The sequence below is a fragment of the Lentzea sp. NPDC051208 genome, from assembly GCF_040682435.1.
GTDB lineage: Bacteria > Actinomycetota > Actinomycetes > Mycobacteriales > Pseudonocardiaceae > Lentzea > Lentzea kristufekii.
In genome coordinates, this window is record NZ_JBFBAW010000001.1 from 808,035 (window position 1) to 863,589 (window position 55,555).

The 55,555-nt window shown below is 69.8% G+C and carries 55 protein-coding genes and 1 pseudogene (2 of these 56 only partly in view); 20 read left to right on the forward strand and 36 right to left on the reverse strand.

Going from position 1 to position 55,555, the window contains the following annotated elements; translation table 11 throughout:
- Positions 1-28 carry the start of a hypothetical protein gene (locus AB0M48_RS03355; protein ID WP_363835676.1) on the reverse strand. The gene continues 962 nt to the left of window position 1, outside the view, so 28 of the gene's 990 nt are visible here — the first part of the coding sequence; its start codon is at positions 26-28; its stop codon lies beyond the left edge, outside the window.
- Positions 29-125: 97 nt separating this feature from the next.
- Here AB0M48_RS03355 and AB0M48_RS03360 point away from each other — a divergent pair, with 97 nt between their 5' ends.
- From AB0M48_RS03360 to AB0M48_RS03385, 6 genes are all read left to right on the forward strand, one after another.
- Positions 126-632: a DinB family protein gene (locus AB0M48_RS03360; RefSeq protein ID WP_363835677.1), complete on the forward strand. Its 507-nt coding sequence runs from the start codon at positions 126-128 to the stop codon at positions 630-632.
- 235 nt (positions 633-867) lie between these two features.
- The gene (locus AB0M48_RS03365; protein ID WP_363835678.1) at positions 868-1,155 is read left to right on the forward strand and encodes a muconolactone Delta-isomerase family protein; all 288 of its coding nucleotides are present in this window, start codon (positions 868-870) and stop codon (positions 1,153-1,155) included.
- 81 nt (positions 1,156-1,236) lie between these two features.
- On the forward strand, positions 1,237-2,139 hold the full coding sequence (locus AB0M48_RS03370) for an LLM class flavin-dependent oxidoreductase (RefSeq protein WP_363835679.1): 903 nt from the start codon (positions 1,237-1,239) through the stop codon (positions 2,137-2,139).
- Positions 2,140-2,256: 117 nt separating this feature from the next.
- Positions 2,257-2,628: a YciI family protein gene (locus tag AB0M48_RS03375; protein ID WP_363835681.1), complete on the forward strand. Its 372-nt coding sequence runs from the start codon at positions 2,257-2,259 to the stop codon at positions 2,626-2,628.
- Positions 2,625-3,842, forward strand: coding sequence for an RNA polymerase sigma factor (locus AB0M48_RS03380; RefSeq protein WP_363835682.1), 1,218 nt, complete (start codon positions 2,625-2,627; stop codon positions 3,840-3,842). The genes AB0M48_RS03375 and AB0M48_RS03380 overlap by 4 nt, the downstream gene beginning before the upstream one ends.
- A gap of 66 nt (positions 3,843-3,908) precedes the next feature.
- Entirely contained in the window at positions 3,909-4,244 is a 336-nt protein-coding gene (locus AB0M48_RS03385) for a VOC family protein (protein ID WP_363835683.1), read from the forward strand.
- Positions 4,245-4,412: 168 nt separating this feature from the next.
- On the opposite strand, the gene AB0M48_RS03390 is transcribed toward AB0M48_RS03385, so the two are convergent.
- The 3 genes from AB0M48_RS03390 to AB0M48_RS03400 all read right to left on the reverse strand — a co-directional run bounded on the left by AB0M48_RS03390 (position 4,413) and on the right by AB0M48_RS03400 (position 7,503).
- Positions 4,413-5,270 (reverse strand): phosphatidylinositol-specific phospholipase C/glycerophosphodiester phosphodiesterase family protein, encoded by an 858-nt coding sequence (locus AB0M48_RS03390; protein WP_363835684.1) that lies wholly within the window; start codon positions 5,268-5,270, stop codon positions 4,413-4,415.
- 257 nt (positions 5,271-5,527) lie between these two features.
- Positions 5,528-6,937: a serine hydrolase domain-containing protein gene (locus AB0M48_RS03395; RefSeq protein WP_363835685.1), complete on the reverse strand. Its 1,410-nt coding sequence runs from the start codon at positions 6,935-6,937 to the stop codon at positions 5,528-5,530.
- A gap of 182 nt (positions 6,938-7,119) precedes the next feature.
- Positions 7,120-7,503, reverse strand: coding sequence for a helix-turn-helix domain-containing protein (locus AB0M48_RS03400; protein WP_363835686.1), 384 nt, complete (start codon positions 7,501-7,503; stop codon positions 7,120-7,122).
- An 85-nt stretch (positions 7,504-7,588) separates the two neighbouring features.
- Here AB0M48_RS03400 and AB0M48_RS03405 point away from each other — a divergent pair, with 85 nt between their 5' ends.
- Positions 7,589-7,978, forward strand: a complete 390-nt coding sequence (locus tag AB0M48_RS03405) for a RidA family protein (RefSeq protein WP_319985482.1) — start codon at positions 7,589-7,591, stop codon at positions 7,976-7,978.
- Positions 7,979-8,024: 46 nt separating this feature from the next.
- Here the strand turns inward: AB0M48_RS03405 and AB0M48_RS03410 are convergent, their stop codons facing one another.
- Both AB0M48_RS03410 and AB0M48_RS03415 read right to left on the reverse strand, forming a co-directional pair.
- Positions 8,025-8,414, reverse strand: a complete 390-nt coding sequence (locus tag AB0M48_RS03410; protein WP_363835688.1) for a hypothetical protein — start codon at positions 8,412-8,414, stop codon at positions 8,025-8,027.
- A gap of 42 nt (positions 8,415-8,456) precedes the next feature.
- Positions 8,457-9,224, reverse strand: a complete 768-nt coding sequence (locus AB0M48_RS03415) for a heparin lyase I family protein (protein ID WP_363835690.1) — start codon at positions 9,222-9,224, stop codon at positions 8,457-8,459.
- A 172-nt stretch (positions 9,225-9,396) separates the two neighbouring features.
- Between AB0M48_RS03415 and AB0M48_RS03420 the strand changes: the two genes are divergently transcribed.
- Positions 9,397-10,428 (forward strand): NAD(P)/FAD-dependent oxidoreductase, encoded by a 1,032-nt coding sequence (locus AB0M48_RS03420; RefSeq protein ID WP_363835691.1) that lies wholly within the window; start codon positions 9,397-9,399, stop codon positions 10,426-10,428.
- A gap of 284 nt (positions 10,429-10,712) precedes the next feature.
- On the opposite strand, the gene AB0M48_RS03425 is transcribed toward AB0M48_RS03420, so the two are convergent.
- From AB0M48_RS03425 to AB0M48_RS03455, 7 genes and pseudogenes are all read right to left on the reverse strand, one after another.
- On the reverse strand, positions 10,713-11,138 hold the full coding sequence (locus AB0M48_RS03425; protein ID WP_363835692.1) for a hypothetical protein: 426 nt from the start codon (positions 11,136-11,138) through the stop codon (positions 10,713-10,715).
- Positions 11,139-11,234: 96 nt separating this feature from the next.
- The gene (locus AB0M48_RS03430; protein ID WP_363835693.1) at positions 11,235-11,879 is read right to left on the reverse strand and encodes a DedA family protein; all 645 of its coding nucleotides are present in this window, start codon (positions 11,877-11,879) and stop codon (positions 11,235-11,237) included.
- 359 nt (positions 11,880-12,238) lie between these two features.
- A pseudogene (locus AB0M48_RS03435) lies at positions 12,239-13,669 on the reverse strand (sugar-binding domain-containing protein); the annotation flags it as partial.
- Positions 13,670-13,676: 7 nt separating this feature from the next.
- Entirely contained in the window at positions 13,677-14,648 is a 972-nt protein-coding gene (locus tag AB0M48_RS03440) for an ABC transporter permease (protein WP_363835694.1), read from the reverse strand.
- Entirely contained in the window at positions 14,645-15,616 is a 972-nt protein-coding gene (locus tag AB0M48_RS03445; RefSeq protein WP_363835695.1) for an ABC transporter permease, read from the reverse strand. The genes AB0M48_RS03440 and AB0M48_RS03445 overlap by 4 nt, the downstream gene beginning before the upstream one ends.
- Positions 15,573-17,087, reverse strand: a complete 1,515-nt coding sequence (locus AB0M48_RS03450) for a sugar ABC transporter ATP-binding protein (RefSeq protein ID WP_363835696.1) — start codon at positions 17,085-17,087, stop codon at positions 15,573-15,575. Before AB0M48_RS03450 ends, AB0M48_RS03445 begins: the two co-directional genes overlap by 44 nt.
- Positions 17,077-18,117 (reverse strand): ABC transporter substrate-binding protein, encoded by a 1,041-nt coding sequence (locus AB0M48_RS03455; RefSeq protein WP_363835697.1) that lies wholly within the window; start codon positions 18,115-18,117, stop codon positions 17,077-17,079. The genes AB0M48_RS03450 and AB0M48_RS03455 overlap by 11 nt, the downstream gene beginning before the upstream one ends.
- 123 nt (positions 18,118-18,240) lie before the next feature.
- Between AB0M48_RS03455 and AB0M48_RS03460 the strand changes: the two genes are divergently transcribed.
- Entirely contained in the window at positions 18,241-19,230 is a 990-nt protein-coding gene (locus tag AB0M48_RS03460) for a LacI family DNA-binding transcriptional regulator (RefSeq protein ID WP_363835698.1), read from the forward strand.
- A 61-nt stretch (positions 19,231-19,291) separates the two neighbouring features.
- Here the strand turns inward: AB0M48_RS03460 and AB0M48_RS03465 are convergent, their stop codons facing one another.
- The 6 genes from AB0M48_RS03465 to add form a co-directional block, all read right to left on the reverse strand.
- Entirely contained in the window at positions 19,292-19,813 is a 522-nt protein-coding gene (locus tag AB0M48_RS03465) for an O-acetyl-ADP-ribose deacetylase (RefSeq protein ID WP_363835905.1), read from the reverse strand.
- A gap of 4 nt (positions 19,814-19,817) precedes the next feature.
- Positions 19,818-21,083 (reverse strand): tannase/feruloyl esterase family alpha/beta hydrolase, encoded by a 1,266-nt coding sequence (locus AB0M48_RS03470; protein ID WP_363835699.1) that lies wholly within the window; start codon positions 21,081-21,083, stop codon positions 19,818-19,820.
- Positions 21,084-21,094: 11 nt separating this feature from the next.
- Positions 21,095-21,463 carry an STAS domain-containing protein gene (locus tag AB0M48_RS03475; RefSeq protein WP_363835700.1) on the reverse strand — a complete coding sequence of 123 codons (369 nt, stop codon included), beginning with the start codon at positions 21,461-21,463 and terminating at the stop codon, positions 21,095-21,097.
- Positions 21,464-21,536: 73 nt separating this feature from the next.
- Complete coding sequence (locus AB0M48_RS03480) at positions 21,537-22,445, reverse strand: helix-turn-helix transcriptional regulator (protein WP_363835701.1); 909 nt, start codon at positions 22,443-22,445, stop codon at positions 21,537-21,539.
- A 93-nt stretch (positions 22,446-22,538) separates the two neighbouring features.
- A complete protein-coding gene (locus AB0M48_RS03485; RefSeq protein ID WP_363835702.1) occupies positions 22,539-23,408 on the reverse strand; it encodes an SGNH/GDSL hydrolase family protein in 870 nt (289 codons plus the stop codon).
- 85 nt (positions 23,409-23,493) lie between these two features.
- Entirely contained in the window at positions 23,494-24,501 is a 1,008-nt protein-coding gene (gene add / locus AB0M48_RS03490) for an adenosine deaminase (protein WP_363835703.1), read from the reverse strand.
- Positions 24,502-24,690: 189 nt separating this feature from the next.
- Here add and AB0M48_RS03495 point away from each other — a divergent pair, with 189 nt between their 5' ends.
- Positions 24,691-25,185 (forward strand): aminoglycoside nucleotidyltransferase, encoded by a 495-nt coding sequence (locus AB0M48_RS03495; RefSeq protein WP_363835704.1) that lies wholly within the window; start codon positions 24,691-24,693, stop codon positions 25,183-25,185.
- 10 nt (positions 25,186-25,195) lie between these two features.
- On the forward strand, positions 25,196-25,918 hold the full coding sequence (locus tag AB0M48_RS03500) for a class I SAM-dependent methyltransferase (protein WP_363835705.1): 723 nt from the start codon (positions 25,196-25,198) through the stop codon (positions 25,916-25,918).
- A 9-nt stretch (positions 25,919-25,927) separates the two neighbouring features.
- Here AB0M48_RS03500 and AB0M48_RS03505 read toward each other — a convergent pair whose 3' ends face one another.
- Positions 25,928-26,323, reverse strand: a complete 396-nt coding sequence (locus AB0M48_RS03505; protein ID WP_363835706.1) for a nuclear transport factor 2 family protein — start codon at positions 26,321-26,323, stop codon at positions 25,928-25,930.
- Positions 26,324-26,381: 58 nt separating this feature from the next.
- On the opposite strand from AB0M48_RS03505, the gene AB0M48_RS03510 reads away from it, so the two are divergent.
- Both AB0M48_RS03510 and AB0M48_RS03515 read left to right on the forward strand, forming a co-directional pair.
- Positions 26,382-26,954: a PadR family transcriptional regulator gene (locus AB0M48_RS03510; RefSeq protein WP_363835707.1), complete on the forward strand. Its 573-nt coding sequence runs from the start codon at positions 26,382-26,384 to the stop codon at positions 26,952-26,954.
- A 15-nt stretch (positions 26,955-26,969) separates the two neighbouring features.
- A complete protein-coding gene (locus tag AB0M48_RS03515; protein WP_051770467.1) occupies positions 26,970-27,278 on the forward strand; it encodes a hypothetical protein in 309 nt (102 codons plus the stop codon).
- Here the strand turns inward: AB0M48_RS03515 and AB0M48_RS03520 are convergent.
- Positions 27,275-27,667 (reverse strand): GNAT family N-acetyltransferase, encoded by a 393-nt coding sequence (locus tag AB0M48_RS03520; RefSeq protein ID WP_363835708.1) that lies wholly within the window; start codon positions 27,665-27,667, stop codon positions 27,275-27,277. The two genes, AB0M48_RS03515 and AB0M48_RS03520, sit on opposite strands and share 4 nt — an antisense overlap.
- A gap of 72 nt (positions 27,668-27,739) precedes the next feature.
- On the opposite strand from AB0M48_RS03520, the gene AB0M48_RS03525 reads away from it, so the two are divergent.
- The 4 genes from AB0M48_RS03525 to AB0M48_RS03540 all read left to right on the forward strand — a co-directional run bounded on the left by AB0M48_RS03525 (position 27,740) and on the right by AB0M48_RS03540 (position 32,147).
- The gene (locus tag AB0M48_RS03525; RefSeq protein ID WP_363835709.1) at positions 27,740-28,252 is read left to right on the forward strand and encodes a hypothetical protein; all 513 of its coding nucleotides are present in this window, start codon (positions 27,740-27,742) and stop codon (positions 28,250-28,252) included.
- A gap of 63 nt (positions 28,253-28,315) precedes the next feature.
- Entirely contained in the window at positions 28,316-29,611 is a 1,296-nt protein-coding gene (locus tag AB0M48_RS03530) for a PepSY domain-containing protein (protein ID WP_363835710.1), read from the forward strand.
- Positions 29,612-29,741: 130 nt separating this feature from the next.
- Positions 29,742-30,761 (forward strand): YbaB/EbfC family nucleoid-associated protein, encoded by a 1,020-nt coding sequence (locus AB0M48_RS03535; RefSeq protein ID WP_363835711.1) that lies wholly within the window; start codon positions 29,742-29,744, stop codon positions 30,759-30,761.
- 54 nt (positions 30,762-30,815) lie between these two features.
- Complete coding sequence (locus AB0M48_RS03540; protein ID WP_363835712.1) at positions 30,816-32,147, forward strand: M28 family peptidase; 1,332 nt, start codon at positions 30,816-30,818, stop codon at positions 32,145-32,147.
- Positions 32,148-32,316: 169 nt separating this feature from the next.
- On the opposite strand, the gene AB0M48_RS03545 is transcribed toward AB0M48_RS03540, so the two are convergent.
- Complete coding sequence (locus AB0M48_RS03545) at positions 32,317-33,177, reverse strand: DUF5829 family protein (protein ID WP_363835713.1); 861 nt, start codon at positions 33,175-33,177, stop codon at positions 32,317-32,319.
- Between the two features lie 82 nt (positions 33,178-33,259).
- On the opposite strand from AB0M48_RS03545, the gene AB0M48_RS03550 reads away from it, so the two are divergent.
- Complete coding sequence (locus AB0M48_RS03550; protein WP_363835714.1) at positions 33,260-34,324, forward strand: class I SAM-dependent methyltransferase; 1,065 nt, start codon at positions 33,260-33,262, stop codon at positions 34,322-34,324.
- Positions 34,325-34,403: 79 nt separating this feature from the next.
- Here AB0M48_RS03550 and AB0M48_RS03555 read toward each other — a convergent pair whose 3' ends face one another.
- Both AB0M48_RS03555 and AB0M48_RS03560 read right to left on the reverse strand, forming a co-directional pair.
- Positions 34,404-35,258 (reverse strand): class I SAM-dependent methyltransferase, encoded by an 855-nt coding sequence (locus AB0M48_RS03555; protein WP_363835715.1) that lies wholly within the window; start codon positions 35,256-35,258, stop codon positions 34,404-34,406.
- Between the two features lie 311 nt (positions 35,259-35,569).
- Positions 35,570-36,637: an NAD(P)/FAD-dependent oxidoreductase gene (locus tag AB0M48_RS03560; RefSeq protein ID WP_363835716.1), complete on the reverse strand. Its 1,068-nt coding sequence runs from the start codon at positions 36,635-36,637 to the stop codon at positions 35,570-35,572.
- Positions 36,638-36,791: 154 nt separating this feature from the next.
- Between AB0M48_RS03560 and AB0M48_RS03565 the strand changes: the two genes are divergently transcribed.
- Entirely contained in the window at positions 36,792-37,388 is a 597-nt protein-coding gene (locus tag AB0M48_RS03565; RefSeq protein ID WP_363835717.1) for a bifunctional 4-hydroxy-2-oxoglutarate aldolase/2-dehydro-3-deoxy-phosphogluconate aldolase, read from the forward strand.
- A 98-nt stretch (positions 37,389-37,486) separates the two neighbouring features.
- Complete coding sequence (gene sph / locus AB0M48_RS03570) at positions 37,487-38,410, forward strand: sphingomyelin phosphodiesterase (RefSeq protein WP_363835718.1); 924 nt, start codon at positions 37,487-37,489, stop codon at positions 38,408-38,410.
- Here the strand turns inward: sph and AB0M48_RS03575 are convergent.
- From AB0M48_RS03575 to kdpA, 12 genes are all read right to left on the reverse strand, one after another.
- Positions 38,370-38,714 carry a hypothetical protein gene (locus AB0M48_RS03575; RefSeq protein WP_363835719.1) on the reverse strand — a complete coding sequence of 115 codons (345 nt, stop codon included), beginning with the start codon at positions 38,712-38,714 and terminating at the stop codon, positions 38,370-38,372. The genes sph and AB0M48_RS03575 overlap by 41 nt on opposite strands.
- Positions 38,715-38,719: 5 nt before the next feature.
- Positions 38,720-41,215 (reverse strand): DUF6493 family protein, encoded by a 2,496-nt coding sequence (locus AB0M48_RS03580; protein ID WP_363835720.1) that lies wholly within the window; start codon positions 41,213-41,215, stop codon positions 38,720-38,722.
- On the reverse strand, positions 41,212-43,680 hold the full coding sequence (locus AB0M48_RS03585) for a DUF6493 family protein (protein WP_363835721.1): 2,469 nt from the start codon (positions 43,678-43,680) through the stop codon (positions 41,212-41,214). The genes AB0M48_RS03580 and AB0M48_RS03585 overlap by 4 nt, the downstream gene beginning before the upstream one ends.
- Positions 43,677-44,957 carry an SWIM zinc finger family protein gene (locus tag AB0M48_RS03590; protein ID WP_363835722.1) on the reverse strand — a complete coding sequence of 427 codons (1,281 nt, stop codon included), beginning with the start codon at positions 44,955-44,957 and terminating at the stop codon, positions 43,677-43,679. The genes AB0M48_RS03585 and AB0M48_RS03590 overlap by 4 nt, the downstream gene beginning before the upstream one ends.
- 44 nt (positions 44,958-45,001) lie before the next feature.
- On the reverse strand, positions 45,002-46,312 hold the full coding sequence (gene lysA, locus AB0M48_RS03595) for a diaminopimelate decarboxylase (protein WP_363835723.1): 1,311 nt from the start codon (positions 46,310-46,312) through the stop codon (positions 45,002-45,004).
- 110 nt (positions 46,313-46,422) lie between these two features.
- Entirely contained in the window at positions 46,423-47,916 is a 1,494-nt protein-coding gene (locus AB0M48_RS03600) for an amidohydrolase family protein (protein WP_363835724.1), read from the reverse strand.
- A gap of 79 nt (positions 47,917-47,995) precedes the next feature.
- Positions 47,996-48,910: a glycoside hydrolase family 16 protein gene (locus tag AB0M48_RS03605; RefSeq protein ID WP_363835725.1), complete on the reverse strand. Its 915-nt coding sequence runs from the start codon at positions 48,908-48,910 to the stop codon at positions 47,996-47,998.
- A 73-nt stretch (positions 48,911-48,983) separates the two neighbouring features.
- Positions 48,984-49,661: a response regulator gene (locus tag AB0M48_RS03610; RefSeq protein ID WP_363835726.1), complete on the reverse strand. Its 678-nt coding sequence runs from the start codon at positions 49,659-49,661 to the stop codon at positions 48,984-48,986.
- Positions 49,658-52,156, reverse strand: coding sequence for a sensor histidine kinase KdpD (locus tag AB0M48_RS03615; RefSeq protein ID WP_363835727.1), 2,499 nt, complete (start codon positions 52,154-52,156; stop codon positions 49,658-49,660). The genes AB0M48_RS03610 and AB0M48_RS03615 overlap by 4 nt, the downstream gene beginning before the upstream one ends.
- Positions 52,134-52,661: a potassium-transporting ATPase subunit C gene (locus tag AB0M48_RS03620; protein WP_363835729.1), complete on the reverse strand. Its 528-nt coding sequence runs from the start codon at positions 52,659-52,661 to the stop codon at positions 52,134-52,136. The genes AB0M48_RS03615 and AB0M48_RS03620 overlap by 23 nt, the downstream gene beginning before the upstream one ends.
- A 5-nt stretch (positions 52,662-52,666) precedes the next feature.
- The gene (kdpB, locus tag AB0M48_RS03625) at positions 52,667-54,616 is read right to left on the reverse strand and encodes a potassium-transporting ATPase subunit KdpB (protein WP_363835730.1); all 1,950 of its coding nucleotides are present in this window, start codon (positions 54,614-54,616) and stop codon (positions 52,667-52,669) included.
- Positions 54,613-55,555, reverse strand: the 3' portion of a protein-coding gene (gene kdpA, locus AB0M48_RS03630) for a potassium-transporting ATPase subunit KdpA (protein ID WP_363835731.1). It continues 680 nt past the right edge of the window; the window shows 943 of its 1,623 coding nt (coding positions 681-1,623); its start codon lies off the right edge, out of view; it ends in the stop codon at positions 54,613-54,615. The genes kdpB and kdpA overlap by 4 nt, the downstream gene beginning before the upstream one ends.

The following is a 55,555-nucleotide window of genomic DNA, read 5'->3' on the forward strand; positions in this document are numbered from 1 at the left end:
TGGCCGCGATGAACGTACGTCTGCGCATGGTGATTCCCCCGAATCAGCTGAAGACGTCACGGTCACGCCGGACCCCCGCCACCGGTTGCCCCACATCACCCGAACGGACCAGGCAGACTGATCACGTGACCACCGAACGCCCCAGCCCTCCGATGCGCGCCGGCGAACGCGAGACCCTGCGCGCGTTCCTAGACTTCCACCGCGCCACCCTCGCGATGAAGTGCGACGGCCTGTCCGACGACGACCTGCGCCGCCGCTCGATGCCCCCGTCCACGCTCACGCTGCTCGGCCTCGTCCGGCACATGGCCGAGGTGGAGCGCACCTGGTTCCGCAAGGTCATCAACGGCGAGGACATCCCGCTGGTGTGGTCCGAGGTCAACGACTACCAGGTGGCCTACGACGCCTCGAACTCGACGAGGTCCGAGGCGTTCGAGGCGTGGCAGGCGGAGGTCGAGCACGCGCGCCGGATCGAGCGCGAGGCCGAGTCGCTGGACGTCACGGGCTATCAGCCGCGCTGGGACGAGCACGTGTCGCTGCGGCTGGTGATGAACCACCTCTGCCACGAGTACGCGCGGCACAACGGCCACGCGGACTTCCTGCGCGAGGGCATCGACGGCGTCACCGGAGCGTGACGGCCGGGGCACGCAGCGCTGCAGGGCCGGCAGATCGGCCGACTCATCGTCCAGAGTGGACGGTGCTGACCACGCGGAGTTCTCCGCCGGGTGCGACGCGGCCGGCGGTCATCGCTTCGATCGCGGCCCCGATGGGTATTCCCTGCCACGGCGGCGACCTGCACCTGCCGGTCGGCCCGGGACTCGCCGTCGAGCTGGATCCCGCGGCCGTCACGGCCTTCACCAGGAGGTGACCATGCTCTTCCACGTGCGGATGGACGTTTCCCTGCCCCACGACATGGACCCCAACGACCGCGCCGAACTGGTCCGCGCCGAGAAGGAACGGGAGCTGGAACTGCAGAAACTGGGCGTCTGGCCACACCTGTGGCGCGTCGTCGGCCAGTACAGCGACATCGGCATCTTCGACGTGCCGTCCAACGACGAGTTGCACGCCTTCCTGTCGTCGTTACCGCTGTGGGAGTACATGCGCGTGCAGGTGGCACCGCTCGCGACGCACCCCTCGGACCTCGACGCCCAGCCATGACGGCACTGGCCTCGGGCGGCACGGCCCAGGTCTACTCGGGACTGACCGACGAACGCTGCTGATGCCCTAGTGTGCGGGGACATGGGGCTGCGGCTGTCGGTGCTCGACACGTCTCCGATCGTGCAGGGTTCGACGCCGCGTGAGGCGTTGCGCAACACCGTTGATCTCGCGGAACTGGCGGAGGAGCTGGGGTTCCACCGGTACTGGGTGCCGGAACACCACGGCATGCGAGGGGTCGCCGGCTGCGCGCCGGCCGTGCTCGTCGCGCACCTGGCGGCCGTCACCGAACGCCTGCGCGTCGGCGCGGGCGGTGTGCTGCTGCCCAACCACCCGCCGCTCGTGGTGGCCGAGCAGTTCGGCACGCTCGCGGCCCTGCACCCCGGCCGGATCGACCTCGGCATCGGGCGCGCGCCGGGCGGTCCGCCGTCCGTGGTCTCGGCGCTGCGCCGCACCGACCGGCCGTACCGCGAGCAGCTGGAAGAACTGCGGGCCCTGTTCACCTCGTCCACCGCGGCCGTGCCCGTGCGGGGCGGCAACGTGCCGGAACTGTGGCTGCTCGGCTCCTCTCCGAGCACCTCGGAGCTGGCCGCGGAACTGGACATGCGGTTCGCGTTCGCCCGGCACCTCCGTCCCTCGCTCAGCTGCGGCGGGGACCTGGTCAGCGTCTCGGTGATCTGCGCGGAGGACGACGAACGGGCCGAGTGGCTCGCCGGGCCGATCAGGACGAAGGTGCGCAGCCGTCAGCAGGGCGACCGGATCCTGCTGCCGAACCCGCACGACGCGGCCGCGCTCCCCGACGACGGCCGCGTGCTGGTCGGCGGTCCCGAGACGATCACGCGCAAGCTCCAGGCCGTGCTCGACGAGACCGGCACGTCCGAGCTGATGATCACCTCGCCGGTCTACCACCACGCGGACCGTCGTCGCTGCTACGAGCTGGTCTCCGCGGTCAGCGGGGCGGTGACGCCCGCTGGTGCAGCGGAGTAGTGATCTTCCCTCAGGGGCGTCACGGCGTGCCTCGCCGCGCCGTGGGAAACAACGCGTGCTCGAATGTCGAGTTCCAGAGGTCTCGTTCGTCCTCGGATCGACGACTGGAGGACATTCATGCACTACATGTTCTTGATCTACAACTGCGAAAACCGCCCGCGCCCCGGTGACCCGCGGTTCGAGGAGATCCTCACGCGGGTGAACGCGTTCGCCGACGAGTGCCGGCGGCGGGGTGCGTACGTGGCCGGTGCCCCGCTGAAACCCGTCACCACCGCGACCACGGTGCGGGTGCGCGACGGCAAGGCGCTGCTCACCGACGGGCCGTTCGCCGAGACGCACGAGCACCTCGGCGGGTACTACCTGCTCGACTGCCGCGACCTCGACGAGGCGCTGGAACTGGCCGGGATGATCCCGCAGGCGCACTACGGCGCGACCATCGAGGTGCGTCCCGTCGACGACATCGCCGGCCTGAACCACGGGGTGGCATGAGCGACCTCGCGTCGGCGGCGGTCGAGCAGGTCTACCGCGAGCACCGGACCCGGATGCTCGCGGCGCTGGTGCGGGCGCTGGGCGACTTCGAGCTGGCCGAGGACGCGCTGCAGGAGGCGTGCTCGCAGGCGTTGCGGAAATGGCCGCGTTCACAGGTACCGGACGACCCGTTCGCCTGGCTGCTCACCGTCGCCCGCAACCACGCGCTGGACCGGCTGCGGCACGCCCAGATGGCCCGCACGAAGCTGCCCGCGCCGCCCGCGCCGATCACCATGACGGAAAAGCAGCTCATCGACCTCGGTGACGAACGCCTGAGCCTGATCTTCACCTGCTGCCACCCGGCACTCGCCGAGGACGCGCGGCTGGCGCTCACGCTCCAGGCGGTGGCGGGGTTCACGGCGGCACAGATCGCGCGGACCTTCCTCGTCGCGGAACCCGCGCTGGCCCAGCGGCTGGTCAGGGCCAAGCGCAAGATCCGCGACGCCGGGATCACCTTCGAGGTGCCCGCCGACCACCTGCTGCCCGAACGGTTGCAGGGCGTGCTCGGTGTGCTCTACCTGATCTTCACGCGCGGCTACACGACGGCCGACGCCTCGCTGCGGCAGGAGGCGTTGCGGCTGGGCAGGCTCGTGGCCGCGCTGATGCCCGACGAACCGGAGGCGCACGGCCTGGTGGCGTTGATGCTGCTGCACAACTCGCGCAGCGCCGCACGCCTCACCGCCGACGGCGACCTGGTGCTGTTCGAGGACCAGGACCGCACGCTCTGGAACGCCGACGAGATCTCGGAGGGCATGGCGCTGCTCGACCGGGCGCTGCGCTTCGGCTCGCCCGGCCCGTACGTGCTGCACGCCGTGATCGCCGCCCTGCACGTGCAGGACCCGGTGGACTGGGCACGCGTGGCCGCCCTGTACGCCGAACTCCTAGCGGTGGCACCGACTCCGGTGATCGAACTCAACCACGCGGTCGCCGTCGCGATGACCGACGGGCCGCTGGCGGGGCTCGATCTGATCGACCGCATCACCGGGCTCGACTCCTACCACCTGCTGCACTCCACCCGCGCCGACCTGCTGCGCCGCCTGGGCCGGCGGTCCGAAGCCGTTGCGGCGTACCGGCTGGCTCACGAACTGGCGGCGAACCCGGCCGATCGCCGGTTCCTCGCCGGACGCCTGCGTTCCCTGGCTTCCGACCAGGGCCGAGAAAATCTCGGAGACTGATGTCGAGTTCCGGCACGCTCGCTCGTCCTTCGCTCGTAGGTAACAGCAACCGAAGGAGCGATCGAGATGTCCGGACAGGTCAACTGGTTCGAACTGCCCGCCGAGGACACCGCGCGGGCACGGGCGTTCTACGCGGGTGTGTTCGGCTGGGAAACCAGCCTGATGGGCGAGGACTACCACGTGATCACGAACGGCGCGGCCGGCGCGATCGCGGTCCGGGACGCCCAGCTCACCCAGCCGCGGATCTACTTCAACACCACGGACATCGACGCGTCCGTGCGCAAGGTCGCCGAACTCGGCGGCAAGAGCGACGACGTGCAGACCGTGCCGGACGTCGGCCGCATCGCCCACTGCTCGGACGACCAGGGCACGCCGTTCAGCCTGTACGAGCCCCAGGTCTGACCCGGCCGGACCGGCGTGCCGAGTCCGTCCGTCCTCTTCGGACTCGGCCGCCGCGGGGCTGACATCGGTCGGAGCGACCCTGAACTTCATCCCGCCGGGGCGCGTTGACCCCACTGCCGGCTGCACAGTGGGCAGGGCTCCCCCGGAGCGGTGGAGCCCTGCCACGGTTCAGCCCCTGCGGCGCTCAGCCGGGTCGTTCGCGAGGAGGAACTCGCGCAACCCCGCGAGGTCGTCGGTGTTGATGTGGTCGACGTCGGCCGCGAGCAGCTCACGCCACACCGCGTTCCGCGCCTCACCCGCCACGTCCGGGGTGGCCCAGAACCGCACCCGGTAGCCGGCGGCGTGTGCCTGCGACACGATGCGGCGGAGCTTCTCCCGCTCGGCCACAGGCATGGCGCCGACTCCCTGCCACGTGAAGTTCTTCGTCCAGTTGTCGCTGACCAGCGGCATGAACGTGGCGGGCACACCACCGCCGAGATCGCTCAGCCGCCCGTCGTACCCGGCCCGCCGGATCCGCTGGGCGAGCATGTCCTCACGCGGCCGGTTCCCGCTGATGACCACCTCGACCGCGCCACGTCGTTCGTGACCGTTGACCCACTGGGTGAGCAGGGGACGGAACTCGCGCAGCGCCTCGTCCACGGCCTTGTAGGTCGCCGGACCGTCGCTCTTGATGTCGACGAGCAGCTGGAAGGAACCGCGCCAGTGCGGGTAGACACGACCCCCGTTCGCGCGCGCGATCTCGGCGAGCGGCTGGAGGTAGAGGCTGCGCAGCGTGCGGCCCGGCCGCGTGTCGACCAGGTCGTGCGCCACGCGAAGTTCGCCGTCCACCAGCCACACGTCGGCCTCCACGGACGTGAACCCGCGGTCGCGGGCGTCGGCCAGCGGACGGTCGTGCTCGTAGTCGTTGTGCGCGTGGGCACGTTCGAGCGGCTGCACTCGGCCCGGCGCGGCAACGGCACCCGGCAGCGGGCTCGCCACCACGGTCACCAGCAGGGCCAGCACAACGGACAACGTCGATCGCTTCATCGAATTCCCTTCTCCGCGTCCACACGCGAACCCGCGCCGGCGCGAGTGGTGTGCACGCACAGTGTCTAGCCGCCGCTGGTGGAAAGAGAGCTTCTTCCGGGCGAACACCACTCGACGCGGCGGCAACCAGCTCGCACACGTGTCAGAGGTGAGGACCGGGACCAGTCAGACGACCTCGTGCCCGAACGGCACGCTTGCGTCGGCCGCCCGGAACTCCTGAACCACCTGGTAGTCGGCACCGTCCCCCTTGGTCCGCGTCACGGACAGAACGGCTTGCGGGCGAACGCTCGTCCCGTGAACCTCAAGAAACGGGAACGGCCGGTCTCGTCGGCGTCTCCGAGGCCATAAACCACATGCCTGCCTTCGGTTGGTACAAGGGTGATGAGCGCGTCGGCGTCGAGCGCAACCAACTCGACCTCATCCTCTTCTTCCGACGGACTCTTCGTGAGGCGAACCCGAAGCCACGCGCGGCCGTCATCGTCGACACGCACCACCCAGTCGCCGACGGAACACCAGTAGGTTCCGGCAGCTCTGGTCGCGTCCACGGGTCGTGGATCCACTGGTGGCACGGGAAGTTCAGGCATGTGGACTCCCGCAAGCTCGCCCAGCAAGCGCCCGAACAACTCGCTGAACACCGGGTACACGTCCCCGCCGTTGCTCAGCAACGCAACGGCGACACCGGCCTCGGGCACGACGCGCAGGAACGCGCGCTGGCCCATCGTGTGGCCACCGTGGCCAACGACCACAGGACCGCCGCAATCGGGCATCGACCAACCGAGTCCCCAATGACCGTTCATCAGTCCCGGTTCCGGCAACTCGACGTGCGGGTTCCGCATCGCATCGAACTCGTTCACCGAGAGGTGGTGCCGGACGAATCCGAGCAGATCACGCGCACTCATGGCGAGCATCGCACCGGCCGGCGCCGTGGAAGGGACGAGCGACCACGTGTTCACACGCTCGAGCGGACCGTCCGGTCGAGACCGCTCGTGCCCGACTGCAGCCCTGCCGAGAATCGCCTCCTCGACGCACGTCGCGACACCGGTCAGGCCGAGCGGATCGATCAGCTGCTCGCGCAGCACCTGGTTGTACGGCTTTCCGCGCAGCACCTCGACCAGTCGCCCAAGCACGACGAAACCGCTGTTGCAGTAGGAAAACCGTTCACCTGGCGGGAAGAACTGGTCAGCGCCGGAGAGCATCTCGACGTACTTCTGGACGGCGTCATCGTTACGACCGGTGTCCGGCCACCGATCGCCGTCGAAACCTCCCGTGTGGCAGAGGAGTTGCCGGGACGTCACCGTCTTGGTCGCGGTCTCGTCGCCGAGCACGAACTCGTCCAGGTAGTCAGCCACCGGCCGGTCGAGGTCCAGCAGTCCTTCGTTGGCGAGCTGCATCACCAGCGTCGCTGTCCAGACCTTGGTGATCGATCCGATCTGAAACAACGCGTCCGATGTCACCGGAACACCCGTGGTGAGGTTCAGGACCCCAGCCGAGGCGTCCACTATGTCATCGTCCACCAGCACGGCCACCTGTGCCCCGACCACTCCGTGCTGAGCCAGCAGAACGGGCAGCGCCTCTTCCACCAACTCCCCGACTGCTCGCGCCCGGCTCGTGAATTCAGCGCTCCGCTCCACGCAGCGGCCCCCCCGATCGATCAGCGTCACAGTCATCGAACCACCAAGTCGGCAGTCTCGGCCAGTACGACCGGGACCATGCCGATGTCCTCGGCGGCAATCCCGGAAGCCTCGCTGTCCCCTTCGGCACGAGAGCGCCAGAGTGCCGTCCGCGCGGCCGTGCGGTGCGGGACCGCTCAGCAGGTTGTTCCAGCAGAAGAGTCACTCATCAGCGACTATCAATTCGAGTGACCAAAGCGACTGCGGGCTTCCTCGATCTCACTCAGATACCGCGTCGTCCACGCGCACATCGCGTCCACGGTCGCCCGCAATCCCTGCCCGGGCTCGGTGAGCGTGTAGTCGACACGCGGCGGCACGGTCGGGTGCACGACGCGCGACACGAGGCCGTTGCGTTCGAGCAGCCGCAGGTTCTGGGTCAGCATCTTGTGACTGATGCCGTCGACCTCGGTCTTCAGCTCGGTGAAGCGCTTGGTGCTGTCGCCGATGGTCTCGACGATCAGCAGTGCCCACTTGTTGGCGATGTCGGAGAAGATCTCGCGCGCCAGCGAGTCCGCGCGGGCCAGATCGCCGCTGAGCTGCTTGCTCACCTCGAGGTGCCTCACTCTCGAAAAAGTGCGTTCTTCCAGGTCGCTCATCACTCTCCTACGGTGAGTGAGTAACTGCAAGAGAGCTAACAGGAGAACCGAAATGGCCGTCACGCTCATCAACTCCGACGAGCTGCCCCAGCTCGACGTCTACCACCACGTGGCTGTCGCGAGCGGCTCGAAGACGATCTACCTGGCCGGGCAGGTCGCCTGGGACGCCGCGCCCGACCTCGCCACCCAGACCGAGCAGGCCTACGTGAACGTGCACACCGCGCTGAAGGCCGCCGGGGCGTCGTTCAAGGACCTGGCCAGGGTGCGGATGTACGTCGTGGACTGGACGCCGGACAAGATGCCGGCGCTCCTCGAGGGCATCGAGAACGCCATGAAGCAGGTCGGTGAGACCGCCAAGCCGCCCGCCACGTTGATCGGCGTGGCCGCGCTGGACGTGCCGGAGCACCTGGTCGAGATCGAGGCCACGGCCGTGATCGACTGATCGACTGACTCAGCAGCGCACGCGAAAACCAGCGAGCGCTGCTGAGTCAGGCAGAGGTCCGGCCCGCTCCTCGTCTGCGCAGGCTGATCAACAACGCCAGCGCGGCCGACAGCGCGACGAGAGCGCCCACCACGAGCTGGTTGAGCCAAACGGCCTCAGCACCACCGTCCGCTCGCACCAACGCGACGACGATGAGGCACACCGCCAGCGCGATCGTCACCGGCCGGATGAGCGGCACGTCCAGCGGTGCCATCGCGCGCACCATGCCGAGCAGCATGATCACGACGGCGAGGCCCATCGACACCCAGTACGGCCGGAAGGCGTGCAGCGACGCGCCGAAGTGCAGGACCGGTGGCGCGGCGATCAGCCACACGCCCGCCAGGAAGGCGGCCACACCGGCCCTGCTCTCGACGGTTCGTCTGTGTAAGTCCCCCACGCGAGCAATTCTCACCTCTGGACGGCGTCGTGGGAACACCCTCTATTCGTTTCGATACGCCTTCAAGTTCCGCAGCAACAGATAGGTGTCCTGCAGTTGCGCGGAGTCGTTGACGCTCCGGTAGATGCCCCACTTCGGATGCGCCTGGTCACCGCCCAGCCACGTGTCGAAGCCGGAGCGCGAGGCGTTGACCACGGTCGTGCCGCCGTCCTTCAGCGAGAAGCGCAGGCTGCCGGAGTCGGCGACCTTGATCTCGATCTCGACGTCGATCCACCTGTTGCGCAACGGCGCGAGCGGCGTGCTGCCGAGTTTCGCCTGGCCCGCGCCGAACAGTCGCATCTCGACGGTCTCCAGCGACCCCGAGCGGAACAGCGACATGGTGACCACGGGCGAGTCCACGCCGGTGTGCTTGACCTGGAAGATGTGCGAGAAGCTGGTGGTGCCCTTCAACGACGTGGGAAGGTACATCTGGTAGGTGTAGCGCCAGGTCTCGCCCTTCTTCATGTCGTGCCGGGTGCCGCCGGTCCGGATCCCGCGCACCTCGTTGCGCTGCCGGTCGGAACCGTCCCGATCGGACTTGTGCATCACGAACCGGTACTGGCTGCTCTCGGCGAAGATGTGCGTTGCCGAGGGGTGCGAGTCCGAGCGGTCGTCCTCGATGCCGGCGAACGCGCCGAGGCCCGCCGAACCGGGGTTCGGGGCCCACTTCTGCACGAACGCCATCGCACCCACATCAGCAGACGCCACACCTGCGGCCAGTGGCGTGGCCGCGATGGCGAGCATCGCGGTGCGGCGGTTGAACAACTCCATCGGTGTTCCTCCTCGAACCAGGGCGGCGATTCGAGGCAGCGGTAGGCACACGATCAGTGACGGGCCTCCGGCGTGTCAAGGGCCCCGCATTTGTGGAGAAACGGTGCAGGTCCGGTGAAGGTGTTGCCGGGAAACGGGAATCAGCCCGGTGATCGGCTCTAGCGTCGGCGGCATGGACACCGTGGACGTGCTCGTCGTCGGCGCCGGGCTGGCCGGCCTCAACACCGCGCGCCTGCTCGCCGAAGCAGGCCTCGACGTGGCCGTTTGTGAACGCAGGACCAGTCTGGAGACCGGCATCCGCACCACCGGGATCTTCGTCCGGCGCACCCTCGACGACTACGAGCTCCCGCACCTCGGCCCGGCGGTCCGGCGCGTGCTGCTCTACCCGCCGTCCGGCGAAAATCCGGTGGAACTCCTGAGCCCGCGCGACGAGTTCCGCGTCGGCGACATGGAGGGCATCTACGCCGCCGCGGTCAAGGACGCCGAACGGGCGGGTGCGCGCGTCAGCCTGAACTCGAGCTATCCGGCGAAGTCCACGAAGGCCCGCTTCACGATCGGCGCCGACGGCGCCCGGTCCACCGTCGCGAAGAGCCTCGGCCTCGACGTCAACCGGCAGCTGATCACCGGCATCGAGGAGGTCTACCCGGTCGCCACCGGCTCGACGCCGACGTTCCACTGCGTGGTCGACCCGCGACTCGCACCCGGTTACATCGCCTGGGTCATCGACGACGGCGAGCACGCGCACGTCGGGCTGGCGGGACGCGCCGACCGGTTCACCGCGCCGCTTCCCCAGCTGCTGCAACGGTTCCGCGACAGCTTCCCCACACCGGAGCCCACCGGTCCGGTGAAGCGCCGCGGCGGGCCGATCCCGGTCGGCGGGCTGCTGCGCCGGATCGTGTCGCCACAAGGGCTGCTGGTCGGCGACGCAGCGGGTGCGGTCTCGCCGCTGACGGCGGGCGGGCTCGACCCGTGCATGCGGATGTCCGAGCTCGCGGCCTCGGTCACGTCCGACTACCTGCGCAGCGGCAACAAGTACGTGCTGGAGCACTACGACGCCGCGGCGATGCGCCGTCGCTACCTGCTGCGATCTCAGCTGCGGCGCGGGCTGTCGCTCGTCCGCGGGCCCGGCCTCGCCGAGTTCGCGTTCACACTGCTGCGCACGCCGCCGGGGAAGGCCGTGGCCAAGAAGATCCTGTTCAACTAGTGGTCGCGCCCGATCCTCTGCGCTGACCTGGGGCTGGCCGAACCGGTCGCCGAGCTGCGCATGACCGTGCTGGAGGAACGCGTCGCCGCCGACCCTCCAGCTCGGCGGCAGCGCCTACCCGTTGGACGCCTGGTGAACAAGCAGCCGAAGGCTGGGGCCGCAGGAGCAGCGGCCCCACTGTCAGCGATCAGCGTCGCCGTTCACCTGCCGAGGTCGCCATCGCCCCTTCTCTGCGAGGTGATCTCACCTCGATGCCAAGACCGGGGAACCTCGCAATGCGAGCGCTAACCGCGACTGACCGTCGCGACTCCCGTTCGTCCAGAGGCGACGAACGCGTGCCCGAAAGCCAGTGCGGCCAAGGCGAACAGCACGATCGGCGGCGACGGCAGCAACAGCGCCGCCACCTCGAGCAGCGCCAGTGACGTGGCGAACCCGAGCCCGGCGAGCGCTCGCGGCACCGGCCCCGCCTTCACCACGACCAGGCAGGCCAGCCCGCCGAAGACGAGGGCGATCGACATCGCGAAGTTGATCCCCAGATTCACCTCGTAGAGCGTGCGGTCGACCCCGCCCAGCGCGATCTCGACCTCCTTCGCCGCCGCCCGGTCGCCGCCCGGGCCTCCGTCGCCGAGCGCCATGACCCCCATGATCGCCAGATGGCCCACCCCGGTCGCGATCCACGCCCACGAGCCGATCCGAAACGTACGCGGCATTGCACCTACCCCCTCCACGTGCGAAACATACGCCAACGTATGTTTCGCGCACCGGGCAGGCGTGTCAACTTTCGCTGACGGGACAACGCTTTCCCCTCAGCTGACTTCCTCCAGCTCAACCGCCTTCACCGCGGCAGCCTGCCTGCGGCGGCGCAGCAAGACGACCAGGCAGATCACCGCCGCGACGCCCAGCAGGACCCACATCGCTCCGTTGAAGACGGACTCGACGTACTTCGCCGAGGCCCCGGCAGTCGCGCCGATGCCGATGTGCAGCGCCGACCAGCAGACCGCGCCCGCGATCGAGGCGGGTAGAAACCGCCGGTACTCGAGTTTCGACGCACCCGCCGACGCCGGGACCAGGGTCCGCACGACGGGCATGAACCGGGCGGCGAACACCGCCCACGCGCCGCGGCGCCGCAACAGATCGCCCGCCTTGTCCCAGTGCTGCTGTCCCACCTTGCGGACGATCCTGCTGTCGCGCAGACGATCGCCGTAGCGGCGGCCGAGGTAGTAGCCGATGCTGTCACCGGCGATCGCGCACACCGTGACCACGAGCCACATGACCAGGAACCGGGGCACGGTCGTCACCGTCGTCGAGGCCAGCAGCAGGGCGCTCTCGCCCGGCGCCAGGAAACCGACGCCGAGCGTGCACTCCGCCAGCGTCAAAGCACCCGTGACCGCCAGGACGGCGGGCTGCGGCAGACCGGCGAGCCCTTCGAGGGCATCGGTCAGGAACGACATGAACTCTCCCCAGCGGAACGTCAGAACGTCCGGGACAGTTCACAAGAACGGGCTCTGGTCGCACATCGGCCCAGGGTCTGACCTGGCGGTAGACCTTAGACGTAGGGGAGAACCCCCACGGGTGGATGATCTCCCTGAGATGGCCGGAGGAATGCCGGGACGCGGAGCGTCCCGGCATTCCTGGATCAGGCGGTCAGCAGGGTCAGCCCGTAGACGCGGAGGATCTCGTTGACGGGCTGGAACCAGGTGCGGCCACCACCGGAGCACACGATCGCGGACACGGAAACCATGCGTAGCAGATGTTCTCTCCTACGGTGCCCAAGGTGAGCTGACTGCCCAACTCACGTCCTGGTTGCGTGGTGGTCGTCGATCACGTCGCCGTTGCCGGGGTCGGGATCCGAGACGCAGCAGTTGGAGCCCGAGTTGTGGTTGATCAGCCGGGTGTTGTCGATCGAGCGGATCAGGTTCACGATCCGGCCGGCGTCGTACTCGCCCCAGCCCTCGTTGAACGGCACCCACTGCACGATCGACGTGATGCCCTTGAGCTGGTCGATCATCCGGCGCAGCTCGGACTCGTAGTTAGCGTGCGAGTTCGGCGCCTCGTCGATGGAGTCGACGGACGGCATGTCCTGCCAGACCATCAGGCCGAGCCGGTCGGCGTGGTAGAACCAGCGCGCGGGTTCGACCTTGATGTGCTTGCGGACCATGTTGAACCCCAGCGCCTTCTGGCGTTCGAGGTCGAAGCGCAGCGCCTCGTCGGTCGGCGCGGTGTAGATGCCGTCCGGCCAGTAGCCCTGGTCCAGGGTGCCGCTCTGGAAGACGAACTTCCCGTTCAGCAACGGCCGCATGACGCCGCCGACCATCGCCTTGCCGAGCGAGCGCATGCCGAAGTAGCCCGTCACGACGTCCCCGCCGGCCAGCGTCACGCGCAGGTCGTAGAGGAACGGGTCGTCGGGCGACCACAGCCGGGCGTTCGGCACCGGCACCCGCAGCGCGCTACCGGTCGTGCCGGTCTGCCGGCCGACGACCTGCCCGCCGCTGAGCACCTCGGCGGTGACGGCCTGGCCCGCGGTGCCCTGCACGACCAGGTCGAGCGCGCCCGCACCGACGTTCGGGGTGGTGTCGAGACGCGTGATGTTCGCCGCCCGCACCGGTTCCAGCCAGACCGTCTGCCAGATGCCGGACGCGGCGGTGTAGAAGATGCCGCTCGGGTTGCGGCGCTGCTTGCCGATCGGATAGCGGCTGCCGTCCACCGTCGAGGTGACGCCGACGACGATCTCGTTCGTGCCGGCCGTCAGCGCGGAGGTGATGTCGAACGAGAACGCGTCGAAGCCACCGGTGTGCGTGCCGACCTGCCTGCCGTTGACCCAGACCCGCGTCTCCCAGGTCACCGCGCCGAAGTTGAGCTTGACCTGACGACCGTTCCAAGTGGACGGAACGGTGAAGGTGCGGCGGTAGAACATGTTGTCCTCGTGCCGCTTGATTCCCGACAGGGCGGACTCGATCGGGTACGGCACGAGGACGCCTTCGGCCAGCGGACGGCCGATCGGCGGGTTGGTGAGGTTCGGCGCTCCGGCGAACTCCCAGACACCGTTGAGGTTCTGCCACTCGGTTCGCACCAGCTGCGGTCGCGGGTACTCGGGCAGGGCGTTCGCCGGCGACACCTGGGAGGTCCAGGGTGTCGAGAGCGGAGGGACTTTCGGTACCCACTCCGCCGCGTGCGCCGGTGGTGTCAGGAAGGTCGCTGTGATCAGGATCGAGACCAACACGCCCAGGACGCGTCTGGTCATGGCTCTCCTATCTTCGCAGTATTCGTTGCAGGACGACGACGATGAGCAGGAAGACGCCGCTGACCACCGACTGGTAGTTGCTGTCGAGCGTGCCGATCTGGTTGATGACGTTCTGGATGACCTTGATCAGGCCGACGCCGATCACGGTGCCGAGGATCGTGCCCATGCCACCGGTCAGCAGGGTTCCGCCGATGACGACGACCGCGATGGCGTCCAGTTCGAGACCGACGCCGATGACCGTGACGCCCGACTGCAGATAGGCGGCGGTCAGGGCGCCGGCGAGACCCGCCAGAGTGCCGCTCATCGTGTAGACGAGGACCTTGGTCTTCGCGACGGGCACTCCCAGGAGGACCGCCGACTGCTCGGCGCCGCCCGTGGCGAACACGTTCTGGCCGAAGCTGGTGCGGTTCAGGACCATGCCGCCCAGGACGGCGAGCACGGCCGCGATGAAGATCGGGTAGCCGAAGCCGAAGACCGTGCCGCGGCCCAGTTCGACGAACGCGCTGTCCGCCGGGATCTGGTAGGTGTTGGCGCCCTCGTCGGTGATCGCCAGCAGGAGCCCGCGGGCGAACAGCAACGACGCCAGCGTGACGATGAACGGCGCCATGTTCGTGCGGGCGATCAGCAGGCCGTTGATCAGGCCGATCACCCCGCACAGCACCAGCGGCAGTGCCAGCGCCGCCAGGAACCCGTACTGCGAGCCCCAGGCCGCGAGCACGCCGCCGAGGGCGTAGAGCGAACCGACGGAGAGGTCGATGCCGCCCGTGATGATCACGAACGTCATGCCGATCGCGATCACCACGAGGAACGAGCCCTGCAGGGCGAGGTCGCGCAGGTTGTCGAGGCTGCCGAAGCGCGGGAAGACCAGCCAGGACACCGCGACCATCAGCACGAGCGCGACGGCCGCGCCCTGGCGTTGCAGGACCTTGGTCCTCGCGGCCGCCCTCGGCGCGGAGGGCGGGGTCGTGGTGGTGGTCATCGGCGCTCCCGTGCCACGTACACGGCCGCGATGATGATCGCGGCCTGGATCATCTGCGCGATCGAGTCCGGCAGGTTGTGCTTGATCAGGGTGGCCCGGACGAGCTGCATGAGGATCACGCCGAACACCGTGCCGAGCACGCGCACCTTGCCCCCTGTGAGCGGGGTGCCGCCGACGACCACCGCGGTGATCGCGGACAGCTCCATGAGCAGGCCCATGTCCGCCGGGTCGCTGGCGGCGAGCCGGGAGGTGGCCAGCACGCCGGCGATCGCCGCGAGCACCCCGGTGATCGCGTAGACGCCGATCAGCACCCGGTTGACCGGCAGGCCCGCGAGCGTGGCGGCCTTGCGGTTGCCGCCGATCGCGACGAGCTGGCGCCCGAACGTGGTGCGGTTCGTGAGGCCCGCGACGACGAGCGCCAGCAGCCCCGCGATCAGCACGCTGATCGGGATGCCGAGCACGTCACCGGTGCCGAGCTCCAGGAACGTCTCGTCGTGCAGCTGGACGAGTTGCCCGTCCGCGATGACCAGCGCGAGGCCGCGTCCGCCCACCAGCAACGCGAGCGTGGCGACGATCGGCTGGATGCCGACCTTGGCGACGAGGAAACCGTTGAACGCTCCCGCGAGCACGCCGACGACGAGCGCCATCGTGATGGCCATGAGCGGACCGGCGCCCAGGTAGAGCGGGATGATCGCGGCGGCCAGCGCCATCACCGCGCCGACGCTCAGGTCGACGCCCTCGGTGCCGATCACCAGTGCCATGCCGAGCGCGACGATCAGCACGGGCGCGGCCTGCACGAGCTGGGTCGTGAAGTTGCCCAGCGTCAGGAAGTTGGCCGTGAACAGGGCGTTGAACAGCAGCAGGACGCCCACGGCGACGTAGACACCGTTGTCCTGCAACCAGCGCGTCCGCGCGGCCGCGGTGCTAGCGGCTGTCCTGGTGGCTGCCTGCGTGGTTGGCTGAGTCATCCATCACCTCCGCCGCGATGGCCGCGAGCACGTGCTCACGGGTGAGCTGGTCCCCTTCGAGTTCGCCCGCGACCGAACCGTCGCGCAGCACGACGAGCCGGTCCGCGCCGTCGAGCAGTTCGTCCAGTTCGGAGCTGATCAGCAGCACCGCCAGGCCTTCCCGCGCGAGTTCGTCGATCAGCGCCTGCACCTCGGCCTTGGCGCCGACGTCGATGCCGCGCGTCGGTTCGTCGAGGAGCAGGATCCTGGGTTCCGTGCACAACCACCTGGCCAGCAACACCTTCTGCTGGTTGCCGCCGGACAGTTCCGCGACCTTCTGCTCCGGGCTGGACACCTTGATGCGCAGGCGTTGGATGAACGTGTCCACGATCCGGTCCTGCCTGGACCGGCTGGTCACCCCGAACCGGCTGAGCCGCGGCAGCGCGGCCAGCACGATGTTCTCGCGCACGGACAGGTTCGGGATGATCCCCTCGGTCTTGCGGTCCTCAGCGAGCATGCTGATGCCCGCCTTCATCGACGCCTTCACGGTGTGCGGCACCGGCTTGCCGGCGACGAGCACCGTGCCGCCGTCGAGCGGAAGCGCACCGATGATCGCCTTCGCGGTCTCGGTGCGGCCCGATCCGAGCAGGCCGGCGAGGCCGACGACCTCACCGGGCCGGATCGACACGCTGACGCCGCCGATGCGCGGCTTGCTCACGAGGTCGACGGCCTCCAGCACCGGCTGCGTGTCGGCGTGGTGGCCCTCGCCGAACGCCGTGGTGCCGTGCTTCTCGATCTCCTTGACCGATCTGCCGAGCATCAGCGAGACCAGTTCGATGCGCGGAAGTTCTTTGAGAGGACCGCTGTGAACGTTCACCCCGTCCCGCAGGACCGTGACGGTGTCGCAGATCCGGTACAGCTCGTCCATGCGGTGGCTGACGTAGATGATCGCGATGCCCGCTTCGTGGAGCTTCCGCACGACGCCGAGCAGCGTCTCGACCTCGCGCGGTTCCAGCGACGACGTGGGCTCGTCCATGATCACGACGTCCGCGTCGGCCTCGACCGCCCTGGCGAGCGCCACCATCTGCTGCTCGCCGACCGCGAGCGTCCCGAGTGGACTGCTGACGTCCGCCGTGATGCCGTAGCCCCGCAGCAGTTCCGCCGCGTCGGCGTCGCGGCGGGCGCGGTCGATCAGGCCGAACCGGGTGCGCGGCTCGCGGCCGAGGAACAGGTTGGCGGACACGCTCATCAGCGGAACGAGGTTCACCTCCTGGTAGATCGTGGAGATGTGCCCGTTGCGGGTGATGGAACCGGCATCCGGGGTGTGGATGCCGGTCAGCACCTTGATCAGCGTCGACTTGCCGGCGCCGTTCTCCCCGACCAGCGCGTGGATCTCGCCGCGCTGGAGCGTGAAGTCCACGTCGGCGAGTGCCCGGACGCCGGCGAACGTCTTCGTCACGCCGGCGACCTCGATCACCGGATCAGTAGGCATTGCCGAGCTTCTGCGCCGCGTTCGCCGAGTCGTACTCGTCGTCGGAGATCACGATGTTCTGCGGGATCTCGTCGCCCTTGCCGAACTTCTCCAGCGTGTCGAACGCGAGCGGGCCGAAGCGCGGGTTGGACTCGACCACGGCGGTGTAGCTGCCGTCCGCGATGAGCTGCACGGCGTTGCGCGTGCCGTCGACGGAGACGATCTTGACGTCCTTGCCCGGCTGCTTGCCGGCGGCCTTGAGAGCGGTGACGGCGCCGATGCCCATCTCGTCGTTCTCGGCGTAGACGGCGGTGATGTCCGGGTTGCTCTGGATCAGCTGCTCCATCACGGCCTGGCCCTTGGACCTGTCGAACTCGCCGGTCTGCTCGGCGACGACGGTGAGGCCGGGGGTGCCGGCGATGCCGTCCTTGAAGCCCTTGGTCCGGTCGACCGTGACGTTGTTGCCCGAGGCGCCGAGCAGGATCGCGACCTTGCCGGTGCCGCCGGTCGCCTTGATCATCTGCTGGGCGGCGCGCTTGCCCTGTTCGACGAAGTCGGAGCCGATGAACGTGAGGTAGTCGGTGCAGGGCTTCGACGTCACCTTGCGGTCGATCGTGATGACCGGGACCTGCTTGGCCTTGGCCGCGTCGAACGCGGGCTGCAGGCCGTCGGAGTTGAGCGGCGCCACGATCAGCAGCTTCGCCCCGCGGTCGATCAGCGACTTGATGTCGCTGATCTGCTTGTTCAGGTCGCTCTGCGCGTTCGTGTAGAGCAGTTCGGCTCCCCGCTTCGCGGCCTCGTCCCTGATCGACTGCGTCTCCGCGGTGCGGAACGGGTTGGCCTCCTTCTCCGACTGGGAGAAGCCCACCATCGCGCCCTTGACGTCGACCTGCGGATATCCGGTCGTGGACCGCGTGCAACCGGGGCCCGTGCTCTGGTTCTGCGCGGCACTCGCGGCGGGCCCGCCGGTGGTGGGGCCCTGTTGGCCCTCTCTGGCGGTACAACCCGTCACGAGCAAGGCGGCGGCTGCGATGAGCAGGATGCGAGACATCTTTGGCTCCTACACCGGGACTGTGCGTGGACGCGCTCTCAGGCGCTAGATTTGCATCGTTGTTCCAACGTTGTAAAGACTGAGCACTTCCCGGTACTTTTCCCGGTACTTCTTCTGGAGGCTGTGTTGGCCACGCTCAAGGACGTCGCTCGGCTGGCGGGCGTCTCGGTCAAGACCGTGTCGAACGTGGTCAACGGCTACTCGTTCGTGAAACCGGACAACCGCCGCCGCGTCGAGGAGGCGCTGGAGGCGACCGGGTACCGCCCGAACCTCGGCGCCCGCAACCTGCGCCGCGGCCGCACCGGCTTCATCGCCCTCGTCCTGCCCGAGCTCTCGATCCCGTACTTCGCCGAGCTCGCCGGCCTCGTCATCGCCGCCGCCCAGGACCACGAGTGGAACGTGCTCATCGAGCAGACGTTCGGCACCCTGGCCGGCGAACGTTCGGCGCTGGCGTCCCTGGGCCCGCACCTGGTCGACGCCGCGATCCTCAGCCCGGAAGCCCTGCAGGTGGACGACTTCCAGCTGCCCGTCCCCGCCGTCCTGCTGGGCGAGCACGCCGTCGACGTCCCGATCTCCCGCGTGGGCATCGACAACGTGGCCGCCGCCCAGGCCGCCGTCCGCCACCTGATCTCGCTGGGCCACCAGCGCATCGCCGCCATCGGCGCCCACCCCCACCGAGGCACCGCCGCCCTGCGCCTGGAAGGCTACCGCCGGGCCCTGGCCGAAGCCTCACTCCCGTTCGTCGACGAACTCGTCGTCCCCGCGCTGAACTACCACCGAGCGGACGGCGCCGCCGCGATGAGGGCGCTGCTGGACCTGCGCACCCCGCCGGACGCAGTGTTCTGCTTCAACGACCTCCTGGCCATCGGCGCCATGCGAGCGGCGGGCGAACGTTTCGTGCGCGTCCCCCAGGACCTCGCCGTCGTGGGCTTCGACAACAACGAGGAAAGCGTTTACAGCTCTCCGTCGCTCACGTCCGTCGCCCCCGACAAGGCCGCCATCGCCCAGGCCGCGGTCGACCTGCTGCACCGGCGCGTCGAGTCCGGCGACGCCCTCGAGAACGTCGAGACGCCGTTCTCCTTGCAGGTGAGGGAAAGTACCGTGGCGCGATGACGGTGACCTTCGGCCCGGACCACATCGTTTTGGTGTACCGGTGGGCGATGGAGATCGCGGACTACGGGCGCGCGAAGGCGTCGTAGGTGCGCTGGTCGAACAGCACGAACCGGATCAGCTCGATCGGCGCGTTTTGAGTCTGGACGTCCTCGACGGCGGCGCGGGCGATCCGGGCGGCGTCCTCGACGGGCCAGCGGTAGATGCCGGTGGAGATCGCGGGGAACGCGATGGTGCATGCCTGGAGTTCGGCCGCCACGCGCAGGGCGTTGCGGTGGCAGTCGGTCAGGAGCTGCGAACGGTCCTCGGTGGCCGACCAGACCGGGCCGACGGTGTGCACGACCCACTTCGCGCGCAGCCGGCCCGCCGTGGTGGCCACGGCCTGGCCCGTCTTGAGGCCGCCGCCGTAATGGCCGGCGCGCAGGTCGCGGCAGGCGGCGAGGATCTCCGGGCCGCCCTTGCGGTGGATCGCGCCGTCCACTCCTCCGCCGCCCAGGAGGGAGGAGTTGGCGGCGTTGACGATCACGTCGACTTCCTGGTCGGTGATGTCGCCGAGGACGTACTCGATGGTGGCCACGTCCCCGATTGGATCACGACAACGGACAGGTCGCCACGTCAGCCGGCCGGGGCAAAGTCGCCGACCGAGGCGGCTCCACCCCGTCCAACCACCCCTCCAAAGCCACGAACGCAGCCCGATGGCAAGGCGCAAGGGGCCGCAACCGATCCGGATAGGCATCCACGAGCCCATCCACGTGCGTCCCCTGCTCCACCCGGTAGTACCGGTGCAACCGATCAGGCGTCATCCCCGCGTACACGTCCGAATCCTGGCTGATGGGCAGCAACACGTCGTAAGTCCCATGCACAGTCAGCAACGGCCGCTTGACCTTCCCGGTCAACGCGACCCGGGACACCGCAGGCCCGGCAACACGCCGCCGAGAGGCATACGAGTAGTCAGCGTCGCAAGACGGCGTACCGGAAGCGCAGAAGGGCACACCAGCGTCCAGGTCCCCGTCAAAGCCGGGATCGAACTCCTCGCGGTAGATGCGCTGCGTCAGGTCCCAGTAGTAGCGGTAGTGGTAGTCCCACAGGAACTCCGTACCGGCCGGGAAGCCCGCCGCGATCATCGCCTCGTGCGCGCCCGGTTCGCCTGCCAGGTAGGCCGGGTAGGCGCGCAGGACGGGTGGCAGGAACGTCAGGGGGTTCGGGCCCTTGACCGTCCACAGTGTTCCCTCCCAGTCGACGCCGCCGTCGTAGAGGTGCGGGCGGTTCTCCAGCTGCCAGCGGACCAGGTAGCCGCCGTTGGAGATGCCGGTGGCGATGGTCCGGCGTGGGGTTCGGCCGTAGCGTTGGGAGACAACGGACTTCGCCGCGATGGTGAGCTGGGTGAAGCGGTGGTTCCACTCCTCCATCGCGCGGCCGTCGCGGTAGAACTGGGCTCCGGTGTTGCCCTTGTCGGTGGAGGCGAAGGCGTAGCCGCGGGAGAGCACCCAGTCGGAGATCGCGCGGTCGTTGGCGTACTGCTCGCGGACGCCCGGGGCGCCCGTGACCACCAGGCCGCCGTTCCAGCGGTCGGGCAGTCTGACCACGAACTGGGAGTCTTGGCCGCCGTGGTTGGTGTTGGTGCGCGAGGTGTCCGGGAAGTGGCCGTCGATCTGGATGCCCGGGACGGCGGACGGGACGGGCAGGGCGGTGCTCGTGAGGCCCGCCCAGTCGGCCGGGTCGGTGTGGCCGGTGGCGACCAGGCCGGTCGTGGTGAGGTCGGTGAGGTGGGCGAGTCGCTGGTGTTCGGCGCCGGGGACCGTCATCGCGGAGGTCGGCGGGGTCAGCGCGAGCACCAGTACCAGCGGGAGCAACATAGCTGGTCAAGCTAGTTGTGGCCGCCCGGCGGCGACATGGTTGTCTCCCACACAAGGCCCGCTTTGAAGGTGGTGAAGCCGAACAGGTCGAGCACTCGGCGGACCTGGGGCTGGGTGCGGTGCACGGTGAACGACTTGCCGTTGTGGTGGGCCGCGCAGAGCAGGAGCAGCAGTGTGCGCAGGCCGCCCGCGGACAGGAACGTCACCTCGGCCAAGTCGACCGCGACGTGGTCGGTGACGGTGTCGGCGATGCCGGGCAGCACGGCGGCGAAGAACAGGTTGCAGTTGGTCATGTCCATCTCGCCCTGGCAAGTGGCCACGAAGCGGGTGCCGGAACGTTCCGTCCGCACGGTGAACGGGCTGATCTCGCAGGCGGTCATGAACCACTGCACCGCACCGCGAGCACGGACGATAGCAGCGGAAACGAAGCCCGCGACCGGAAAACGAAGCGCCTCAACCTGACCGCAGGGTCTTCGACGGCGAGACGTCGTACGCGGTGCGGTAGTGGGCGGCGAAGACACTCGGACGGGCGTAACCCCACCGGGCCGCGATCTCGGTGACAGAACCGTTGCCCGCTCTCAGGTCCTCATGGGCGCACGATAGACGCACACCCCGGAGGTAGGCCATCGGTGTCGTGGCGAGATGACGGCGGAACGCGAGCTGCAACGCCCGGATCGACACACGAGCCGCACACGCTATGTCCGCGGCGGAGATGGCCGCCGCGGCGTTGTCCTCGATGAACCTGATCGCACGGCGCAGGCTTCTCGGGTGCGAGTCACGCCGGTCGACGAACGTCGGCGCGGCGTGTGCGGTGTTCGGGAAAGTGGCGAGGGTGGTCGCCACCAGCAGGCGAGTCGCGTTCGCCGTCACCAGTGGGTTGTCGTCGAAGTGCGGCAGCACCTCGTCACGCAGATGCACGCAGGTGGACCACCACACTGCCGCGGCCTGGGCCGAGGCCGGCCGGTACCCGGTGAACCGAACACCGTCGGCCACCTCGTCGATCACCGAACGGGTCAGCGTGACCGTCGACACGCACGGGTCGCGGGTCGCCCCGACGTAGGAGCTTTCCGGCTGTGCGGTCAGGAACACGTCACCGGGCATCCAGAAGCGGTCCTCACCGTCCGAACGGTAGGAGACCATTCCGGCGCCCGTGTGCCCGAACACGAAGTTGTTCATCGGGTCGACACTGACTTCCACCGCGATGCGCCCGCGCATCTCGCCGAACCGGAGCTGCCTGTACGTCCACGACGACATCCACATGTGAGGGTGCTTGATTCCGGCGTTGAGACGCATCTGGCCGTAAGCCGCGTTCAACACCTCGTGCACCGCGTCCAAGTCCGCCACTTCGACGACCTGTTCCACGTGCTGCACTTTCCTCGTCCGCCCAGTCGGTGTCCATCGCCAAGACGGTTGCTTCCACTCACCCGGTGGGAGGTGGAAGCAACCATCACTCGGCTAGACCTTGACGAGCGAGGCCAGCGCGGCCTGTCCCTGCTGGTTCGGGTGGAACACGGCCTCCGGCCCTTCCTGACCCGGTGCCAGCGCGTCGAATCCACGCAGGAACGGGGTGCCCGACTCGCACAGCGCGTGGCCTTCGAACGTGCCGGGGCGGGAGAACGGGCTGGCGTAGGTGACGTTGACGCCCTTGTACGCCGCGCCGGCCACGGCGGAGCGGAGGGTGGCGTCGATGCCGTCGGCCACCTGGTTGCCCTGGCTGCGTTCCGCGGTGGTCAGGACGCCCTCGCCGCAGATCGGGTCGAGCACGGCGCCGGGCGGGTTGTCCGAAGCGGACACCTGGCGGCCGTAGCCCACGACGACCACTCGCGCGTACGGGCTGCGCTTGCGGATCTCCGTGAGCAGGGCGGTGACGTTCCTGCCCATCTGCGGCAGCCTGGCCAGGATCGCCTCGGTCGGGGCGCCCGTGCAGTCCGCCTGGATGCAGATGCCGCCGTACGTCGCGTAGTCGATGTCGTTGGTGCCGACGGTGAGCAGCACCAGGCCGGTGCCGCGCCGCAGGGCGTCCAGCTGGGCCGGACGGTCCTTGAACGGACGGGAGAGGTCCGCGGTGGCGGCACCGCTGCAGCTCACGTTGGTGAACGAGCCGAGCCTGCCGGCCGCGCGCAGGCCGGCGGCCACCTGTTCGCCGTAGGAGTTGTTGCTGCGCCAGCAGTTGCCGGCGGTTCCGTCCTGGTAGGACCCCGCGCCGGTGCCGGAGGCGTACGAGTCACCGAGCACCACGAGCGAGGTGGAGCGGGTCGCGTTGGCGGTGGGAGCGATCCCAAGAGCGGCCAGAACCGCTGTGAGGACGACGATCGTTCTTTTCACATGACCCCCGATGTCGATGCGATTGCACCGCCATGGTGCCCGAACCACCACGTCGTGTGCCGCCGAACGAGATACCGCGACATCTTCAGCCGGCAGAGGCCAGCACGTCCGCGATCTCCTTCAGCAGCGGCGTCTTGCGGTCGTTGGGCAGGAACGAGGCCAGTACCGCGTTTTCGGCCAGCTTCGCGACGTCCGCGCGTCCCAGGTCGAGCGCGGTCGCCACCGCCAGGTACTCGCCTTCCAGCGTCGCGCCGAAGAACGGCGGGTCGTCGGTGTTCAGCGTGACCACCACTCCCGCGTCGAGCATCTGCCGCACGGGATGCGTCTCGATCGACGTCACCTGCCGCGTGCGGACGTTGGACGTCGGGCACACCTCCAGCGGAATCCCCTTCAGCGCCAGGTGTTCCAGCAACGCCGGATCCTGGTGGCAGCTCGTGCCGTGGCCGATGCGCTCGGCACGGAGGTCGCGCACCGCCGACCAGACGGTCTCCGGGCCGGTGGTCTCCCCCGCGTGCGGCACGCTGTGCAGGCCCGCTTCCCTTGCCGCGTCGAAGAAAGGTGCGAACTGGGCGCGGCCGACGCTTTCCTCCGGCCCGCCGAGCCCGAAGGAGACGAGGCCGTCGGGGCGTTCGGACAGCGCGAACGCCAGCGTCTCCCGGCCGGCGACCAGGCCCTTCTCGCCCGGGATGTCGAAGCACCAGGCCAGTTCGACGCCCAGTGCCGCGGCTTCCGCGCGACCGGACTCGAGTCCCGCGAGGAGCTCGTCGCCGGACATGCCGTCCGTCAGGTGGTTGTGCGGCGTCACGGTGACCTCGGCGTACCTGACGTTCTGCCGCGCCAGTTCACGCGCCAGGCCGACGACGAGGGTGTGGATGTCGGCGCGGCCCTTCACCATCGACTGGACCGCCCAGAACACCTTCAGGAAGTGGTCGAAGTCGCGGAACGCGTAGAAGCGCTCCAGTTCGGCGCGGTCGGCGGGCACGCCGGCCTCGGGGTGGCGCCGGGCGAGTTCCAGGACGGTGCCGGGACCGGCCGAGCCGACGAGGTGGACGTGCAGTTCGACCTTGGGCAGTGCGTGGATGAACGAACGCATGGCAAAGCTCCCCGTGCGAGGCGAAGGTGAGGAAGGTGGCGGAGGAACGGGACGACTCAGGGAGCGAGGTCGCCGCGTTCGGTGTCAGCGCCGTAGAGCGGCAGCTTGAAGTCCGGCACGACCCCCAAGCTAGCAGCACCGGCGCAAATGCGGTGGCGGCACTTCCGTCCCGGTTGCACGATGTGGCGTGTGACCGGCGAGGACGTGCTTGGAATCTTGGCGGCGTTGCGGGACTTCGACATCTGCGTGGGCGGTGGCTGGGGCGTCGACGCGCTGGCCGGCGAGCAGACCCGGCCGCACGCCGATCTCGACCTCATGCACCGCGAGCAGCAGGAATCACAGGTCGTCGCCGCACTCGCCGCACGCGGGTTCGCGGAAACCCTGTCGTGGCGGCCGGTGCGGTTCGTGCTCACCGATCCCGGCGGGCGCGAGATCGACCTGCACCCGTTGCGGTTCGCGGAGGACGGCAGCGCCGAGCAGTCCTCACCGACGCCCGGCGAGCCGTTCCGGTACCCGGCGGAGTGCTTCGTCACCGGCACGATCCTCGGGACGGCGGTGCGCTGCCTGTCGGCCGAGCAGCAGCTGTTCTTCCACCAGGGTTACGAACCGCGGGAGAAGGACCTGCACGACCTGGCGTTGCTGCGCTCACTTCCGGGGCGGAAACTCGGTGGCGCTGAGGGCTAGCGTGGGGTGGGTGAAGGGATTCAATCCGAGTTTCAGTCCCGAAACGGCCAAGAACTACGACAACTCACCCCGCGGCGACGAGGCCGAGACGGTTCGCTTCCTGGCGGCGTTCGGCACGAGCGCCCTGGAGTTCGCGATCGGCACGGGCCGCATCGCGTTGCCCCTGAAGGAATCCGGCGTCGAGGTGGACGGCGTCGAGCTCTCCCCCGACATGGTCGCGCGCATGCGGGAGAAACCCGGCGGCGACGAGATCGACGTGGTCATGGGCGACATGTCCGAAGTCGGCACCGGCCGCACGTATCCGTTGGTGTACCTGGTCTACAACACGATCACGAACCTGCTCACCCAGGACGACCAGGTGCGGTGCTTCGAGAACGCCGCGCGCCACCTCACCGCGGACGGCGTGTTCGTGGTCGAGTCCGGTGTGCCGAGCTGGGCCGCGCGGCAACGCCACCAGTTCATCGACGTGGAGGCCGTCGAGGTGGACCACGTCGAGCTGGACGTCAACCGCTACGACCCGGTCACCGAGCTGCTCGACGAGAACCACGTGCACATCGGGGCGGACGGCATCCGGTTCGGCGCGATCCGGCAGCGGCTGTCCTACCCGTCCGAGTTCGACCTCATGGCGCGGATCGCGGGGCTGCGGCTGCGCGAACGGCACGGCGGCTGGAACGGCGAACCGTTCGTCGCGGACAGCAATCGGCACGTGAGTGTGTATGAGAGAGCCGCGTGACGTACTGCGTCAGGAGTTGAACGCTTCCAGCGCCTCGGCCTTGATCTGGTCGAACTGGGCGGCCATCGCCTCGGACAGGGCCTGGGCGCCGGACAGCGGGCGCACCATGACGGTGAACTCGTCGATCAGCCCGTTCTCGTCGAGGTGCAGGAAGTCGCAGCCCTGGATCTCCTTGCCGCCGACTTCGGTCCGGAACACCAGCGCGTGGTTCGGGCCGTCGATGATCTCGCGCTCGTAGCGGAAGTTCTCGAACACCCGCAGCACGGCGCGCAGGATCGCCGCGGTGATCGGCTTGCCGGGGTACGGCGTGAACGCGACAGGGCTGGTGAACACGACGTTGTCGGCCAGGCAGGCCGCCATCGCCTCGGTGTCCCGTGCTTCGACCGCCTTGCGGAATGCGTTCACAGCGACACCCTCACATACTCAACTTGTTGACTAGGTCGATGCACCGTAACCTGCTGCTATGTCGCTGCGCAACGCCGTGATGGCCGCCCTGCTGGACGGGGAGTCGTCCGGCTACGACCTGGCCAAGGCGTTCGATGCGTCGGTAGCGAATTTCTGGATCTGCACGCCGCAGCAGCTCTACCGGGAGCTGGACCGCATGGAGGCGGACGGGCTGATCGTCGCCAGGACGGTCGAGCAGGAACGCCGGCCGACCAAGCGCCTGTTCTCGCTCACCGAGCGGGGCCGCGAGGAGCTGACGGCGTTCACGGCCGGGCCGCACAAGCCCACCGCGATCCGCGACGAACTGCTGGTGGCCGTGCTGGCGGCCGATTCCGGTGACGTCGAGGGGGTCCTGGCCTCCATCCGCGAACGCAAGCAGTGGGCCGAGGCGAAGGTCGCGCGCTACGAACGGCTCAGGGCCAAGTTGCTCGACGGCCGTTCCGAAGAGGACTTCCTGGCCACCGCCGAACGGGTCGGGCCGTACCTGACGTTGTTGCGCGGCTTGTCGTTCGAGCGGGACAACGTGCGGTGGTGTGCCAGGAGCCTCACCGTGCTGGAGCGGCGTGGTGCCCGGCTCGACGCGCCGGGGTGAGGTTGAATCGGGTTCATGAACGGCATTTCGCTCTTGCAGGAGGCACTCAGCGCACCCGCGGCAGAGGCGCGCAACCGGTTCGCGGGGCGGCTCAACGGTTACCTCGACGGATCCGACGTCGTGCACGCCGTGCGGTTGCAGGGCTGGCTGGGGCTGGAGGTGCCCGGCCCCGGCTGCCACGTCGGCACGGGCAGCTGGGACTTCACCCGCTTCAAGGCGACCACGTCCCCGGTGACGTGCGGGCGCTGCCGTTCCGCCGGGCTGCTCACCAGCTCGTTCACCGGCGGCCCGCACCAGCAGACCCTGGACCTCGAAGGCATCTAGAGCACGGTGCGGTTGCGCAGCCCCATCCCCGTCAGCGCGGTCATGCCCAGGCGCTCGTAGTACGGACGCAACGCGTCGTCGCACGTGAGATCCACCGAGTACAGACGCGCGGCCTCGGCCACGACGCGCCGCATCAGCTCCGTGCCGATGCCCTGCCCCTGGAACTCCGGCCGCACCTCCAGCCACGGGATGAACGCGGTCAGCACGCCGTCGCTGATCATGTTCACGAAACCGACGACGTCGTCCCGCGAACGCGCGATCACCACGCGGTAGCTCCCGCGCAGCACGGCGAGGTGCTGGGCGGGTGACGGCGGTGCGGGCCAGCCCACGAAGAAGCCGGTGAGATCGGCCTCGGCCAGGTCGTCGAGATCGGTGCGGTAAGTGATCACCGCCGCATTGAACCGTTTCCGCGGAACATCCGTAGGGTGGTTTCTCCCAATTCGGCCGCTAAGCTGCTGGTCGTGACCCTGCCGACTGCTCCGCTGCGCCGTGCGCGCTGCGCCGCCGTCGGCGTCGTCAACGGGACGCTCGCGGTTCTCGCGCACTCCAGCGCGGACGGCCGCTTACCCGACGCCGGGCTGGTCCTCTCGCTGGTCGCGCTGCTCACGTGGGCGACGGCCGGGTTCGCCCGGCACGAGCTGACCTGGCGGAAGCTGCTCCTGCTGATCGGCGGCGGACAGCTCGCGATGCACGTCCTGGTGTCGCTCGCGGCGTTCCGGCACGCGCACGAAGCCGAACCGGCGCGCATGATCGCCTCGCACGTCGTGGCCACGGCACTGACGGTCGTCGTGCTCGCCGTCGCGGAACGGTCCGTCCTCGCGCTCGCCCGCGCCGTCACGGCCGCACTCCCCCGCAGGCTCGCCGTCCTGCCCGCCACCGCACCCCTGGTCGTCGCCACGCCTTCGCTCGCGCCGACCGCGATCGTCTTCCTGGACGCGCTGTCGTGGCGCGGTCCTCCGGCTGAACAGGTCTGAATCCCCTTCACAGGGCCGCTCACCGAGCGGTCCTGCCCCTGTTCACGCCCATCTGGGAGCACCATGACCACCACAGCCGCTCCGTCACGCACGTCGTTCGCGTGGCGGGGACTCTTCCTGCGCCTGCACTTCTACGCCGGCGTGCTCGTCGGCCCGTTCGTCCTGATCGCCGCGCTGACCGGCGTGCTCTACGCCCTGACACCGCAACTGGAGTCCTGGGTCTACTCCGATCAGCTGCGCGTTCCCGCGACCGCACAGCAGCTTCCGCTGTCCCAGCAGGTCGACGCCGCACTCGCGACCTCACCCCGGGGCTCGCTCGTCGCGGTCCGGCCCGCACCCGAACCCGGTGCCACGACCCGCGTCCTGTTCTCGGAGAAGGGCCTGGGCGAGTCCGAACGGCGGGCGGTCTTCGTCGACCCCGGCACCGGACGCGTCACCGGTGATCTCGTGGTCTACGGGTCGAGCGGCGTGCTGCCGCTGCGCACGGCGCTGGACCAGTTGCACCGCAACCTGATGCTCGGCGAACCCGGTCGCCTCTACAGCGAACTCGCCGCCTCGTGGCTGTGGGTCGTCGCGCTGGGCGGGCTGGTCCTGTGGGTCTCCCGGGCACGTAACAGCAAGCGCATCCGGACGCACGGGCTGATCGGCGTGTGGGTGCTCGCCGGCGCGTTGTTCCTGTCCGCCACCGGTCTCACGTGGTCGGCCTACGCGGGCGAGAACGTCGCCGTGCTGCGCACGGCGGTCGGCTGGTCCACGCCGACGCTGAAGATGCCCGGCGCCGGCGAGAGCCACGGCGACCACGGTTCGAGCACCTCGTCCGCCGGTGGGCACGCCGAGATCGACGACGTGTTCCGCGCCGCGAAGCTGTCCGGCATCGACGCGAAGGCGGTCGAGATCGGCCTGCCCGCCACCCCCGGCGGCGCCTGGAAGGTCGCCGAGATCGAGAAGGGCCTGCCCACCCAGAACGACTCCGTCGCGGTGCACGGCGGCGAGGTGGTCAGCGCGCTGGAGTTCGCCGACTTCCCGCTGGGCGCGAAGCTGACCAGGTGGGGCATCGACGCGCACATGGGTGTGTTGTTCGGCTGGCCCAACCAGCTGCTGCTGTTGCTCATCGGCGGCGGACTGGTCGCTTCGGTCGTGCTCGGCTACCGCATGTGGTGGAAGCGCAGGCCCACGAACGGCTTCGGCCGCCCGACCCCGCGAGGTCAGTGGCGCAAGGCCCCGCGCGGAGCGTTGATCGGACTCGGCCTCGGCGCGTTGCTCGTGGGGTGGTTCGTGCCGCTGCTCGGGGTCAGCCTGGTGGTCTTCCTGGCCGTCGACGCACTGCTCGGCAGGCGGGCGAAAGCGGCGGCGTCCTGATCGTCCACTGTGGACAGGGCTTGCCTGATCAGGACATTTACGGCATATTAACGGGTCAGGTGAGCCGGGAAGTCTGGTCGGCCCGCACGTCACACGAGGTGGCGGCGGCGAGCTGACGAGGGGCGCCCAGATGACGCTCATTCCTCACGCCATCCCTCTGATCAACGATCCCCAGGTCGTCCACGCACTCGCTGCCCGGTGGCGGCGCACCAGGACACTGCTGCTGCTCTCGGCCGGTGTCCTGCCCGTCGCCATCGGCATCGTGTGCGTCGTGCTCGCCGGGATGACCTCGGCCGGGCAGCGCGTCATGCCGTGGTGGTCGGCGATTCCGGCCGTCGCCGCGGCGGCGTGCGCGTGGGCGTTGCTGACCTGGTTGCGGCGCAACGGGTTGAGCGATCCGCACTCGTGGCTGCCCGCCACCACCCTGATGACGGGCGCGCAGCTCGTGCTCGGTGTGCTGCCGGGTTCGGGCATCGCGTTGCGGCTCAGCCCCGGCGCGGCGATCGCGGTGAAGGCGTTGTGCGCGGCCGGGGTGCTCGGCGCCGGATCCGCCAGCGCACTCGCCCGCCTGGCCCACCGCTCGCTGCTCTCGGCTCCCGTCCTCGAACTCGGGTCGACGGCGTTCCCGCTCGTGCTGGACGGCAGTGGCGCACGCGTGGTGATCGGCACGGATCGTGTCGACTGGACGACACGCACGGGTGCGCGGGTCGACGCCGGGCTCTCGTTCGCCCGCATCCTCCGCGTGACAGCGCATTCGCACGCGATCACACTGCACACCGCGTCCGGCTCGTGGACGGTGCCCGTGGCGGATCCGGCGACCGCGCAGGCGTTGCTGCGCCGCCGGATCACCTGGTGGGAGGAGCGCCGTGACGCGGCCGCCGAACGCGAGCAGCGCCGCTACCTCGACCTGGTCGGGCTGCTCGCGGCCGTCAGCGGAGAGGCCACCCGCGGCGGCATCAGTGTCTCGGTCGACTCGAACGGCCTCACGACGGGCATCACGCTGAGCCCCGAGGTGCGCGAGCTCGAACCCGAAGTGCTCGCGGCGCAGCTGATGGCGTGCGTGCAGAAGGCACGGGCGGACGCGCGCAGGCAGGTCCAGGACCTGGTGCTCGACCACGCGGATGACCAGTTGGTGAAAGCCAGCCACTAGTCGGTTGTCCCGGAGATGTCGTCCTGCCTACGTTCGCCCGGACAACTTCGGGAGATGGGGGACGACTTGCGCAGACGTGACTTCTTCGCAGCGGCGGTCGGCGTGGCCGCTGTCGTGGCCAATCCCGCGAGCGCGCTCGCGGCAGGCGAGCAGCGGCCGGGCGCGTCGCACCTGCCGGACCTCGACCTCGGCGACTTCCCCGTCGTGGCGAGGGTCCGTGCTCGCAAGGCGCTGGAGCACCTCAAGGTCCTGAGCGACGAGATCGGGCCGCGCATCGGCGGCACCGCGTCGGAGCACCGGGCGCGCGACTACCTCGTCCGCGAACTGAAGGCGCTGCGGTACCAGGTGACGACGCAGCCGTTCACCGTGCCGGACAAGTACCTCGCCGACGTCAACGGCGGGTGGCAGGCCGGCGCCTCGCGCTTCGGCTCCCTCGGCGTCACCGTCAAGGCCCCGTTCGTCGAGGTCACCGACGGCGCGTTGCCCGATCTCACCGGCAAGATCGCGTTCTACGTCAACGCTCCCGCCGGCTCCGCGCCGACGCACGCGGCGATCGAACGCGGTGCGGTGGCGGTGATTCTCGGCCGGATCTCCGCGACGGCGAACAAGTCGAGCGCCTTCTCCCCCACGCTCGACCGCAACGTCACCGTGCCGGTCATCGGCCTCGCCCAGGTGCACACCGAGAAGCTGCGCGCGCAGGGCTCCGGCGAGCTCACGATCAGCACGATCCACCACCCGAACCTCACGTCCTACAACGTGATCGCGGACCGGCCGGCGACGTTCCCGTGGCGTGACAACGGGGTCGTGATGGTCACTGCGCACTACGACAGCGTGCCGGGCTCACCGGGCGCCAACGACGACGGCAGCGGCACGGTCCTGTGCCTCGAACTGGCCCGCGTGCTGCGATACCTGCCCACGCACAAGGCGCTGCGGTTCGCGTTGTGGGGTTCGGAGGAGCAGGGCCTGCTCGGGTCGCGGCACTACGTCTCCCAGCTCCCGCCGGAGGAGATCACGCGGATCAAGGGCGTGTTCCAGAACGACATGGTCGCCACCAGCCACGACCCCGCCACGGCGTACTGGCTGCTGTCCGTGGACGGCGCCGACAACGCCACGACGGCCGGGGTCCGCGCCGCGGCGCAGAGGCTCGGCTACGACCCGAGGGTGCACGGACCGGTGGCGCGCGGATCGAGCGACCACGTGCCGTTCCACGAGAAGGGCATGGCGTCGGCGAACTTCAGCTGGCGCGGCGAGGGCGGGCCGGCGCAGCTGGAGCCGATCTACCACACCCCGGAGGACACCATCCGCGACAACATCAGCCTGGAACGGCTGCAGGTGTCGCTGGAGCTGATCGGGTCGGCGGCGTACCGGCTCGCCACCCAGAAGTAGGCGGCTCACGTCCCCAGGCTGACGTCGAGGACCGTTTTGGCGAACGCCTGCGGCACGTTGTGCCCGATGCCGTCGAGGAGGCCTGGCCTGCAGCTCGCGCTCGAGCCCGTCGTAGCGGTGCTCGCCCTGCGCGAGCTGCAGGTTCGTCGACCCGTGCGGACCGGGGGTGTCAGAAGGTCCAGACCGCGCGCTTGCCCGGACCCACCACCAGCGTGGACGTGCCGAGCTTCTCGACGTGCCTCGCGACCATGTGGTTCAGCTCGAACTCGACGCGCTTGAGCCCGGTCTTCCCCGGCGGCGCCTCGTCGAACCGCATCGTCGTGCCGCCGCGGGTGGCGACGACCGCGCCGGGTTCGGTCCACAGCGAGAACCCGCCGGCCCGCAGCAGCGGCACGGTGTCCGCCAGGTCCGAGGCGGTGACGGCGAGGCGGATGAAGGTGATGTCGCGCATCACCCTGTCCTCGTACGCGTCCGGCAGGTACCGCTCCCGCGTCACGTCGCCGGGGAACCGCGCGGGTCCCACCTTGCTGCGCTGGTCGTTCAGGTACTCGTCGCGGTACTCCATGGCCCAGGCACCGAACTTCTGGTACTTCTCGATCAGGAACAGCGAGTCGAACCACGGCACCGGCTTGCCGTCGCCGAAGTCGCGGGTCTGCAGGAACTCGATCGGCTCCTGTCCCGCCGCGCGCAGCCGGGCGCCGAGCTTCTCGATGTCACCGTCGCGCTCGGTCGAGAGCCCCAGACCGGCGGACCCGAGCTGACCGTCCCGCCCCGGCACGTCGCCCAGCCCGAAGATCTCGAGGTAGGTCTCGCGGCCGCGCAGGTAGCGCCCCGTCCACACCTTGCCGTCCGCGCCGGTCGTCGTGCGCACCTCGAAGTCCGCGAACTCCCTGAGGTAGCGCGAGTGCTCGACCGCGTCCGCGGTGGCTCGGTCGAGCGTTCCCCATGCGTGGTTGTAGTACAACAACTGCCGTTCTCCTGCTTGTGCCGGTCCCACGCCCGACACAGCCAGAACCAAGGCCAAGATCATGCAGGACACCCGTCGGAGCACCATGTTCCGATCGTAAGACGGACCCGCTCAAGCCAGACTCAAGCCATCCGAAGGGGACCTCGTGTTCGACACCACAAGGTGGACGGTTCTCGCCCCGCTGCTGCAGGCCGCCACCGCCGGGCGCGACCTGCTGGACGACACGATCCGCAGACTCACCCCGGACGCCGTCGCCGCGGAGGTCCTGCGGGAGATCGGCGAGCACGACGTGCGCCTGGACCTGAACTTCGACGACCGCACCACCACTCACCTGTGCACGGACGCCGAAGTGGTGGTCACGCTCGACCTGGCCGACGCCGTCCGGGGCCTCTACGGCACCGACACCCGCCCGTGGCCGAGCCTCGCCGTCACCACCCCTGGCCGTGATCTCGACGAACGCGGGATCGGCGGGTGGTTCCAGGACCGCAAGGGCATCGCGCAGTCCGTCCAGGAGCTCCTGTCCGCGCTCAAGCCCGGCCACCGGGACCTGGGCGAGCTGGCCGTGGAGCACGGCTCGGACAAGTGGGGCGACCTGCACTGGTACACGCAGCACTACGAACGCCACTTCGCCCGCCTGCGCGACGAGCCCGTGCGGGTGCTGGAGATCGGCATCGGTGGCTACGACGACCCGGACCGCGGTGGCGGCTCGTTGCGGATGTGGCAGCGGTACTTCCGGCGCGGCCTCGTGCACGGCCTCGACATCGCGCGCAAGAACGTCGCCGGCCCGCGGATCATGACCGTGCTGGGCGACCAGTCCGACGCCGCGTTCCTCGACCGGCTGGGCCACGAGCTCGGACCGTTCGACGTGGTCATCGACGACGGCAGCCACCTCAACGAGCACGTGCGGACCTCGTTCCACGCGCTGTTCCCGCACGTCCGCGCGGGCGGGCTCTACGTCGTGGAGGACCTGCAGACCGCGTACTGGCCGAGCTGGGGCGGCCATCCCGAGGCGACCGCGAGCACGTCGATGGGGATGCTGAAGTCCTTTGTCGACGGCCTGAACCAGGCCGAGGTGCGGGATCCGCGTGGCGAGGGTTCCTACCTGGAGCGCAACATCAGCGGGATCTCGTTCCACCACAACATCGCGTTCGTCGAGAAAGGGCTGAACGCCGAGGAGGGCGGGCCTTCCTTCCTGCGCACCCTGGTCTAGCCGTCCGGCGGGAACGGACTGCCTGATCTTCAGGTTGTCGCACGGGTGCTGTTCAGGGCGTGAGCGGTTGGCCAGACGGTCATTTCCTCGCCGCCCAGACGGTGCGTTCGGTGCGCAGGGCCAGGTCGTCCCGGCGCAGCGCTTCTTCGAGGGCCTCCGGTTCGAGGAGCCGCCGCAGGACGATGCGGGCGTAGCGTTCCACGGCCTCGGACCGTTCGACGTGGACGGTGATCGTGCGGTCGCCCTCGACGGTGAACCCGGCTCCGGTCAGCATCGGGCCCCAGTCGGCGCCGCGGTGCGGCATGCGCTCGTCGTGGCCGTCCGGGCCGTGTTCGGGGAGGAACTGCGGCATGCCGGCCAGTTCGACCACGGCGAGCAGGCCGCCGGGGGCGAGCGTCTTGTGGAGCTGGGCGAGGGTGTGGCCCGGGTCGGCCATGTGGTGCAGGGACGCCGAGGCCCAGATCAGGTCGGGGGTGCCGAGGTCCGGCCAGTCCGAGTCGAGGTCGGCGACGACGGTGTGGATCCGGTCGGCCAGGCCCCGTTCGCCGGCTTGGGCGCGGAGGCGCTGGAGGTGCTCGACCGACGAGTCGACGGCGGTGACGTGGGCTTCGGGGAAGCGGGTCAGCAGGGCGAACGTGCCCGCGCCGGTGCCGGCGCCCAGGTCGACGATGTGGCGGGGGTTCGCGGTGGGGAGCCAGTCGATGATGGCGGCGGTGTGGTCGGCGAGGAGTTCGGCGTCGAGGTCGAGGACCTCCGCCTGGTCGCCACCGTCGTGCCCGTGCCCGTGCCCGTGCCCGTGGCCGTGACCATGTTCGTGCTCGTGCTCGTGCTCGTGCCCTTGGCCGTGGTGAGGTCCCTGACCGTGGTGAGGCGTGGCACCGTGGCCGCCCCCGTGGCCGTGGTGCTGCCCGTGGTCCGTTGCGTGCTCGCTCATAGGCCCAACGTAGGCCGACCATGCGTCAGATGCACGACACCTTGCGCAAAGAGCAAGACGATCGGCCTCCACGATGCCGCCCGCGCAAGGCCACGTCTTCTTGCCGGCGTTGTGGCCGCGACGTGCCTCCCGGTCGAAGATGTCGAGGATCTCGCACGGACCGCCCGCCGTGCCGATGGTGTGCAGCCCTGGGCGACCCGTGGCGCACGGATCCGTTTGCGCACGGGGCCGTCCACGCCGCGCACCTTCTCGCGTCATGCGCACGACTGCATGCATCTGCAGCAAGCGCCGCTCAGCGGTGTCCTTAATTCTCAGGCTTCGACGAGCAGGTCGAGCAGCTTCTGCGGCGGCTCGTCGCCGAACAGGCTCTGGACCATCTCCTCGGAGTCCGCGGCGGTGTGGGCGGCGCGCACGAACATCGCCTCCTCGTACTCGGCGAGCGCGGTCTCCACGTCCTTGGCGGCCAGCGCTTTGCCGAGCTCGGCGCCGTCCAGCATGGCCAGGTTGGCGCCCTCACCGTTGGGCGCCATGAGATGCGCGGCGTCGCCGACCAGGGTCACGCCCGGCACCCGGTCCCAGCGGTGCTCCGGCGGCAGGGCGTAGTGGGGGCGGAACACCGGCTCCGTGTCGGACTCGGTGATCAGTTTCGTGAGCTCCGGCGCCCAGCCCTCGAACTCCCCCGCGATCCGGCCGAGGTCGTCGAACCACTCCAGCGGACGGCTGAACTCCACGTAGGCGTGCAGCGTGCCGCCGCTCTCCCGGTGCGCGAAGATCCCCTTGCCCTGACCGGGGGCGAACATCGAGCCGCCACCGACCGCCTTCGCGACGTCCGGGTGCCGGGTGTCGGCGTCGTGGAGGTAGGTCTCGACGAACGACATGCCGGTGTACTCCGGCTTCGCGTCGCTGACCAGCGTCCGCACCCGCGACCACGCGCCGTCAGCGCCGACCAGCACGTCAGCGGTGACGGTGCTGCCGTCGGCGAACGTCACGGTCCTGCCCTCGACGCCGGTCACCTTGCGGCCCCAGCGCACGGTGCCCGCCGGCAGCGAGCCGAGCAGCATCTGACGCAGGTCGGCGCGCTGCACCTCGGGACGGCCACCCGTGCCGTCGTCGCCCTTCTCGAACAGCACGGCGCCGTCGGAGTCCAGCACCCGCATGGCCTGGCGGCCGGGCAGCACCAGGCGCTGGAACTCGTCCATCAGGCCCGCGGCCTCGACGGCGATCTGCCCGTTGTAGTCGTGGATGTCGAGCATGCCGCCCTGCGTCCGTGCCGACGGCGACTCCTCGGCCTCGTAGACGGTGGACGGGATGCCGTTGACGTGCAGCACACGGGCGAGCGTGAGGCCACCGAGTCCGGCACCGATGATCGTGACGTGCATGTAGAGCTCCCCTGGAGATCGTGCCGCCTCCCTGACGGCACGACCAGGTTCACCCGGCCCGCTGGCACGCTCCGCACACCTCGCTGACAGCGGCTGGCAGCCCCTGTCACGCACCAAGAACAACTCCTGATCTGTGCGCAGTAGCCTGACCGGCGTGAGCTACCGCTACGAGATCACCCAGGCAGTCGTGCGGCAGGGCATCATCGCGATCGTTCGCACCGCCGACACCTCCTCCGCCGTGCAGGCCGCCGTTCCGTTGCTGGACGCCGGAATCACGTCCCTCGAGCTGCCGCTGACGAACCCCGGTGCGCTGGAAGCGATCCGGCAGCTCCGCACGGACCACCCGTCAGCGGTGATCGGCGCCGGATCCGTGCTCGACGAGGCTTCCGCCGTCGCCGCGGTGCGCGCCGGGGCGCAGTTCCTGGTGGCCCCCGACCTGAACGTGTCGGTGATCCGGGCCGGGCACCGGTACGGAGCCGCTGTTCTGCCCGGGGCCGGGTCGGTGTCCGAGGTGGTGCAGGCTCTCGAGGCCGGGGCGGACGCGGTGAAGGTGTTCCCCGCGCCCACGCCCCAGTGGGTCAGGAACGTGCTCGCCGTGCTGCCTCACGCGCCGCTCGTGCCCACCGGAGGCGTCGCTCCCGCCGACGTTCCAGCATGGCTGGAGGCCGGAGCGGTGGCGTGCGGGATCGGTTCGGCCCTCGGCCGCGCGACGAGCGAGGAGATCAGGTCCCTGATCGATCTGATCTCCTGAGCGAGAAGCGGCGGCAGATCAGCTCTTGATCGATACGACACCTTCGGGTCACCACGGGCTGTTGTGAAAGACTTTCACGTCCGCCACCATCGGGCTTCATGCGCCTGATCACGCTCGCCGCCGCCGTCGCGCTGACGATCTCGGCCGCCCCCGCGGTCGCCGCTCCGGCCGCCCCCAAGATCGCCACCTACAACGTCTTCATGCTGTCGCGGAACCTGTACCCGAACTGGGGCCAGGTCGCCCGCGCCGACCTGATCGACAGCACCGGCGTGCTGAACGGCCAGGACGTCGTCGTGCTCAACGAGGTCTTCGACAACACCGCCTCGGACCGGCTGCTGGCGAACCTGCGCGACACCTACCCGCACCAGACGCCGGTGCTGGGCCGCAGCAAGGCCGGGTGGGACGTGACGAGCGGGAGGTACAGCGACTCGACGCCGGAGGACGGCGGTGTCGCGGTGCTGAGCCGGTGGCCGATCACCACGCGGGTGCAGCACGTCTACCGGGACGGCTGCGGCGCGGACTGGTTCTCCAACAAGGGGTTCGCGTACGTGCGGATCGAGGCGCCGACCGGGCCGCTGCACGTCGTCGGGACGCACATGCAGGCCGAGGACTCGGCCTGCACCAGCGCGCCGGGCGGGTTCCGGGCGAAGCAGCGGGCCGAGATCAGGGCGTTCCTGACGGCGCGGAACATTCCCACGGCCGAGCCCGTGTACGTGGCGGGTGACCTGAACGTGGTCAAGGCCGGCGACGAGTACCCGCGGATGGTGTCGGAACTGGGCGCGCAGACGCCCGAGGTGGGCGGGCACCCGTTCTCGTGGGACTGCGCGGACAACAGCGTCTGCCGCGACCAGTACGGGCCGGAGTACGCGTCCGAGCACCTCGACTACGTGCTGACGATCCAGGGACCGTTGCTGCGCAACGAGACGCGGCGCGTGAAGAGTCCTGAGTGGTCGATCTGGTCGTGGGGGCGCAAGTACACCTTCAACGACCTGTCCGACCACTACCCCGTGTTCGCGGGCTGAGATCGGGCGCGACCGTCAGGCCGAGCTCGGGCATGCCCAGCCAGTCCAGGGTGGCACCCGACTCGGCCAGCTCGATCCGCACGGCGTAGACGCTCAGCAGCAGGGCCTGCACCGAGTCCACGCCGTACGCGGCGCTGACGGCCTCGTCGCCGAGACCCACGATCTGATGCGGACACTCCCAGTCCCCGTTGCCGCTCAACGGGTCCGGGCGCGGGGCACCGAACCTGATCACCACCTCGAAGGGTGATCCGTCCGGTGCCCTGCCCTCGATCTGCCGTTCCGCGACGACGACTCCCAGGTCCATGTGGTTCAGGCTAGTGCGTTCACCAACCGCCGGGTCTGGACGACCGTCTTGCTGGAACCCTTGCGGGCGGCCACCTCCGCGAGACCGCCGACGGTGCCGCCCGGCTTGAGCCGCTGGGCCAGCTCGACCGCCAGCTCGACCAGGTCCGCGACCCTGTTGTGCGACCACGCCTTCGGCAGGGCGGTCGACAGCAGGTCCCACATCTGGGCTGCGGCACCGGAGCGTGCCGCGTCGCGTAGGCACGGCACCACGCGGTTCAGCGCGAGGTCGCCGCGTTCCAGCAGCAGGCCGACGACCTCGCCCAGTGCCCTCCCGTCGAGCTGGTCGCGGGCCGCGAGGATCAGCAACGCGTCGACGGCGTGGGCGCGGCCGACCGTCCCCTCGGCGCCGAGACCGTAGGCGAGCGCCAGGTGCGTGGCGGCACCGATCGGGCCGTCCGCCTCGGCGAGCGCGGGCAGCACCGGGCCGTCGTCGACCTTCGACTCCCGGCCGTTCGCGAGGATCGGCACGAGGAACGCGGCGACGACCTCCCGTTGCGCGGGCAGGACAGCGGGCCAGCACAGGAGCATGGCGCCCCAGCCGTTGTAGCTGAACCAGTATCGCTCCGGATCGGGCAGTCCGGGCGTGAGCGTCGCGAGCAGGCGCTTCTCCGGGGGCGGCGGGGTCCCGTACGCGTGGTGCTGCTTGCGCGTGCGTTCGACCAGTTCGGACGCCGGGTCGCTCGAGTCCCCGAGCCATTCGCGCAGCAGCTTGCCCGCGTTGCTCGTCAACGGCGCGAAGTCCTCCGGCCGGGTGTCTCGTGGCAGCCGGTGGTAGGCCTGCCGGAGGTCACGCGGCCACGGTTCCCAGTTCTCCGCCTCGGCCTTGGCGAGCCGTTCGAGCAGTGTGGCGGCGTCGAGCAGCCCACTCGTCACGGTCGGGGTCGACACCAGCGCCGGTCGCGGCGAGTCGACGATGCCCTTGGCGATCTCGTTGAGCCGCTTGGCGAGTTGCAGGCTCACCGAGCCCACTTCCGCCCGCCTGAGCTGCTTCATCCACGTCCTGGCGGCCTCCAGCACCGACTCGATCGGGCCGAGCGGTGCGGCGGTCTCGGACACGGCGCCGATGATCGAGACGAGCACCGACCAGCAGTCGCGCCGGGCGTGGTCGGGATAGGTCTCGTAGGCGCCGCGGTTCAGCACCCACGGGTGCTTCTCGAAGATCGGCGCGAACGCCCGGGCGATCGCTTCCTTGTCCTGCCAGGCGAAGCGGACCACCGCCTCGATGATCCGTTCGGCGCTCACCAGGTCGACCTGCCCCGCGTTGCGGCCGAACAGCCCGTGCACCTCGCCGGTCAGCTCGTCGAGCGTCGCGATCGGGTCCGGCCACGGGCTCGGCGTGAACGGTGCGAGCTCGACCGCCTCCTCCGCGACCGTCTCGGCGCCGAGCTGGGCGGCGAGATCGGGCGGCAGCTGCTCGGCCAGCGACAGCAGCTCGGTCCGGGTGGTGTCGCCGATCTTGGCCTGGTGCTTGGCGATCAGCTTGACGGCCTGGCCGCGCAGGTCGTCCGACTCGTGCGCGAACAGCTCCGCGGCGGTCAGCACGACTTCGTCCGGAGTGGACTTCGCGTGCTTGCCGAGCCACGTTAGCTGGGTGCGGATGAGCTTCTTCTCGGTGCGGCCGAAGACCCAGCGGCTCGCGTCGGCGAACAGGTCGAAGTCGAGCCTTCCCGCTTCGTCCAACGACTTCAGCCGGTCCTGCGCGAGCGTGGCGACCGTCGAACGCGAGTCGGGCAGCATCGCGACGTAGTCCCGTGCGTGCTCGGCGGTCTCGTCCAGTGTCACGTCCAGAGTCCTGTGCAGCGCGAGGAAACCCTCCATCTCCGAGGCGCTGCCACCTTGCTGGAGCCGGGCCAGGCAGCCGTCGAGGAGCATCCGCCGATCTGCCCGCTCGCACAGGAACTGCTGCCACTGCGGGGTGTTCGCGAAGATCGCCCCGCTGCCGACGACCTCCAGCATGCGCGGGATCAGCGCGTCGAAGGACGGACGCCAGTTGGTGTAGCCGCCGAAGTCCAGGAAGTGCAGCAGGAACCCGTCGGTGTCCGGCGGGGTGTCGCCGCAGAACTCCAGCACGATCCGCATCAGGTCGTGCCGGCTCGGCTCCCGGGCGGGAATCTTGGCGGCGACTCGCGTGACCAGGTCCGGCAGCCACGCGGGGTCGCGGTGCCGCAGCACGTCCAGGGCCTCGGCGATGCCGTTCTCCTGGCTCATGGGGTGCCACCAGATCTGGTAGCGCACGAGCCACGGCGTGAGCGTGGAGGCGTTCGGCAGCAACCCGATGCCCGCGATCTGCAACGCCGCGTGGTGTTCCCAGTTCCAGCCGGACGCCCGCCGTTTCTTATCGTACGCGACGAGATCGGCGGCGCGTTCCTTGCGTTCTTCGGCTGTGAGGCCCTTGAGCACCTCCCCGAGCGCGAGCAGCTGGTCCGATTCGATCAGAGCCTGGATCCTGTCGAAGCTCACGCGGTCCCTCCCAGTGCGCTCATCAGCCTCTTCGCCTGCACGACCGCCTTGCTCGATCCCTTGCGGGCAGCAACCTCCGCCAGTCCGCCGACGGTGCCGCCCGGCTGGAGCCGCTGGGCCAGTTCGACCGCGAGCTCGATCACGTCCGCCGCCCGGTTGTGGGTCCACAGTCGCGGAACGGCCGTGGTCAGGGCATTCCAGATCTGGCGTGCGGCACCGGAGCGCGCCGCGTCGCGCAGGCCGGGCACGACCCGGTTCATCACGAGGTCGCCGCAGTCGAGCAACCGTCCCAGGAATTCGCCGAGCGTGCTGCCGTCGAGCTGGTCGCGTGCGGCGAGGATCAGGACCGCGTCGACGGCGTGCGCGCGGTTGACGGTCAGTTCGGCCCCGAGTCCGTACGAGAGGGCGAGGTGCAGGGCGGGGCCCGCTGGGCCGTGGGCTTCGGCGAGCATCGGCAGGAGCGGGCCGTCGGCGCCCTTCGAGGCCGTCCGCGCCCGCAGGTGCGGAACGAGGTGGGCGGCGACGACCTCCCGCTGGGCGGGCAGCAGGGAAGGCCACCACTCCTTCATCGAGCCCCAGTCGTCGTGCTGGCGCAGGAACTGCTCCGGCTCTTCCAAGCCGGGGGTGACGGTCGCGTACAGGCCGGTCTCGCCCATGTAGGAGTCGTACCGCCAAGGGTGCCGGTAGGCGCGTTCGGCGATGGCGATCTCGGGGTCGGTCCTGTTCGCGAGCCAGTCGCGCACCTTCGCCCCTGCGTTGCTGGTCAGCGACGCGAACACGGCGGCGTCCGTGTCCCGTGGCAGGCGCTGGAGGGCCTGGCGCAGGTCGCGCTGCCACGGTTCCCAGCCCTCGGCCTCGGCCCTGGCCAGGCGGTCGGCCAGCGTCACCGGGTCGAGCAGGCCGGACATCTCGGTGGGTGTGGAGACCAGGGCCGGCTTCGGCAGGTGGACGAGGCCCCTCCCGATCTCGTACAGCCGCTTCGCCAGTTCGTCCCCGACCGCCCCGATGCCGTGCTCCGCCTTCCGGTTGCGAGCGAAGTCCAGGTCGGTGCTCACCTCGTGCTTCAGCGGGCGCGGCTTGTCGCGCGCGTCGAGAACCGCTCCGATGAGCTCGGAACGCGGGCTGTGCTGGGAGTGGTCGAACCACGGGGTGTTCTCGGAGAACGGCCGGATCGCCCGGCCGAGAGCTTCCCTGTCCTCCCAGGCGAACCGGACCACCGCCTCGATGATGCGTTCCGCTGTGGACGGTTCGACGTAGCTCGAGTTGCGGCCGAACGCGCTGAGCAACTCCGTGGTGAGTTCGTCGAGGGTGGCGATCGGGCTCGGGAACGGCCTGGGCTCGAACGCGGCCAGTTCCGGGGCTTGTTCCTGGGACGTGGTGCCGCCGATCTGTGCCGCCAGGTCGCCCGGCAGTTGCTCGGCCAAGGTGCGGATTTGAGCCTGCGTGGTGTCACCGGCGTTGCCGAGGTGCTTCGCGATCAGCTTGACCGCTTGGCCGCGCAGGTCGTCCGACTCGTGCGCGAACAGCTCCGCGGCGACCAGCACCACCTCGTCCGGGTTCGCCTTGCCGTGCTTGCCGAGCCACGTGAGCTGGGCGCGGACGAGCTTCTTCTCGGTGCGGCCGAACACCCACCGGCTCGCCTCGCACAGCAGGCCGAAGTCGAGCCTTTCGGCCTCGTCCAACCGCTTCAGCCGGTCCTGGGCAAGGCCGGCGACCGTCGACCGCGAGTCCGGCAGCATGGCGACGTAGTCCCGCGCGTGCGCCGCGATCTCCTCGACCGTGACCTCGATGATCTCGTGCAGGACGAGGAAACCGCCCACCTCGGCGGCCGTTCCGCCCTGCTGCAGGCGGGCCAGGCAGCAGTCGAGGAGCACCTGCCGGTCCGCCCTGTCGCGCAGGAACTCCGGCCACTGGCGCCGGAAGCCCATGATCCCGCCGCTGCCGACGACCTCCAGCATCCGCGGGATCAACGCGTCGAACGCGGGCTTCCACCTCGTGTGGCCGCCGAGGTCCATGAAGTGCAGCAGGAACCCGTCCGAATCCGGTGGGGCGTCGCCGCAGAACTCCAGGACGACGTGGAGGAGGTCCTGCCGCCAGCGCTCGCGCGCCGGCATCTTGGCGGCGATCCTCGTGACCAGGTCCGGGATCCAGGTGAGCTCGCGGTGGCGCAGCACGTCGACGAGAGCACCGACCCTGTCGTCGTGCCGCCGGCCGTGGTGCGTCGAGATCCGGTAGCGGACCAGCCACGGGGTGAGCGACGACGCGCTCGGCAGCAGGCCCGCGCCCGCGATCGCCAGCTGCTCGCCGTACTGCCAGCGCCGATCACTCGCCCGGTGCGCCTTCTCGTACGCGATCAGGTCCTTCGCGCACTCCTTGCGCTGCTCGGCGGTGAGGCCCTTGAGCGCCTCCTCCAGCGGGTAGGCGTGACCCGCCTCGATCAGCGCCTGGATCCGGGCGAACGTCACGCTCCGCCCCTCACCATGTCCGCGGCCAGCACGTGCTTGCACTTGCCGCGGCCGCCGCGGTACTCGGCCCACCACTGGCAGGTGCACGCCTCGCCGTTGACGCGGTAGGAGCCGACGACCGCCGTGTCGCCGTCCCAGCTCACGGCGTTCTGCGCGACGAGCGCCTTGGCGTTGCGCAGCCTGGGGTTCATGGCCTCGACGTCGATGCCGCCGTAGGGCAGTTCGCGGTGGAAGTACGACGCCTCGGCGAGGTCGTAGCCCACCCGGCCGGCCGTGCCCAGTTGCGCCAGCGCGTCCTTCACCCTGGCCGGGGTGAGTCCGGAACGGTCGGCCAGGTCGGCGACGTCGACGCGGGGTTCGAAGTCGAGCAGCGCGCCGACCAGTTCGGCGTCGGTGTCGGCGTCTCCCGCCGCCAGTCCGTCGAGGACGGCGCCCTCGCCGGACAGACCTCGCGTCACCTCGGGCGACAGGACGAGCGTCAGGCGTTGCGCGCCGAGGTCGACCTCCCAGCCGCTCGCGACAGGCTTGCCGTCGGCCGGCGGGCCGTAGAGCCGGACGGCCTTCGCGAAGCGCAGCAACGGGATGAGGGTCTCGAGGCGGTTCGGGCCCGCCAGGCACACGGCGTTGGCCGAGGCCGATCCGCTGAGCCGCAACGACTTCCCGGACGGCACCGCCCACACCGCCGCGCGGCCCTTGGGCAGCGTCTTGAGGAACCGCTGCGCGTCCGCCGCCGAGAGCTCGGCCTTCAGGTCGAACTTCGAGGTGAGGACCTGGGTCTCGGCGAAGCCCCGCAACCAGCGCGGTGGCAGAGGGACCTTCTTCTCGACGACCGCGCCGTCGAGCGTGCCGACCTCGACCTGGTCGGGCCCGACCGTCAGGTGCAGCGGGTCGCCCTTGGTCACTCGGGCGAGGGCGCGCCGCAGCGGCTCGTTGACGTCGACGTTCGTGGTGCCGCGGTCGTGCACCTCGCCGTCGAGGGCGTCGCCGAGGACGTCCAGGCGCGCGTAGACACCGCAGCAGCCGGAGAACGACTCGAAGCGCAGCCGGTCGCCGTTGCACGTGACGACCGGGTCCCGCAGGCGCTCGGTGGTGGGCTGGAAGTAGCGGGTGCCGGCGACCTTGGCGATCGCGAGCAACGCCGTCGCGGCCTGCTGCGAGTCGCCGAGGAACCCGGTGAAGAAGCGCGGGTTCGGCGCCCGGCCGCCGGAGGTCTGCAGTCCGAGGGCGCGGCGTGTCTCGTCCAGCCGGGAGTCGGCCACGTAGGCGTACGAGTGCATCGCGCCACTTTAGGGAACAGACGTTCGACTCGGCACCCGAATGCTCAAACATAGCGGCGCAACAGGTCCTCCTCGGTCTCCCTGCGCACGATCGGCCTGGCGACCCCGTCGCTGACGGCGATGACCGGCGGCCGGCAGACCTGGTTGTAGTTCGAGGCCAGGGCGTGGTGGTAGGCACCCGTCGCAGGGACCGCGAGCAGGTCTCCAACGTGCACGTCCTGCGGCAGGAGCACGTCCTCGGCGAGCACGTCGCCGGCCTCGCAATGCCGGCCGACAACGGTGACGGGCTTGGCTTTTCCGCCGCGGCCCACGAGCCGGACGGCGTACTTCGCGCCGTACAACGCGGGGCGCGGGTTGTCGCTCATGCCGCCGTCGACCGCCACGAACGTCCGGGTCGACTCCTTGACCGCGCACACCCGGTACAGGGTCACCCCGGCGTTCGCGACGATCGAGCGGCCGGGTTCGACGAGCAGGCGCGGGGGTGGTGCGCGGTGCAGCGCGCACTCGTAGTTGAGGGCGCCCCGGATGCGGTGGGCGAACCCCGCGAAATCGAAGTCCGTGTCGCCCTTGAGGTACGGCGCGCAGAAGCCGCCACCGAGGTCGAGCTGCTCGATCCTGGTGCCGCAGGACGCGATCAGGCCGACCATCCGCCGCACGGCCTCCTCGTAGCTCGCCACGTGCCTGATCTGCGAGCCGAGGTGGCAATGCAGGCCCACGAGCTTCAGCGACGGCTGCTCGACCACCCGCAGGACCGCGTCCAGGGCGGCGCCGGAAGCCAGGGAGAAGCCGAACTTCTGGTCCTCCACGCCGGTCGCGATCTTGGCGTGGGTCTGGGCGTCGATGCCGGGCGTCACGCGGATCATGACCTCCTGGCCGTGGGTCGCCAGGGCACCGAGCTGGGCGATCTCGTCGAACGAGTCGACGACGATCCTGGAGACGCCGTACGCCAGGGCTGCCTTGAGGTCTTCGGCGGTCTTCACGTTGCCGTGCAGGACGATCCGCGTCGCCGGGAATCCGGCGGCCCTGGCCAGTGCGAGCTCTCCGGCCGAGGACACGTCCAGCGACAGGCCTTCCTGCGCCATCCAGCGGTAGACCTCGGGGCAGGGCAACGACTTCCCCGCGAACACGACCTCGGCGCCGGGCAGTGCGGCGCGGAAGGCCCTCGCCCTGGTGCGGACCGTCTGCTCGTCCAGGACCTGGCACGGGGTGCCGAAGCGCGCCGCCAGCTGCGTGGCGGGCAGTCCACCGATGACGAGGTCCTGGCCGGCGATCCGGGTGGCGTCCGGCCAGAGACCGTCTTCCAGCACCGGTTCGGTGGAGCATCCGGTGCTGGGCAACAACTCCGCGAGTGTCATGCGTCCAGCACACGCCTGCCGCGCGGCCGTGCCCAGATCCAGGACGGGACCCTGACACGGCATGGCCCCGCCTTGACGCGATCCTGACGATCGCGGTGGCGGGGACCACATCAGTGCTCGCAGCACCCCATCGGCGTCGCCGGTGCCTCCACCGGTTCCTGTGCGGCGGCCTCGATCTCCCGCAGGACGCGCGTGCGGTCGGCCGGGCCGAGGTAACGGCCCCGGCTGACGACGGCGTGGATGCGGCCGACGTTCGTGATGTCCCGCAACGGGTCGGCGTCCAGCACGACCAGGTCCGCCTGCTTGCCCGGGGTGACCGTGCCCGACTCGTGCTCCCGGCCGACGCAGCGAGCGGCGTCGCGGGTGGCGGCCTGGAGGGCCTGCGCCGGACTGAGACCCGCCTGGACCAGCAACGCCAGTTCGTCGTGCAGGGAGAAGCCGGGGAAGACGTAGGCGAAGCCCGCGTCGGTGCCCGCGACGACGCCCACGCCCGCCTCGTGCATCTGCCGGAGCAGGCCCATGCGGGCGTCGCCGAACCTCCGCAGTTCCGCGACCTCCTCGGGAGTGCGGGCAGGGCGGCCGGACATGATCTGCTGCCACTGCGCGCGCAGGCCGACCGGGATGTACCGCATCCGTTCGAGGGCCACCGGATCGTTCGTGATGGTCTCGGGCGAGCGGGACATGTTCCGTTCGACGAAGAGCGTCGGCGACTGCCAGGTTCCCTGCCTGGCCATCGCGGCGAACACCTGCCGGGCGCGGGCCGGTGAGTGGGTGGCGACGGCCGCGCGTTCCATCCGGCCCGCGTGGCGGCCCCACCAGTTCGGGTCGGCCGGGTCGTCGGGCATGGCCCGGAGCTGCGCGTACAAGACGTCGGCGTTGTCCGATGTGGACGTGAACAGGTTGTAGAGGTGTTCGTGGGTGTGCTGCGCCAGCGCGTCCTGCACGGGCACGCGGGCGGGAACGTGGCCGGCGAACGGGATCCGCAGCCTGCGGGCCTCGTCGGCGATGGCGGCGTGGCACTCCGGCGAGAGGAACGAGTAGACCTTGACGAAGTCCGCTCCCCCGTCCTTGGCCCTGCGCACGGCGGCACGGGCTTCTGCCGGGGTGCGAACGATGTCCGAGCCGGGCCAGATGGAACCGGGTCCGTCGACGATCGCGCTGGCGATCACCATGCGGGGACCGAGGATCTCGCCGGTCTCGATGCGACGGCGGGTGTCGTGGGTCTCGGGCTGGCCCCACATCTCGCGGATGCCCGTGACGCCTTGGACGACGTGCAGTGGCGCGACGGTGTTCTCGAAGAACGTCGCGTGCGTGTGCAGATCCCACAGGCCGGGGATCACGTACTTCCCGGCCACGTCGATCACCCGCACCCCGCGGGGCACGTCACGGTGGCGGCCGGCGGCCAGGATCCGGTCGCCGGCCAGCACGACGGTCGCGTCGTGGACGGGCGAGCGGCCGGTGCCGTCGATGAGCGTCGCTCCTCGCAGCACGGTCACACCGCTCGCCGCCATCGCGGGTCGGTGCCCCACGGCACCCAGCGCGACCGCTCCGAGTGCGCCTTTACCCAGCCAGGACAGCACGTCCCGGCGCGCGAGTTCCCCCACTGTTCCACCTTCCCCCGAAGTCCCCTGCTGCCACGCTAGCGACTTCGGGGCGGTGGAACAGTAGGGCTAGCCGGAAGAACTACGGTCGGGTCCACACCGCCACGTAGTCGACCGCCATCGAACGGCCGGGCGTCGTCTCCGGGACAGGAGTGCCGCGGCCTGCCACGCCGTTCGGGAACGCGCCGCCCATCGCCACGTTGAGCAGGATGAAGTAGCCCTGGTGGGACGTCATGTTGTTCCAGGAGGTCGCGTCCATCTGGTTCTGCCGCACGGTGTGGAACTGCTGGCCGTCGACGTACCAGCGCAACTGGTTCGGGCTGACCGAGCGGTCCCACTCGAAGCGGTAGGTGTGGAAGTTGCCGGGACACTGGCTGCCGGGGCAGGCGCGGGAGGCGCCGAGACCGTTCGTCTCGTTGCACGGACCGCCGGGGTTCACGCCGCAGTGCAGCACGCCCCAGACGCTGTTGATGCCGTTGACGTTCTCCATGACGTCGAACTCGCCGATGCTCGGCCAGTTCCAGTAGTTGCCCCGGTACGGGGCGCCCAACGCCCAGAACGCGGGCCAGTAGCCGAGCGCGCCGGTGCCGGTGATGTTCGGCATCTGGATGCGGCCCTCGATGCGCAGCACGCCGCCTGCCGGTGCCTTGAAGTTCGCCCGGCGGGACTCGATGCGGGCCGAGGTCCACTCGCCGTTGGCCGCGCGCAACGGCACGATCCGCAGGTTGCCGGTGCCGTCGAGGCGCAGGTTGGCGCGGTCATTGGTGTAGCGCTGGATCTCGCCGGTGCCCCAGTTGCCAGGACCGCCGGGGTAACCGTGACCGATGTCGACGATCCAGTTGTTCGAGTTCGGCGCTGTGTTGTTCACGCCGGTGAAGTCGTCCGACCAGGCCAGCGACCAGCCGGGCGGTGTCGGTGGGACCGCTGCCTGGGCGACGCCGGACAGCGGCGGCACCAGTAGCAGCGCCAAGAGCGCATACCGAAGTTTTCGAGCCACGATGATGACCTCTCTGTCACGATCGTGCGGCAGCGGACTCTCATGGAAGCGCTCTCACGGCTCCGCGTCAACCTCACAGCTCGAACCGGTACCCCATCCCCGGCTCGGTGATGAGGTGGCGGGGGCGGGCCGGGTCGTCCTCCAGCTTGCGCCGCAATTGAGCGAAGTAGACGCGCAGGTACTGGGACTCGTTGACGTGCATCGGCCCCCACACCTCCTGCAGCAGCTGCTTCTGCGACACGAGCCGGCCGGGGTTGCGCGCCAGGATCTCGACCAGGCCCCACTCGGTCGGTGTCAGGTGGACCTCGCGGCCGCCTCGCCGCACCTTCTTCACCGCCAGGTCGACGACGAACGACGCCGTCTCGACCACGGGATCACCGGCCTCTCGGGCCACGTTGCGGCGCACGGCGGCACGCAGCCTGGCCAGCAGCTCATCCATCCCGAACGGCTTGGTCACGTAGTCGTCGGCGCCCGCGTCGAGGGCCTCGACCTTGGCCGACGAGTCGGTGCGCGCGGACAGCACGATGATCGGGATCGTGGACCAGCCGCGCAGGCCGACGATCACGTCCACGCCGTCGATGTCGGGCAGGCCGAGGTCGAGCACGACCACGTCCGGCTTGCCCTCGACGGCGACGCCCAAGGCGGATCTGCCGTCGTAGGCCGTCATCACGTCGTAGCCGCGTGCGCCGAGGTTGATCCGCAACGCGCGGACGATCTGCGGTTCGTCGTCGACCACCAGCACTGATGTCATCGGGAAGTCTCCTCGTAGGCGGGCAGTGAGATGACCACGGTCAGTCCACCGCCCGGGGTGTCCTCGGCGCTGATCTCCCCGCCCATGGCGGCGGTGAAGCCCTTCGCGACGCTCAGCCCCAGCCCGACGCCCGGTGTGGCGGAGCGGTCGCCGAGGCGCTGGAACGGTGCGAACAACCTGTGCCCCGTCTTCTTCGGCAGTCCGGGACCGTGGTCCACGATCCGCAGCTCGACGGACGAACCGTGGCGGCTGGCACGGATCGTCACCGGCGACGGACTGCCGTGCCGCAGGGCGTTGTCCACCACGTTCGCGACCACGCGCTCCAGCAGCCCCAGGTCCGCCAGCACGGGCGGGAGGTCCTCGGCCACGACCACCGACACCTCTCCCCCGATGCCGGCGAGCGCCCTGGCCACGACCTCGTAGTAGCCGACCGGGCGCAGCACCGGCTCGACCGACCCGGTCGCGAGCCGGGACGAGTCCAGCAGGTTGTCCACCAGGCCGGTCAGCCGGTCCGCGGACTCCTCCACGGTCGCCATCAGCTCGGTGACGTCCTCTTCGGACAGTGGCAGCGAGGTGTCGCGCAGGCTCCCGATCGCCGCCTTGATCGACGTCAACGGAGTGCGGAGGTCGTGGCCCACCGCCGACAGCAGGGCCGTGCGCAACTCCGACGTCTCGGCTTTCCGTTGCGCGTGCAGGGCGTCTGCGGCCATCCGCTGCTGCCGCAGTGCCACGAACGTCTGCCCGGCCGCGGCCTCCAGCACCCGCTGGTCGCTCGCGGGCAGCACGCGCCCGCTCAGCCTCAGCCGCACGTCCTCGGTGACCGTCACCTCGGTCACGGGACCGGAATCCCTTCCGGCGCACTCCACGCGGGTCCAGGCGCCGTCCCGCCGCTCCACGAGAGCGACCGACTCCAGGCCGAAGTTCTCCCGGATCTTCTCCAGCAGCCGGGTCAGCGGACACGGGCTCGTGAGCACGGTCCTCGAATAGGACGCCAGCAACGCGGCTTCGGTCCGCGCCCGTGCGCCCTGCTCCGCGAGCCGGGCCGCCCGGTCGACCGTCAGCGCCACCACGGTCGCGACGATCACCATGGCCGCCAAGGTGATCACGTTCTCCGGCGTCCGCACGGCCAGGCTGTAGTAGGGCTCGGTGAAGAAGTAGTTCAGCAGCCCGGCTCCGAGAACCGCGCAGAACAACGCGGGGCCGAGTCCACCGGCGATCGCCACCACGCACGTGACCAGCAGAAACGCCACCAGGTCGGTCGAGAAGTCCAGCTCGTCGCGCCACAGCATGCCCAGCGCCGTCACCGCGGCCGGCAACGCCGGCGACAGGCCCCAGCCGATGAGGCGGCGCCGGAGCGACAGCGGATCCGCGCCGGTCCTCCACCGCAGGCCCCGCCGCGACTCGTCGTGCGTGACCATGTGCACGTCGATCGCGCCGGACTCCTGCACCACGGCCGCGCCGATGCCCTCGTCGAACGCCCGCGCGACCCGTGACCTGCGCGAAGTTCCGAGCACCAGTTGGGTGGCGTTGACCCCGCGAGCGAACTCCAGCAGTGCCGTCGGCACGTCGTCGCCCACCACCGAGTGGAACGTCGCGCCGACGTCCTCGGTGATCCTGCGGGACCGGGCGATGCGCTCGGGCGTGGCGCCGGACAGCCCGTCGCCGCGCAGCACGTGCAGCACCAGCAGTTCCGCGCCCGCCCGCGTCGCGATCCGGCGCGCGCGGCGGATCAGCGTCTCGCTCTCCGGGCCCCCGGTGATCGAGACGACCACCCGTTCCCTGGTCTCCCAGGTGTCGGTGATCTCCTTCTCGCTGCGGTACCGCCGCAACGCGACGTCGACCTGGTCGGCCACCCACAGCAGCGCCAGTTCCCGCAACGCCGTCAGGTTGCCGAGCCGGAAGTAGTTGCCCAGCGCGGCGTCGATCCGGTGCGCCGGATAGACGTTGCCGTGCGCCAGCCGCCGTCGCAACGCCTCGGGCGTGATGTCGACCAGTTCGACCTGCTCGGCTCGGCGGACCACCTCGTCCGGCACGGTCTCCCGCTGCCGGACACCGGTGATCCGCTCGACGACGTCGTTCAGCGACTCCAGGTGCTGGACGTTCACCGTCGACAGGACGTCGATGCCCGCTTCGAGCAGTTCCTCGACGTCCTGCCACCGCTTCTCGTTGCGCGAGCCCGGCGCGTTGGTGTGCGCGAGCTCGTCGATCACCGCGACCTCGGGCCGGCGGGCCAGGATCGCGTCCACGTCCATTTCGGACACCTCGAGTCCGCGGTGCCGCACCACCCTGCGCGGCACCACTTCCAGGTCTTCGAGCAGGGAGGCGGTCTTGTCCCGGCCGTGGGTCTCCACGAGTCCGACGACCACCTCCGTGCCGCGCTCCCGGCGCCGGTGTGCCTCGCCGAGCACGGCGAAGGTCTTGCCGACGCCGGGAGCGGCGCCGAGGTAGATCCTCAGCTCACCCCGGCGACCGTCAACTGGCGCTGTCGATGGCACGGTTCAGCGCAGTCACGTTGACGGTGGTGGTGAAGGTGCCGTGAGCGTGGGCAGCGACCAGCTCACGCACCTTCTCCACCGGCAGCCCGGACGCGCGTGCCACGCGGGGCACCTGCAACGCCGCGTAGTCCGGGCTGATGTGCGGGTCGAGGCCGGACGCGGACGCCGTCACGGCGTCCTGCGGCACCCGGCTCTCGGGCACGCCTTCGCGTTGCGCGATCTCCGTCCTGCGCTCGGCGACGACCAAGGTGTAGTCCTCGTTCCGCTCTCCCTTGTTCGAGCCACCGGACGCGGGCAGCGTCGCGGCGGACGGCCTCGGCACGAAGTACCGGTCACCTTCGCGGGCCACCGCGACCAGAGTCGTGTCCGTGGCCTCGGCGTTGGCGTGCAGGCCGGGAAGCCGCGACACGCCCCACACCGACAGCGGGTAGAGCACGCCGAGGAGCACCGTGAGTGCGAGCAGGATCCGCAGACCCGCCCACGACTGCTTGAGGAAGTTCGTCATTCGCTTCAGCCGATCCCGGGGATGAGTCGCACGAGCAGGTCGATCAGCCAGATCCCGGCGAACGGCGTCACGACGCCGCCCAGGCCGTAGATCAGCAGGTTGCGCCGCAGCAGCGCCGACGCACTGGACGGCCGGTACCGCACTCCCTTGAGCGCCAGCGGGATCAGCGCCACGATGATCAGCGCGTTGAAGATCACAGCCGACAGGATCGCGGACCGGGGCGTGGCCAGGTGCATGATGTTGAGCCTGTCCAGCGCCGGGTAGATCGCCGCGAACATGGCGGGCAGGATCGCGAAGTACTTCGCCAGGTCGTTCGCCACGGAGAACGTCGTCAGCGCACCGCGGGTGATCAGCAGCTGCTTGCCGATCTCCACGATCTCGATGAGCTTGGTCGGGTCCGAGTCGAGGTCGACCATGTTGCCGGCCTCCTTCGCGGCCGACGTGCCGGTGTTCATCGCGACACCCACGTCCGCCTGGGCCAGCGCGGGCGCGTCGTTCGTGCCGTCACCGGTCATCGCCACCAGCCGGCCGCCCTCCTGCTCCTTGCGGATCAGGGCCATCTTGTCCTCGGGCTTGGCCTCGGCGAGGAAGTCGTCGACCCCGGCCTCCTCCGCGATGGCCTTGGCGGTCAACGGGTTGTCGCCGGTGACCATGACCGTCCGGATGCCCATCGCTCGCAGCTCGGCGAAGCGTTCCTTCATGCCGGGCTTCACCACGTCCGACAGCCGGATGATGCCGAGGACCTTCCCGTTCTCGGCGACGACGAGCGGGGTGCCGCCCTGCGCGCTGATCTCGTCGACGATCTCGCGGGCGGTGTCGGTCAGCTCGAACGCCGACGCCGCGCCCTTGCGGATGCTGCGCTCCCCGAGGTCGATGCCGGACATCCTGGTCTGGGCGGTGAACGGGACGAACTCGCCGGTCTTCTCGTGCTCACTGGCGGGTTCACCGCCCGCCAACTCCAGGATGCTGCGGCCTTCGGGGGTGTCGTCGGCCAGGCTCGCGAGCCGGGCCGCCGCGACGAGCGTCTCGTCTGAGGTCGGGCCGACCGCGATGAACTCGGTCGCGCGCCGGTTGCCCCAGGTGATCGTGCCGGTCTTGTCGAGCAGCAACGTGTCGATGTCGCCGGCGGCCTCGACCGCCTTGCCCGACGTGGCCAGGACGTTGCGCTGCACCAGCCGGTCCATGCCCGCGATGCCGATGGCGGACAGCAGCGCGCCGATGGTCGTCGGGATCAGGCAGACCAGCAACGCCGTCAGCACGACGACCGACTGCTCGCCGCCCGAGTAGATCGCGAACGGCTGCAGTGCCACGACGGCCAGCAGGAAGATGATCGTCAACGTCGAAAGCAGGATCGTCAGGGCGATCTCGTTCGGCGTCTTCTGCCGTTCCGCGCCCTCGACGAGCGCGATCATCCGGTCCACGAAGGACTCGCCGGGCCGGGTCGTGATCCGGACGACGATCCGGTCCGACAGCACGGTCGTGCCTCCGGTGACCGCGCACCGGTCGCCGCCGGACTCCCGGATGACGGGCGCGGACTCGCCGGTGATCGCGGACTCGTCCACCGTCGCGATGCCCTCGACGACGTCACCGTCGCCGGGGATGACCTCGCCCGCCTCGACGACGACCAGGTCGCCGATCTTCAGTTCGGTGCCCGCCACGACGTCGCCGTTGACGAGCCGGGCGACGGCGTCGGACTTCGTGCGCCGCAACGACTCCGCCTGCGCCTTGCCGCGTCCCTCCGCGACGGCCTCGGCGAGGTTCGCGAACAGCACGGTGAACCACAGCCACGCCGCGACGGCGATGGTGAACACGCTCGGCTCGGTCACCGCGAACACGGTGACCAGCAACGACCCCACCCAGACGACGAACATGACGGGACTGCGCAACTGGTGGCGCGGGTGCAGCTTCTTCAGGGCCTCGGGAAGAGCGGCCGCGAGACCGGGTTCGGTGGTCACAGCAGTGCCTCCGCGATGGGACCGAGAGCGAGAGCGGGGACGAACGTCAGCGCGGCGACCAGGACGATCGAACCGGTCAGCAACGTCGCGAACAACGGTCCGGTGGTGGGCAGCGTGCCCGCCGTGACCGGCACCTTCTTCTGCGCCGCAAGGGATCCGGCGAGCGCGAGCACCGCGACGATCGGGACGAACCGGCCGAACAGCATGCACAGGCCGAGCGACGACTGGAACCAGTCGTTCGTCACCGTGATCCCGGCGAACGCCGACCCGTTGTTGTTCGACGCCGACGCGTACGCGTAGAGGATCTCCGACAGGCCGTGCTCTCCGGGGTTGTTGAGAGCGCCCTGGGTGCTCGGCAGGATCGCGGCGATGCCGGCGCCGATCAGCAGTACCGTCGGCATCGCGAGGATCGACACCGCGGCGGCCGTGACCTCCTTGCGCCCCAGCTTCTTCCCCAGGTACTCAGGCGTGCGGCCGACCATCAGGCCCGCCAGGAACATCGCGATGATCGCCATCACGAGGATGCTGTAGAGCCCGGTGCCGACACCGCCCGGCGTCATCTCGCCGAACAGCATGTTGAGCAGTGCGGCACCGCCGCCGAGCCCGGTGTAGCTGTCGTGCAGCGAGTTGACCGCGCCGGTCGACGTGCCGGTGGTGGCGTTCGCGAAGAGCGCGCTGCCGGGGATGCCGAAGCGGAGTTCCTTGCCCTCCAACGGCCTGATGCCGTTCGCCTCGGCGGCCCAGATCACCGCGAGCATGGCCGTCCAGATGAGGCCCATGACGCTGAGCAGGACGTAGCCCTGCTTCCGGTCGCCGACGAGTCGGCCGAACGTGCGCGTCAGCGCGACCGGAATCGCCAGGATCAGGAAGATCTCGATCAGGTTGGTCCACTCGCCCGGGTTCTCGAACGGGTGCGCGGAGTTCGCGTTGAGGACGCCG

Excerpts from the sequence above, each read along its gene's own strand:
- AB0M48_RS03365 (WP_363835678.1), top strand. The coding sequence starts at position 868 with ATGCTCTTCCACGTGCGGATGGACGTTTCCCTGCCCCACGACATGGAC.
- AB0M48_RS03370 (WP_363835679.1), top strand. The coding sequence starts at position 1,237 with ATGGGGCTGCGGCTGTCGGTGCTCGACACGTCTCCGATCGTGCAGGGT.
- AB0M48_RS03375 (WP_363835681.1), top strand. The coding sequence starts at position 2,257 with ATGCACTACATGTTCTTGATCTACAACTGCGAAAACCGCCCGCGCCCC.
- AB0M48_RS03380 (WP_363835682.1), top strand. The coding sequence starts at position 2,625 with ATGAGCGACCTCGCGTCGGCGGCGGTCGAGCAGGTCTACCGCGAGCAC.
- AB0M48_RS03385 (WP_363835683.1), top strand. The coding sequence starts at position 3,909 with ATGTCCGGACAGGTCAACTGGTTCGAACTGCCCGCCGAGGACACCGCG.
- AB0M48_RS03390 (WP_363835684.1), bottom strand. The coding sequence starts at position 5,270 with ATGAAGCGATCGACGTTGTCCGTTGTGCTGGCCCTGCTGGTGACCGTG.
- AB0M48_RS03395 (WP_363835685.1), bottom strand. The coding sequence starts at position 6,937 with ATGACTGTGACGCTGATCGATCGGGGGGGCCGCTGCGTGGAGCGGAGC.
- AB0M48_RS03405 (WP_319985482.1), top strand. The coding sequence starts at position 7,589 with ATGGCCGTCACGCTCATCAACTCCGACGAGCTGCCCCAGCTCGACGTC.
- AB0M48_RS03415 (WP_363835690.1), bottom strand. The coding sequence starts at position 9,224 with ATGGAGTTGTTCAACCGCCGCACCGCGATGCTCGCCATCGCGGCCACG.
- AB0M48_RS03420 (WP_363835691.1), top strand. The coding sequence starts at position 9,397 with ATGGACACCGTGGACGTGCTCGTCGTCGGCGCCGGGCTGGCCGGCCTC.
- AB0M48_RS03425 (WP_363835692.1), bottom strand. The coding sequence starts at position 11,138 with ATGCCGCGTACGTTTCGGATCGGCTCGTGGGCGTGGATCGCGACCGGG.
- AB0M48_RS03430 (WP_363835693.1), bottom strand. The coding sequence starts at position 11,879 with ATGTCGTTCCTGACCGATGCCCTCGAAGGGCTCGCCGGTCTGCCGCAG.
- AB0M48_RS03440 (WP_363835694.1), bottom strand. The coding sequence starts at position 14,648 with ATGACCACCACCACGACCCCGCCCTCCGCGCCGAGGGCGGCCGCGAGG.
- AB0M48_RS03445 (WP_363835695.1), bottom strand. The coding sequence starts at position 15,616 with ATGACTCAGCCAACCACGCAGGCAGCCACCAGGACAGCCGCTAGCACC.
- AB0M48_RS03450 (WP_363835696.1), bottom strand. The coding sequence starts at position 17,087 with ATGCCTACTGATCCGGTGATCGAGGTCGCCGGCGTGACGAAGACGTTC.
- AB0M48_RS03455 (WP_363835697.1), bottom strand. The coding sequence starts at position 18,117 with ATGTCTCGCATCCTGCTCATCGCAGCCGCCGCCTTGCTCGTGACGGGT.
- AB0M48_RS03470 (WP_363835699.1), bottom strand. The coding sequence starts at position 21,083 with ATGTTGCTCCCGCTGGTACTGGTGCTCGCGCTGACCCCGCCGACCTCC.
- AB0M48_RS03475 (WP_363835700.1), bottom strand. The coding sequence starts at position 21,463 with ATGACCGCCTGCGAGATCAGCCCGTTCACCGTGCGGACGGAACGTTCC.
- add (WP_363835703.1), bottom strand. The coding sequence starts at position 24,501 with ATGCGTTCGTTCATCCACGCACTGCCCAAGGTCGAACTGCACGTCCAC.
- AB0M48_RS03510 (WP_363835707.1), top strand. The coding sequence starts at position 26,382 with ATGTCGCTGCGCAACGCCGTGATGGCCGCCCTGCTGGACGGGGAGTCG.
- AB0M48_RS03515 (WP_051770467.1), top strand. The coding sequence starts at position 26,970 with ATGAACGGCATTTCGCTCTTGCAGGAGGCACTCAGCGCACCCGCGGCA.
- AB0M48_RS03530 (WP_363835710.1), top strand. The coding sequence starts at position 28,316 with ATGACCACCACAGCCGCTCCGTCACGCACGTCGTTCGCGTGGCGGGGA.
- AB0M48_RS03535 (WP_363835711.1), top strand. The coding sequence starts at position 29,742 with ATGACGCTCATTCCTCACGCCATCCCTCTGATCAACGATCCCCAGGTC.
- AB0M48_RS03540 (WP_363835712.1), top strand. The coding sequence starts at position 30,816 with ATGGGGGACGACTTGCGCAGACGTGACTTCTTCGCAGCGGCGGTCGGC.
- AB0M48_RS03545 (WP_363835713.1), bottom strand. The coding sequence starts at position 33,177 with ATGATCTTGGCCTTGGTTCTGGCTGTGTCGGGCGTGGGACCGGCACAA.
- AB0M48_RS03555 (WP_363835715.1), bottom strand. The coding sequence starts at position 35,258 with ATGAGCGAGCACGCAACGGACCACGGGCAGCACCACGGCCACGGGGGC.
- AB0M48_RS03560 (WP_363835716.1), bottom strand. The coding sequence starts at position 36,637 with ATGCACGTCACGATCATCGGTGCCGGACTCGGTGGCCTCACGCTCGCC.
- sph (WP_363835718.1), top strand. The coding sequence starts at position 37,487 with ATGCGCCTGATCACGCTCGCCGCCGCCGTCGCGCTGACGATCTCGGCC.
- AB0M48_RS03575 (WP_363835719.1), bottom strand. The coding sequence starts at position 38,714 with ATGGACCTGGGAGTCGTCGTCGCGGAACGGCAGATCGAGGGCAGGGCA.
- AB0M48_RS03590 (WP_363835722.1), bottom strand. The coding sequence starts at position 44,957 with ATGCACTCGTACGCCTACGTGGCCGACTCCCGGCTGGACGAGACACGC.
- lysA (WP_363835723.1), bottom strand. The coding sequence starts at position 46,312 with ATGACACTCGCGGAGTTGTTGCCCAGCACCGGATGCTCCACCGAACCG.
- AB0M48_RS03610 (WP_363835726.1), bottom strand. The coding sequence starts at position 49,661 with ATGACATCAGTGCTGGTGGTCGACGACGAACCGCAGATCGTCCGCGCG.
- AB0M48_RS03620 (WP_363835729.1), bottom strand. The coding sequence starts at position 52,661 with ATGACGAACTTCCTCAAGCAGTCGTGGGCGGGTCTGCGGATCCTGCTC.